Raw genomic sequence first — 57,671 nt, 5'->3', positions numbered from 1 at the left:
GGGATCGCCATCTTTCTGGAAGTGGAAAGGGGCATCAAGGTGTGTGCCGGTATGTGTGCCGATATTCATTTGGGTCACCTGATATCCGTCTTTGTCATGCTCCGCTACAGGATAGATGTTCGGTTTCGGATCACCTGGGAAAACAGGCGTGTCGTTATTAACTGGAATCGAGAGATCAATGATTTTTTTGAAATTCATATGTGCCTCCTCCTTCTTAAACAAACGTTTGATTAAAGGTGAAAATAGCTGGATACGTCTACAGTCTTTCCTTTTCTTCAGTTTGTCATGAAGTTTGTTTGATCACAAGCTATGCCGTGATTGAGTCTCTTCCGACATTCCTGTAAAATACCTAATCAGACAAACGACGAAAAGGTGTAAGATATGAAATCAATGATTGTAATCGGATCTGGTATTTTAGGAGCATCAACGGCTTATCATCTGGCGAAGCAGGGAGCGGATGTGATGCTCGTTGATCGGAAAGACGCAGGACAGGCGACAGAAGCGGCGGCTGGGATCGTATGTCCATGGCTAACGAATCGACGCGGAGGGGCTTTCTATCGCCTCGTTGAAGCTGGGGCGCGTTATTATCCGGAATTAATTGAAGAGTTGAGAAAAGATGGCGAAATGGATACGGGCTACGCTCGCGTTGGCGCGATCAACATTTATTCAGGTGAGACGAAGCTTGAGAGAAAGCTTGCGCTTGCGATGGAGCGACGAAAGGATACGCCTGAAATGGGAGAGGTGTCACGGCTTTCAGCTGCTGAAACAAATGCGCTGTTTCCTCCGCTTTCAGATCATTACGCCGCTGTTCATGTGAGTGGGGCAGCACGTGTAAATGGCGGAGCTTTACGAAATGCACTCATTCGAGGAGCAAAAAATCACGGTGCGAAGGTGATTCATGGGGATGCCTCACTTTTATGGGATGATGTGAAGGTCAACGGAGTCGAGGTGAATGGCGAGAATTATTTTGCGAACAATGTGATTGTCACTGGAGGAGCTTGGGCGCGTGAACTGCTTCAGCCACTTGGGATGAAGTTCCTCGTTTCACCTCAAAAAGCCCAGATTGTGCATCTCGATCTGCCTGAAACGGATACAGGAAAATGGCCAATCGTCATGCCACCTTTTATTCAATATTTCCTCCCGTTTGAAAATGGGCGAATTGTCATCGGGTCCACACAGGAAGATCAGGCTGGCTTTGATCTGCGCGTTACGATGGGTGGTGTTCAGCATATTATTGATCGTGCGTTGAAAGTAGCTCCGGGTCTATCGGATACCACGTATGTGGAGACGAAGGTAGGCTTCAGGCCGTTTACGCCAGGGAATGTTCCGATTGCAGGAGCGGTTCCTCGCGTGAGAGGACTGCTGGTGGCGAATGGTCTTGGAGCTTCGGGATTAACGAGTGGACCGTTTCTTGGCGCTGAGCTTGCGCGGTTGGTGCTTGGGGAGAGGAATGAGTTGGATCTAGGAGAGTATCATCCTGGGAGTGCGTTTGGGTGATTTGTCTCGTTTGTGGAGAAGAATTTAATAAATGACCGAAAAATAAAAATATTCAAAAGAAAACCTTTTCATCCAAGGGAGCTTCCTATATAATGGGAAAATCTCTGAGGTATGAAGGGGTTTCTTTTGTATGGTTTTTTGAGATTCGGAAATAGTGCTTAGCTTATTCATCTCTACATAAATCGAAAGGAGCTTTTATAACAATGACGACTGATTACTTACATTATCCCTATGCTTCTCAGCGCATGACAACAGTAGCGAACAAAGGAATGGTGGCCACCTCCCAGCCGCTAGCGGCACAGGCAGGACTAGATCTGTTGAAAAAGGGAGGGAATGCGATTGATGCGGCGATTGCGACTGCAGCAGTATTGACGGTAGTGGAGCCGACGTCAAATGGGATCGGCGGAGATGCGTTTGCTCTTGTTTGGACGAAGGGAGAATTGCACGGTTTGAATGGAAGTGGACCATCGCCACAATCGATCTCCATTGATTCAGTCAAAGAACGTGGGTATAATGAAATTCCGAAATACGGTTGGATTCCTGTTACTGTGCCAGGCGTTCCGGCATCGTGGGCTGCTTTGTCGAAACGATTTGGGAAACTTTCCTTAAAAGAGGCACTTGCACCGGCGATTCACTATGCTGAGGAAGGTTTTCCGGTTTCTCCGATTTTAAGTAAGTTTTGGAAGAATGCTCATGCGCATTTTGAAAAAGAGTTAAAGAAAGAAGAGTTTCAGCACTGGTTTGAAACGTTTGCGCCGGACGGGCGTCCGCCTGAAGTAGGCGAGGTTTGGAAGTCGAAGGGTCATGCGGAGACGTTAAGGCAAATCGCAGAAACCGATGCCGCTTCTTTTTATAAGGGAGAAATTGTAGATAAGATTGATGCTTTTTCGAAAGCGTATCATGGGTATTTGACGAAGGAAGATCTTTCGGCGTTTACGCCTGAGTGGGTCGATCCGATTTCGGTTCAGTATCGCGGATATGACGTTTGGGAGATCCCGCCAAATGGGCAGGGACTAATCGCGTTGTCTGCGCTGAATATCGTAAAAGGGTTTAAGTTTGATCATAAAGATTCCGTCGATACCTATCATAAGCAAATTGAAGCGATGAAGCTCGCTTTTGCCGATGGACAGAAGTACATTACTGACGAGCAGGAGATGTCAGTCGCGGTTCAGGATTTGCTCTCGCCTGCATACGGTGAAAGTCGCCGTCAGTTAATTGGTGATGAAGCGATTTTGCCATCTCCTGGCCAGCCTCCAAAAGGCGGTACTGTCTATTTAGCGACGGCTGATAATGAAGGAAACATGGTCTCGTTTATTCAGAGTAATTATATGGGCTTTGGTTCAGGACTTGTGGTGCCTGGCACCGGGATTGCGCTCCAAAATCGCGGGCATAATTTTTCGATGGAGCCTGAGCATGACAATGCGCTAAAAGGTGGAAAGCGGACGTATCACACGATCATTCCTGGGTTTCTCAGTAAAGATGGTAACGCGGTTGGACCGTTTGGTGTGATGGGGGGCTTTATGCAGCCGCAGGGTCATTTACAGGTGATTACGAATCTGATTGATTTTCATTTAAATCCGCAGTCTGCCCTTGATGCGCCGAGGTGGCAGTGGGTTGACGGGAAGCGTGTGTGGGTGGAGTCGACTTTCCCACCTCATCTTGCCGAGGCGCTTAGCCGAAAAGGTCATCAAATTGAAGTTCAGTTGGAAAAGGGTGCGTTCGGCCGCGGACAAATTATCTGGCGTGATCAGCAGTCAGGTACTTTATTTGGAGGCACAGAATCAAGAACAGACGGAACGATCGCCGCTTATTAAAAGGGGCGGGAGGTTTCGGAAGGTGGTGGGTCATGCAACAGTGGCATCTTTTTCTCGCTTTTTTTAGAGTGGGAATGCTTGGGTACGGAGGAGGACCTTCTTCTATTCCACTGGTACATAAAGAGGTAGTTGAGAAATATAAATGGATGGATGACGATGAATTTGCGGACATTCTCGCTTTAGGAAATTCACTTCCTGGTCCAATTGCGACAAAAATGGCGGGATATATTGGGCATAGAGTGGCAGGGATAACAGGGATGCTGAATGCGGTGCTCGCAACGATTGTTCCGACGATTGGGATTATGATTTTCTTGCTAACGTTTCTTTCCACATTTCGAGAGAAGGCGTGGGTGGAGGGAATGACTCAGGCCGTCGTTCCAGTCGTTGGCGTTATGCTAGCGGTTTTAACGTATGATTTTTTCAGAAAAGCACAGGGCAATTTAGGGTGGATTTTAACAATTGCGTTGACGGTTGCTTCTTTTTTATTTATTGAAATTGCGGGGATACATCCGGGAATTGTAATAGGATGTTTGCTGCTTTATGCGTTGCTTAAACCGACTCGTAGTGATGGGAAGTCCAATGATGATCAGGTGAGAAAGGAGCCATCCTCATGATTTACTGGGATATCTTTGTTGCGTTTTTCATACCTGGAATCGTTGGTTACGGCGGTGGACCTGCTTCCATACCGCTTGTAGAAAATGAAGTTGTTGGTCGGTTCGGTTGGATGAGTGTGAACGAATTTAGTGAAATGCTAGCGATGGCCAATGCGCTACCTGGGCCAATTGCGACGAAAATGGCAGGTTACATAGGGTTTCAGCAGGGAGGGGTTCTTGGCGCATTTGTTGGTGTGTTTGCGACAGTGGCACCTTCGCTCGTTCTGATGATTGTCCTACTGAGTTTATTAAATCGGTTTAAGAACTCACCAAAAGTGAAGAAAATGACGGCCCTCATTCGCCCGACGATTGCGATCTTGCTTGGCGTGATGGCATTTCAGTTCTTTGCTAGTTCATATGAAGGTACGGGGCTGGTTCAAACAATCTTTCTGATTGTGGCTAGTTTTGTATTAATGGAGAAGATGAAAGTGCATCCGGCGTTTGTGATTGTCGGGGCACTGGCGTATGGGGCAGTGTTTCTGGGATAGGAGCGGGTTCGCTGGATCGCGAGTTAGCGAGTGCCTGTCACCGCCCGAATTAGCACGAATAAAGTCGAGTTTTGCGTTAGAGCGATTCCTTTTTAGAAGGAATCGCTCTAACGCATTTTTTAATGTGGATTTAAGAAGAAGGAAGTCTTGCCATGCAAGGTTGCAGTTTCATACGAGTAGGTTTAAAATATGAGTATACTCATAAATGAGCACAGTCATAAATTAACTGAGCTGTTAGGAGGTTATGATGAGCGGACTACGTGAACAAAAGAAGCAGGCAACGAGAAAGACGATCATGGAGGTAGCGAAAGGTCTTTTTCTTGAAAAAGGATATGAAGTGACATCAACAGAGCTTGTAGCTAGGAGGGCCGGGATCGGTTCAGGAACGTTATTTAATTACTTTCCTTCTAAAGCAGAGCTTCTCGTTGAAGTGATGCGAGCGGAATTTACAGGTATGGAAGAGAGGAAGGATCTAAGTTTTGAAGTTCAGGAGACAGCTGAAGCTACCGTTCGGAATTATTTAACGAAGCGTTTGGAAGGCTTCAGTTTGCTAGAGAAGAAGCTTTTTCGAGAATTGATTGTGGCATCATTGAATGCTTATCAAAGTAAACCAGAATTCCTTCAGAGCTTGATGCGGCTCGATTTTATGTTTATTGAAGAGCTGGTTGAACTTCTTAAGGAAATAAGGCGACTAGGTAAGCTTCAAGATCATTTCGAAGTAGAAATTGCCGCTGAGCTTATTTATAGTTCAGTGATGTTTGAAACGCTTATTTACCTTTACCAGGAGGAGCGCAGTCTTGAAGAAGTGTTAGAGCAAACGAGTCGTAAGCTTACATTTATTTTAAAGTGAGGTGAATCGTGATGGACGTATGTATTGTGGGTGGCGGTATTGCAGGATTAACCCTTGCTTATTGTTTGAGTGAAAGAGGAGATCAAGTCACGATTGTTGAGAAATCTCCTTCGATACGAACGGAAGGCTATATGATTGATTTCTTTGGAGCGGGTTATGACGTGGCTGAAAAGCTGGGCATGCTCGATGATTTAAGCCATATTCATTATCCAATCGATTCACTTGCTTTTTTGAAGGGAAATGGCTCGGAAAAATACAGGATTTCCTATCAGTCTCTGCGTGAGTTATTAAACCAAAAGCACTTCAATTTTATGCGGGGAGATCTTGAGACAGTGCTTTATGAGAAGGTTCGAGAACAGGTTACGTTTCGGTTTGGTGTATCTCCAGAGCGAATTGAACAGGATGCGGAAAAGGCACATGTGATTCTCTCAGATGGTATAAAGCTTACATGTGATTTAGTTGTAGGTGCGGACGGTATGCGATCGAAAGTGCGCTCTCTTTTGTTTAAGGAAGAGAAGGAGCCAATTCGCTACATGGGTTATTATACAGCGGCTTATATTGTTGAAGACCCTGCTTTTCGTGAAAAAATTGATAAGAATTTTTATACGTATTCGGAACCGAATCGCCAGGTTTCTGTCTACCCGATTCGAGGCAATAAAGTGGCGACGTTTTTCTTATATCGCTATCCGGAACAACAGGGACATGTGCAAAAGGAAAAAGCACTGGAGCAACTGAATGAATATTTTGGTCATATGAATTGGATTGTTCCAGATTTGCTCGAAGCAGGCAAAGAGGCGAAGGATTTTTACTTCGATGAGGTGTCGCAAGTAGGATTATCCCAGTGGCGAAACGGCAGGATTACTTTTGTGGGTGATTCCTGTCAGTGCATTTCGTTACTAGCCGGGCAGGGTGCTTCCATGGCGATGGCGGGGGCATATACGCTTTCAAAATCGCTTGATCAACATCCCAATAATTTGGAAGCTGCGCTTACGGATTATGAACGGTCGCTCCATCCGGATATCGATAAGCTTCAGAAGTCGGCTAGAAGGTTTGCGAGCTTCTTCTTGCCTTCTTCCTGGTGGGGGATTTTTGTAAGGAATGTATTGACGAGAGTATCGGTATGGCCTGGCGTGAGGAAGTTAGTGAACTTTAGTACGGTGAGGCTACCGAAGTGAGTTTGCGTGAGTTCGCAAGTCGCGAGTGCCTGTCACCGCCCGGAATAGCGCAACTATTGTCGAATATTGAAAACCCCAGCTAAAATTAGTTGGGGTTTTCAATATTAAATACTAATAATTTACTGTAATACGGAGGTGTCATCATACGAATATCTCAGCTATTATCGAAAAAAATTGATCTTACTAGTTGTTGGCTTTCCTTACCTAGGAGGCAATACTGCAGTAGGTACTTGATTATTCTTGATTACCGTTTTAAGAAGTCCACTTGGTGTATCTTGGTTTTCGGATAAGCATTCAAGATCTCCGAAGGTAAGAAAACTATCTTTTGCGCGGGATACCGCTACATTTAATAAACTAGCATTTGAGTCAATGAAATAACAACCATCATCTCTTCCGTATACTGTGGACATAAGGATGATTTTTCTTTCTCCTCCTTGAAAGGTATGGACAGTGCCTACACTAATATTTTCCCTAACTGAAAGTGGTAAAGCCTTTTTGATTTTGGAAACTTGCATCTTAAATGGCGTAATTATACCTAAAAGATTATTAGGGTTTTCATTTGGATAAGCCATTTTAATAAGATCGAAATTTTCTTCTATCCAATTAGCGAGTTCAGTTGCTTCATAATGATTTATTCTACTTCCGGAACTTTTCTTGGATTTTTTTGAAGTTATTTGATAGTGACCGATATAAGGAATCGAAAGGGCTCTTAAAGAATTCTTTTCATCCAAGTCACCTGAACCCCTTGATGGCTCCAAGTTCCCTCTGTAAACCAGCTTGTTGCAATAATCTATGATTTCATCATAGCACCTTCGATGTTCGCTTAGAAATAAACCTCTTTCTTTATTCTTTTCATAATAACAACTTTTTGCGGCCACTTTCATCACACTTGATTGGGATGTATTTAGTCCGTTTTTTCCCAAATTATCAAATTCACTTTTCTTGGTTATGAGCCCTGAAGAGTGTGCGAGTGAAAGATCTAATCCAGGGGAAATGTTCCAAACTGGCTCTATTTGATACACATCTCCAACGACAATTGCCCGCTTAGCGAGAGCAAAAGAGCAGGCAGCTATTTCAGGACTTACCTGTCCGGCTTCATCCACAATTAGTAAGTCAATTTCATTATAGAGATAGTAATCATTACTTCCATTATATGCAAGCAATAATTTTGGAAGTTGGAAAAACGTCATAACATAGCAAGGAGTGATCATACTTAAATTATTATGGAATTGGTTTAGTATATTTTCGAAATTTTTCCCTTGTTGTTTTTCCGTTAACCGTTTCTCTAATATCCATTTGCATTCAAAATAGTGAACAGAAAGCCAGAAAGAAGAGTATCGAATGGTCGTATCGAGAAATTTATTGATCTTGTCTAGAGAATGAATTTCTTCGACTTCTTTATTGTGAGTATAGTAATAAGTGATTTGGTTTAGTAACCCGCGGTAGGTTGTCTTTATGTTTGTTATTTTCTCAAATAGTAGTTTCTTCTCGTGCATTTCTTCTCTTAATTTTTGAGAATAGTTACCGTAATAATCCAGAATATCTTCTCTTGTCATGGCATCATTTAGAGGCATTTCATCATGATTCAAATGAAGTTTTATTAGAGATTTCACATGACGTTTGGAAGCAGGAAGAAAGGGAAGAAGTCGGAATAAAAATGGGGTTTTCATGAAAATCATATCCCATTCACTTACTCTTGATTGATTGTATTCTATTTGATTTACTATATCCTCTTGATCTGATTCAATTTGACTTAGGAAAGTGTCCATACTAATAGGCTCAATACATAGTTCTTCATATTCTTTATAAAGCTCTATAAACATTTTTTGTACTTGATTCAAATGAAGTAATTGATCGTGTATTGCGTTTTTACATTGCTGAACGGTTGTAAACTTGGTTTGAAAAAATTCACTGCACTCATTAATCATATTCTCATAAGAAGATTGTAAGTTTTCTTCACTTTCGACGTTAGTAAAGAAGTTTTCACCCTTCGCATTGGTATAATGAAAATTCTTACTCAGGGCTTCTTTTTCTTTGCTCTTCGAAGGGAAATATACTGCGAAACTATCGACTCCTGTTATCCACCTTTTCTCGAGGTTATGTTCTTTCCACTGTCTTTTTATTTCGCCAAATGATTCAATAATATTTGTAACTGCCTGGTTGTTTGTTGAAGAAGCCACAATTAAAGGAGCCTTTTCTTTCTTTAAAGCTTTTTCAACATATAGGTTTGCTACTATAGATTGTAACAACGTGGTTTTTCCAGTGCCGGGTGGTCCATTAACTGCCAGTATATCTCCGTTTTTCATATGATTAAAATGATTTACACATTCTCTTTGAGAAGGTGAGAGAGGGTATTCCCCGCCCATTTGAGCAACGTGGTTCATCATTTCATATGATGAGTTTTGAATGAGTTCCTTCTGAGGGCTGAATTTTGTATTAATAAAGTTTTTAAACAGTGGTACATTATCTAAGTTACTATTCAATAAATGATCATAAAGGGAAAGAATACTTCGGTTAGCGTTGACTGTTTTATCTTCAAAAATAAAAATATTTTTATTAAGGTTAATATTCCCAACTATTAAATCCATAATAGAGGATTTGGTAACCTGTTCATACATATCTTTGGCAAAATGAAAATAGGTTGTCCAAGATACATCATTAGTTAGTTTATGGAAGTTGTGACTTAAGAAATCATCAAAATCACTCAGGTGACCTATCGCTAGCTCTTCTTCTAGAATTGGGTAAAGATGTTCTCTTGGAATCCACGGGTATTTTCCTTCAGGAGGATGTAAATTTCCATTCTCATCCAAGGTTGCTGGAACATAAAATATACCAGTCAAATCATCGGTGTCGGAGCTTCTTTTTTCTTGAGCTATAAATTCAGTTTTAATCGTTTTTGCTACTATAATAATATTTAATAGATTAGGTTTATTTTTTTTTGTCTCAAAGAACTTCTTGGAAACTTCAACATCGATTTTTCCATTAATAAAGTCTTGTTTGTTCACACTTTCAAAAGTTTCATTTTTAAAGTCTATTTTAAGTTTTGCTGCGAGACTATCTCGAAAATAGTTTGTTATTTTTATATCTAAACCTATGTTCATAAATTCACCTCTGATATTTTGGGTAAAAATGGTACTTGTGATTTAATAAACTATATCATAGAATCCCAACGTGATAGAAGTAACAAAATAAAAGAAAAACCCTGAGTGATTTAACCTATGGGCTTCTCTTAGTCATACCTCAGTTTATTCCATTGGAATTAACTTCACCGGTCCCAGGGTTTCGATCATATCCCCATCACTGGTGAAGAAGACGAAATCCCCCGTTCCAACAATGCTGTCTCCTAGTATGGTGTTTACTGTCGGTAATCCACTTGGGTTATAAACGAAGAAGTTTGTGCCTTCTCCAACGTTCGTTACTTGATACCGACCTTCTGGGATATCGCTGCCAACAATATATTGTCCGGCGCTGAGTTTAATAGGTTCTTCGTTTTTCTTTACAATGTTTTCTTCGAGTTGATCAATCTCCTTTTTCTTTGCTTTGATTGTGTCATCTAGTGTGCTCACTTTATCCTTTTTCGCTTTAATGTCATCTTCAAGCTTGCTCATTTCTTTTTTCGTGCTTTCTTTTTCTTTTTTTAACTTTTCAATATCTGCAGAGACATTTTCCTTCTCATCGAGTAACTTTTTTACTTCCTCAGCTTTTACTTTAGCTTCTTCTAGATTCTGAGTTTCAGTCGCAAGCTTCTCTTCTGTACTGCTCATTTCATTTTGAATCGATAGAAGCTTCTCACCTTCTTCTTTCGCTGCCTTTTCAGATTCAGTAATCTCTGCTTTGATTTTCTTCAAATCCTCGGTGTAGTTTTCTTCAAGATCCGCGTTCCCAATTAACACTCCGATTAAAACGCTGACAAGGATGGTTGCGATTGCACCTCCAATGGAGAGGGTAAGGATTAGGCCTTTTTTCAACACACATTCCTCCGAACATGTCTTAGTAAGCTACTATCCTATATATATTGCTGGGATAGGTCATTTATCACATAAAATGGCGAGTCTGTGTTTCGGAGGGACATGCTATACTGTGAAAAAAGTCGTTTTACAAGAGTGTAAGGAAAGGATGAGAGATGGTGATTTTCCAAATAAAAGTGAGCCTAATTGAGATGAAATCAAAGATTTGGAGACGATTTGAGGTAGATGATTCGATCTTTCTTAGTGAGCTACATGAATACATACAAATTGCTTTTAATTGGTCGAACGCACATCATCATTATTTTATTATGGATCATCGCGATTTATTTACATTAGGTGATGAAGAAAGTGAATTATTCATTGGTCCCACACAAGTAGATTCTCTAAACGCTGGAATGGAAATGCGTGATGAACGTAAAGTTCGGCTTTCCGATGTTTTAAATGAGGAGCAGGTTTCATTAACATACGTTTATGGTTCGGAGGAGAACTGGCGGCATGAGATTTTTCTGGAAAAAGCGTTTAGCGGTCGGAAGGATGCAACTTTTCCAACATGTTTAATGGTTTATAAAGGCGCACCTGAAGAAGGGAAGCGAGATCAGTATGAGCAAGGAAAAATGCTTTCTGCAGGTGAGATGAAGCGTATTAATGAGCAACTTGCTGTTTTTAGGGAGAGTGAGGTAGGTGAGCATGATTTGTGGAAAGAGCTTTTTGAACTTACGATGGTCTATAGAAAGCTTCAACCTTGGAAGTGGATTCATAGCAACGAGATGTTCATTGTAGAAATACCGGGAACGGGTGAAGTTGCTTATTGTTCAGTGCTCGGGATGAATGGGCAGCACTTTGGGCTTGGCGTCCACCTTGGTAATGACGGTCTTGCTTATAAAATGGCGGTAAGGGATGGCCGTGATGATATTCAGACTGTAATTGAATATGAGCGTAGCTTGTTGCTGGCGTTTCAGGCTCGCGATGAGTTAAAGACAGAGGATCTTCGGTGGATTAAAAAGCTGGGGCTTCGTTTTCGTGGTCGGCAGGAATGGCCGGTTTTTAGAAGTATGTCGTCCGGATATTATCCGTGGCATTTTTCTCGAAAGGAAGTACGGACGTTTTGTGAGATCTTAAAGCAAGCGATTCACGTGGTAGAAGAGACGGAGAAGAATGACGCCTACTTGTTAAAAGGTTATGATGGGCGGTGGCGTGCACGGTTGCTGGAGTCAGGTCAGTGGGTAGATGGCGTGATGAATGCTGTTATAGAACCTGAAGAGGAAGAGGTGGTGCTGATTTCCGAGATTGAAATGAGGCGGATTCAGAAATATAGACAGGTGAAAATGCGTCTTGAGTTTGCATCATACTTTGAAGAAGAAGCGATTCAGGAAAGAGATGGAGAACGTCCGTTTTTTCCGAATGTTGTTCTTGGGGTTGAAGATGAAGGGGCTATGATCGTTTATTATCAGGTATTTGAGAGAGTTGATTATGGAAAACAGCTACAGGCAGCACTAGTAGAAATGCTTAATAAACTCGGTTTCTTGCCAGCTGAAATCTGTGTGGATTCAGAACGAATAGCACTCAAGATCTCAGCTCTGACATCCAAAGTCGGTATTAGATTAGTGCGTGTTAATCGTCTACTTAATGTGGAAGAAGTGAGAGAAAGAGTTGAGCGGTGACAGGCACTGCCCGATGTTTGTCCTTATTTGTCGAACAGGTGTTATATCAAAAAGGGATCCTAGCCTCAAGAATGGCACTACTATTTTAAAGCGAGCTCCTTTTTAGCTATAATGAATGTATGAACCGAGCCAAACATTTGGCGGCGTAAGAGGAGAGGCTTATATGTCATCAGATAAACTGAACCATAATAAAGGGGAAGCGCTATACCTTCAAATAAAAGACGTTCTGATCAAACGAATTCAAACGGGTGCCTGGAAGCCGAATACGTTGATTCCTACTGAGCAGGATCTCATCAAAGAATTTGATGTAAGTCGAACGACGATCAGGCAGGCGATTTCGATTCTTGTGCAGAATGGCTTGTTAGAGAAAAAGCAGGGGCGAGGAACGGTAGTCAAACCACAGAATTTGATCGGAAATCTTGGGAAGCTTAGGGGCTTCGCTGAAGAAGTGCTGGAACGTGGACAAACTCCCCATTCAAAGGTACTGAGATCAGAATTTCGTGATGACCTTTACCATGAGAATGATATGTTAAAGGTAAAGGAAGGTGAGCCGATCCTGCTTGTGGAGCGGATTCGCTTTGCTGATGAGGTGCCGATAGCTCTTGAACGAACGTGCTGGCCAAAGGAAATTGGCGAGATTTTAATTAAATTTGATCTTAATCAGGCGATGTATTATGAAGTACTTGAACAACATCAATATTATCTCAAAAAAGCGAGTGAGCGAATCACGGCCATTAACGCCACGATCATCGAAGCAGACGCACTTGGTATTCGCCCTGGTGAAGCGCTCCTGGAAATGACGCGTCTAAGTCTTGGTATAAATGATCATCCGATCGAATATACGAAAACGAAGTACCGGAGCGATCAATATCACTATAATATTGAGCTTGAGAGATAGAGTGAGGTCAGGAAATAAATACATCACTTATTGATAGTAATAACTGTGAACGATAAATGAAAAAGGGTTTGCTCTTCATTTGGAGAGCAAACCCTTTTTTTGACTAGCCTATTTTATTGGTTTAGTTCATCTGCTTCGCAACATGACCCTCATCAAATTCTTCAAGATGCATGAGTTTTTGTAGCTTCTTAGAAAGCAAGAGCAGGATCACACCTAAACTTAGAGCAGCGACACCTAAGTAAATAAAGATTTCAAGGTAGCCTGCTGATGTTGTGAGGGAAGCGATGTACCCTGCAAGGTAGTTAGCAGCAGCGTTACTTAGGAACCAAACACCCATCAATAGTGAAGCGATCTTCACTGGAGACATTTTACTAACTAGAGAAAGTCCGATTGGTGAAAGCGATAGTTCGCCAAGTGTATGGAAGAAATACGTCACAATCATAAATAACATACTAGCTTTTACTGCAATGTTACCTTCATCACTACCGGTCATCATAACCGCCGGAACCATTACCATGAATCCGACACCAAGTAGAATTAAACCGAAAGCCATTTTTGTAGGAATGGCAAAATCACCGCGCTTTGATTTTGCTAGTTTTAGCCAAATGGCTGAAATGATTGGTGCTAGCAATAATACAAACATCGGGTTTAATGATTGGAAGAAGGATACTGGTACTTCGTAGCCAAAGACCGTTCTATCTATGAAATCCCTTGTATAAAGCGTAAAGGAAGCACCTGCTTGTTCGAATCCTGCCCAGAATGTAATGGTGAATATGGCTAGAATTAGAATGACTGAAGTGCGCTGTTTTTCGATTTTTGTAAGCGGCTTAGCTTTTCCTTCAATTGTTGGTGTTACACGGTTACTCGATGGTGTTCTTCCGATATCACCAAGATATTTTTTAGAAAGTAGATTAAAGGTAATTTGTCCGATAATCATCCCAACTGAGGATGCTAGAAATGCATATTTAAATCCAAACGTTTCAACGCCGCCTGTATTTGTATAGAAAATATTAGCGTATAAAAGACCGGCAATTAATGGTGAAATCAAGCCACCAAGGTTAATTCCCATATAGAAAATGGTGAACGCTGAATCTTTTCGCTTATCGTTCTTACTGTATAGCTCTCCAACAAGAGTGGAAATATTAGGTTTGAAAAACCCGTTACCGATAATTAGTAACAATAACCCGGTATAAAGGCCCCATTGTTCTTGGACAGCAAACAGTGTAAAATCACCGATGGCCATTGTAATACCACCAATGGTAATGGCCGTTCTTAATCCGATGAATTTATCGGTTAAATAACCACCAATTAAAGGCGTGAAATAAACAAGACCAGTGTACATACCGTAAAGAAGTAGTGCTTTATCTTGCTCCATCCCCAATCCGCCACTAATTAACTCAGCGGTTAAATAAAGAATAAGAATCGAACGCATGCCATAAAAGCTATAGCGTTCCCACATTTCTGTGATAAACAAAAGATACAAGCCGGGTGGGTGTTTTAGCTTCCCTTTTTTCGTTGGCTTCTCGTCTATGGTGGTGTCCATAATCAAACCTCCAATTTTTAATAACTTCCCCATTTTAGCAAATTATTTGTCAATTTAAAGTATTAATGAAAAAGTGCACCTTTTTAAAATGTTTTTAAATTTGTAAAAATTATAAGGAGGTATCACGGATTCACTGTCGAAAATTGGAGGTTTTTTGATTCGATAATGCCTTTAAACCGTTAGTTTGATCGCATTTAAGAAGGAATGTAAAGACTTATGAAAATTAGACGAAGCATTCTAACGATTACAACTGAATTAAAAAAATAAGGAGAACGACCTAGTCGTTCTCCGGTGATATTTGTCTAGCTGATAAGCTCAATATCATATTCATCAAGCCATGCGTTGATTTGAATCAAGTAGTCGAGTAGACCTTTCATTTGATCGGTATTCATTTCTTCTGCCTCATTCGAAGCAATCGCACGAACTTTTTTCGTATCAATTAATGAAAGAATAGGGGAATCTGGATTGTCGAGAATGTCGATCATCCAATTTTGTACGCCCTCAAGATAAACTGGGTCTTTATCACTTGGATACGCACTTTTCTTACGATAAAGGACATCATCTGGAAGCGCTCCTTTTAGAGCGCGACGTAGGATTCCTTTCTCGATGTTATCGACGTTTTTGTAATCAATTGGAACGTTCCACAGGTATTCAACGATACGATAATCACAGAAAGGTACGCGTACTTCAAAGCCTGTTTTCATACTTGCACGGTCTTTGCGATCAAGCATAAACGGTAGGAATCGTGTGATGAAAAAGTAAGACATTTGACGCTGTTTCGCTTCAAACTCACTTTCCCCTTCAAGGAATGGAATTTCTTCATAAGCTTCTGCAAAACGCTCTTTCTGGTACTGCTCGGGCTGAATTTGTTTTTTCGTTTCTTCAGAAAGCACGGAAGAAATGCCTTTTAGGTTCACGAGCCATGGATATACTTCAGCACCCAGATATTTTTCCTGATGGAACCAAGGATAACCTGAGAATACCTCATCGGCAGACTCACCAGAAAGCGCCACGGTAGCATCCTTTTTCATTTCTGTGAAAAGGAGATAGAGCGATGTTTCGATTTCACCGACGCCGGGCAGATCTCGTCCTCTCATTGGTTCAAGGAGATTTGAAAGCAGCTGGTCCGCTCCGAACGTGACAGAATGATGGTCTGTGCCAACATGGTCAGACACTCGTTTGACCCACGGCTCGTCCATATCGTGTCTGAGGAAATCCTTTTGGAAGTGATCTTCGTTTTGGTCGAAATCGATCGAGTAAGTTCCTAGCTTTTTGTCCGTTTGTTTGAATTCTTGAGCGGCTAGACTTGTTAGGCCACTAGAATCAAGTCCTCCTGAAAGCATTGAAACAACAGGCATATCAGAGATGAGCTGACGTTGAACGGTATCTGTTAAAAGCTCACGAATTGTTTCAGTTGTCGTATCTACATCATCTGTATGAGGCTTTGATTCTAACTTCCAATAGCGGTGCTCTTCGATGGAATTGGCTGTTGCGATCACGTAATGCCCTGGACGAACTTCATCAATTCCTTTGAAAATAGCCTGTCCAGGTGTTCGCATAGGTCCCATTCCGAAAACTTCAGCAAGGCCTTTACGGTCGACTTGTGGCTGCACGGATGGGTGCGCGAGAATCGCTTTCATTTCAGAGCCATAGCAGAGTGAATCGCCCTGTTTTGAATAGAAAAGCGGCTTGACGCCGAGGTGGTCACGGCCAAGGAAAAGCTGCTGTTCTTTTTTATCCCAGATCGCAAATGCGAAGATGCCGTTAAAATGTTTCACGCATTCTTCTTTCCATTCCATGTAAGCGTGTAGGACAACTTCTGTATCTGAGTTAGAAGTGAACGTATGTCCTTTCTGCTGTAGTTCCTGTGTTAATTCTCGATAATTGTAGAGTTCCCCGTTATACGTAAGAACAAGTTGTTGATCTGATGACGTCATCGGCTGTTTACCGCCGCGAGGATCAATAACGATCAAACGACGATGAGCGAGTGCCGCCTGTTCTGATAGCCAGAATCCTTCTTCATCAGGTCCACGGTGAGCAATAGAATCTGCCATTTTCTTTAGCGTATCTTGCTCCGTTGAGAGGTCACCAGACCAGTTAATCCAACCTGTAATGCCACACATAACAATTCCTTCTTTCTTAATAGAATGCTTAAATTTCTAAAGTACTTTCCAATCGTATTCCTCTTATTCGGGGAGGGTCAACATGTGAAAGAGCCTGTAAAAATGGTTTTATTTTCCTTTGTTGGAAAAACAGTAGTGTAATAGTCTTGCTCTTCAGGAAGAGGTGGGAAATAATGGTGCCTGTCACCGCCCGAATAAACTCAAGTTTTGTCGAGCCCTTCTCCTGAGTGTTGCCTACTTGTGGACAATTAATTTCAAGCAGTGATAAAATTAATAAGATGTGGATAAGTATGACAGGGAGAGGAGGGTTTGAGATGAGACAGGTGCTACTGCTGATGTTATTTGGTTTTCTCGTGTTTATATATCCAGCACAGCAATTAAATCAATATGATTATCATTCTGCTGACAAACCGACGATCAGTGAATTTGCTTATCTCCCAGATGCAAAGTTGATTCCTCCCCCGACATCCGTTTCTCTTCAGAAACAAAAGGTCATTGGCCCTTTTGTTCCGTTTACGAGTGAGCAGAACTTTCAGGATCATCTTACATATCCTCAAAAAAACATGATGCAAATAGAAGCTTTTCCTGATGCGAGAGGCTTCCTGAATGTATATGCTGTTCACTCTAATTACCTCATCAACCTTCTATAAACAATCATTCACTAATAGCTATGATGCCGAACTGCTATGACATTTTCTTGATAAGTTTAAAATGATGAATGCTCATAGTTGAGGGGCAATAATGATGGCTAAGCAAGCTTGAATGTTTCGGATGGGCTGTTCTTTTAACCCTTACAATTATGGGGAGGATTAAGCTCTCAGGGAACTGTCTAGTCATCGTGTACTGCAGTTAGTGTTATTTTATTTTAAATAAGTACAATGTTTTGATAGATCATAGAGGAGGCAATATTTTGAGTGAAAGTAAACCGTTAGAAGAGTTAATTAATGAAACGAAAATTCATAAAAAAACACCGCTTCAAGAAAAAGCGAGAAGAACGTTTATGATTACATTAGGTGCCGTCATTATGGCTGTTGGTCTAGAAGTTTTTCTAGTACCCAATCAGGTTATTGACGGAGGGATTGTTGGTATTTCCATTATGCTCTCTCATTTAAGTGGCATTAGCTTAGGAATTTTCTTATTCGTTCTAAACCTTCCGTTTATTTATATTGGCTACAAACAAATTGGCAAGACGTTCGCTTTCTCAACGCTGTACGGTATCGTGATTTTATCCATATCGACTGCGCTATTGCATCCTGTCCCGGCCTTTACTGATGACATACTCTTAGCCACATTGTTTGGCGGAGTGGTCCTCGGAATTGGGGTCGGAATGGTCATTCGTTTTGGGGGATCACTTGATGGAACAGAAATTCTTGCGATTCTTGCGAGTAAAAAGCTTCCGTTCTCTGTTGGAGAAATTATTATGTTCGCGAACCTGTTCATTCTTGGTAGCGCAGGATTCGTATTCAGCTTTGATCGCGCGATGTATTCATTGCTGGCCTACTATGTTGCTTATAAAATGATCGATATTACGATCAAAGGTCTTGATGAATCAAAGTCCGTTTGGATTATTAGCGACAACCATAAAGAACTCGGCGATGCTATTTTGAGTCGCTTAGGCAGAGGGGTAACCTATTTGCACGGCGAGGGTGCTTTTTCTGGTGATGATAAGAAAGTGATTTTCTGTGTGATTACTCGCCTAGAAGAAGCGAAATTAAAAGACATTGTCGCTGACCATGATGATTCGGCTTTCCTTGCGATGGCCGATATTGCAGAAGTAAGAGGTGGTCGCTTTAAGAAGAAAGATATACATTAGTGATGATATAAAAGTCGTTTGAGAGTTGCGGAGGATGATCCTCTAGTGACTCTTTTTTATGTAGTGTAATTCACGCATTTGGATTATTTCGTGGGTGAGTATTAATTCCTTTTGATCCTTTGCTCCTTTTATTGGTAAAATAATAGAAATATCTATTGAAGGCAGGTGTGTCGCGTGGTAGTTATCGTCGTTAAACTTTGTATATCAGCTTGTTTAGGACTCATGATTGGAATTGAACGCGAGTTAAAGCATAAGCCTCTAGGTTTAAAAACGTGTATGGTCATTGCAGTGAGCAGCTGCTTATTAACGATTGTTTCCATTGAATCCGCTGAAACGTACTCTCAGATATCTGACAACATCCGAACAGATCCAATGCGACTTGCTGCTCAAGTTGTTTCTGGGATTGGTTTTATCGGTGCGGGCGTTATTTTAAGACGAAATAATGATGCCATCTCAGGATTAACAACCGCGGCGATTATATGGGGAGCTTCTGGACTAGGTATCGCCGCAGGAGCGGGGTTTTATTTTGAAGCGTTTGTAGGGGCAAGCTTGATCCTGTTTAGCGTAAATATCCTTCCCTGGATTATCAAAAAAATTGGCCCTAGCCAGCTAAGACAGCGTGAGATGAGAGCAAAAATTACGCTTCGAAAAGGAACGAGCATTACCGCATTTATGAAAACAATCCAGGCGGCCGATTTTGAAATCAAGCACGTTCGCGTTCGCGATACAAAGGAAAAAAACCATCAAATAGATTTGCGTCTGCTTACCTTTGAAGCGAATCATACGACTAGTATTTATCAGCAGTTAAGAGACATTGACGGCGCAACGTTTGTGGAGGTTGAGGGGTAGCGTGTGGCGGAGCACGAAGGTGCCTGTCACTGCCCGATTTAGCTCGCATTCTGTCGAACTCTAAACTAAGTGCTTCGGAGTGGCCATTCGTCGTATTCTAATATTTCCTTCTCCTGAATAGAGTAATACAGAGGTGCGCTACTTCTATTTTACGACGTTGGAGATGACGAACGATGGTAGTTGTGCTTATTAAACTAAGTATTTCAGCTTTGCTTGGATTACTGATTGGGATTGAGCGAGAGTTAAAGCATAAGCCACTCGGTTTAAAGACTTGTATTGTCATTGCAGTAAGCAGCTGTTTGCTAACGATTGTGTCGATTGAATCGGCGGAAACGTTCGCGGAGCTTTCCCCGAATATTCGAACGGATCCAATGCGATTGGCGGCTCAAATTGTTTCTGGGATTGGTTTTATCGGTGCTGGTGTAATCTTGCGGCGTAATAATGATGCGATTTCTGGCTTAACAACTGCAGCGATTATTTGGGGAGCATCTGGATTAGGAATAGCAGCGGGTGCCGGTTTTTATTATGAAGCATTTGTTGGTGCTGGATTGATTCTGTTCAGTGTGAATATTCTTCCATGGATCATTAAACGGATTGGACCAAAAGCACTTAGACAGCGGGAAATGCGTGCCAAAATTACGTTAAAGAAAAGTGTAGAAGTGACTCATTTTATGAAAGCCATTGTGGCAAATGATTTTGAGATTCGACACGTTCGTGTGCGGGATACAAAAGATAGAAACCCGCAAGTTGAGTTGAAACTGATGACGTTTGAAAAAAATCATACGACGGATATTTATCAGCTTCTTCGAAAAGTGGAAGGCGTAAATGAAGTAGAGGTTGAAGGGTAAATGAGTCGTTGCGTGATCTAAAAAGGGAAGGAGGTAGCCATTTATGAGCCACCTCCTCTTTTTTATTTTTCCAACGGTGGTAGTAAGGAAAATTCATAGCCCTCGGCGCGGATTTTTTTGATTAGATCTGGGAGCACCTGGATAGTTTGTTGTAGTTCATGAAGGAGAATAATGGCCCCATTTTCAAGGTTCTGAATCACATTTTGTAAGATTTCTTCCGGACGGCGTGCAAGTTCCCAATCCATTGAGCTAATTCGCCACATCACCGTTGTTAAGCCAAGATCCTGAGCTGCTTTAATTGTCTCAAGATTATATTGACCAAACGGCGGCCTAAAATAAGTCACAGGTGAGCCGGTGATTTCGTAGATTTTTAGCTTGCTGTTTTCAAGCTCCTCAAACTGCTCGGCATAACTAAGTTTTGTTAAATTAGGATGTTTGCAAGAGTGGGTGCCAATTGGGTGACCTTCATCTAGTACTCTTTTCCAAGGTCTTTCTTTATAGAGGAGGCGTGACTGCCAGAAAAACATGGCTTGTACCTCTTCCTTTTTTAAAATATCGAGAAGTTTAGGAAGCACACGTCCTGGACCATCATCAAAGGTTAAGATGACTGTCTTATTTGCTCCTTTTTCTCCTGATGTAATGACGTTTTGATCAATAGAGTCGTACACGACCCTTGAGCTGTCAACGACTCATGGACTTTTAATCATCATCGTTTCCTCCTTTCTTTAGCTCTGCCAGACTTTTTTCGTACATGTTAACCATAGCTGAGATTTCTTGTGTCGCAGAATGGTGCTCTTCAACATACGCAGTTGCATTTTCACCTAGTACTTCTCGGAGAGACGCTTTCTCGATTAAACGAATCGCATATGTTAAGAATTGATTGATGCCGTCATAAACGAATCCAGTCTCTTCGTTCGAGACGAGGCTCATGTTTCCTTTGTTTTTTGAGACGAGTACAGGTAAACCGAAACTCATTGCCTCGAGGATAGCAGAGGATTGTCCTTCGCTATGAGATGTATTAATTACAGCATCTGCATTACTGTATAATGCTTCCATGTCTTTATGAGGAATCACTCCTTTATAAGTCACCCAGTCACTGTTTTCTAAAACTAACTGCTGAACGAGCTCTCCCTCATCAGTCTCTATTATTGGGCCGACAATCGTTAAGTTAATGTTTGCGTTAGTTTTGCGTAATTCCAGTAGACTATTAATTGCGAACGGAATGTTTTTTACTTTTCGTATGCCTGCGGGAAGAAGAAAATGGAACGTGTCCTGTGTGGTTTTCTCTAGTACGTTTCTTTTTCTAGAGGTGCTCGTCCCCTGTGCAATCACATAAAGCTTATTTTCTAATTTTGGTAAAATATCGAGAACAATGCGCTTAGCCTTTTCATCAAAAACATGGACTGCTAACGCATTCGTTAAACAGGCAATAACATCGTTTTTTCTAGTTGGGTTCATTAGGTCATGGTTCAAATCCGTTCCCGTTAATGTAACGGTATAATTTGTGATTGGAGGACTTATTGATTTGATAAATTGATAAAAACGATAAGCATTAAAACCGTGAATCAAATCAGCCTCTTTAAGAGAATGATGATGATCGTCTTGCTCTGTTATAGAGATCACTTCTGTTTCGATACCAGCATGAATCAATCCATCAGCAATACGCCGAACGGTGATCGTATTACCACGAAGCTGGTGAAAGAAAGGGGTAGCGAGGATAACTTTCATGCATGCTCATCCTTTAGTCATTTGGTTGGTTTGGGTGGTGACAGGCACTCCCCGATATTTGTCATATTGTGTACTCTCATCTTCCTTCTGATAAAGTTTGATTGAAGGAACAGTTGTGATTTTGGTTCGTACTGTATATTAGTTTACTAAAGATTAGGAGTGTGACAAATATGAAGGGGTTTTTTCGAAGGTTAATGGGATTAGAGAAATGTATGATTTGTCATAAGAAACCTACACGTCCTCAATATTATTTAGATGATGAGGGAAATCGGAAGCCGGTTTGCTTTAAATGTGTGTCCTATGCGGAGAGAAGGGCTTATCGGAAGGCGTAATATGTGTTAAATAAACGTTTGTTTAATATCAAAATAAAAGAGTGAAGAGTCCTATGAATAGGGCGCTTCACTCTTTTAACGTAGACCAAGCTTGCCTGTACTTATTTAAGCTAATTTACTGAGATATACAAAGAAAAACATGGTAGCATGTTATTATTTCTTTTATCCTTATAATGTTTCACTGCTATACTCATTAAGGAGTCTGCTGTGATAAACATTTCATTATGGTTGAAGAAGACCTTCTGGTTATAATAGAACGAGGTTTGTTTTGAAGGAGGAAAAGCATGAAGCAACACGAAGAAACGCCTAAAGATGATCCGCGATACCTCGTGGCCAATCGTGAAGCGCTTATTGGCGTTGGGCTTGTTTTAATAAATTTTATACTCTGGTATGGATTTGCCTACGGTTTTGGTTCAAAACCAGTAGAGGAGTATAGCTATATATGGGGATTACCAGCGTGGTTTTTCTACAGCTGTCTGCTTGGAACTGGGATTGTGATTGTCCTTGTAATTTTAGCGGTTGTCTTCTTGTTTAAAGAAGTTCCGTTTGATAAGGAGGAGGACGAATGAATTGGCAAGTTGTAATTCCTCTCCTTATTTTTCTTGTTATCATTTTTCTTATTGGTTTTTATGCTTCAACACATTTGAAATCGACTTCGAACTTTTTGCAAGAGTATTTTCTAGGTAGTCGGCAACTTGGTGGATTTATACTCGCGATGACGATGATTGCTACATACGGAAGTGCCAGTAGTTTTATCGGAGGCCCGGGTGTAGCTTACACGATGGGTCTTGGATGGGTGCTTTTATCGATGTCACAGCTTGCCACTGGTTACTTCGTATTATCTGTTCTTGGGAAAAAATTTGCGATTGTGGCTCGGAAAATTCGGGCAGTAACGTTGATTGATTTCCTGAAGGAACGTTACCAAAGCAAAGCGGTTGTCATTTTATCTGCGCTTAGTATCATTATTTTCTTATTTTCCGCGATGGCTGCTCAGTGGGTCGGTGGTGCAAGACTCATTGAATCGCTGACAGGGTTGCCTTATACGGGGGCGCTGTTTATTTTTGCGGTGTCTGTTCTTGTGTATGTTATCATCGGCGGATTTCGCGCGGTTGCGATCACGGATACGGTACAGGGCATCGTGATGTTAGGTGGAACGCTTGTCATCCTAATTGGAACGGTTATAGCGGGTGGTGGCGTTGAGAGCATTGTTACTACGCTTGCGTCTGAAAATCCTGACTTAATTTCTCCTTTTGGTGCTGATCGATCTTTAACACCACTTTATGTATCGTCTTTCTGGATTCTCGTGGGCGTTGGGGTCGTTGGTTTGCCACAGGTAGCCGTTAGAGCGATGTCTTATAAAAGCTCAAAAGGCATGCATCGTGCTTTAATAATTGGAACGATCGTAGTTGGCGTCATTATGCTCGGAATGCATCTCACTGGGGTGTTTGCACGGGCGGTGCTTCCTGGAATTGAGGTAGGAGATACGGTTATGCCGAGAATTGCTCTAGAAGTGCTACCGTCCTGGCTTGCGGGAATTGTTTTGGCTGCTCCTATGGCTGCTATCATGTCTACAGTGGATTCCTTGTTACTACTTGTTAGTTCTGCCATTGTGAAAGATGTCTACCTGAATTACGTAAAGCCTGAAGCGAGCGATCAAACGATCAAACGAATTAGCGTAGGTGTGACAATGGTATTGGGAATATTGGTGTTTGCAATGGCTGTTAACCCTCCGGAACTTCTCATTTGGTTAAACTTATTCTCCTTTGGAGGCCTTGAAGCTGCGTTCATCTGGCCGGTTGTTATGGGACTTTATTGGAAGAAGGGCAATGCGAGCGGTGCGATGGCTTCCATTCTTGTTGGAGTAGGAAGCTATATTGGATTTAATACATTAATGCCAAATGCATTTGGGATGCATACGGTTGTGTTGCCGGTACTGCTTTCGTTTCTTAGTTATGTGAGCGTGAGTTTGATGACGGGGAGGCGTCATAAGGAAGTACAGGATGCTGTGGTATTGAAGCTGTGGAAGGCGTGAAGGTTAACGGTGCCTGTCACCACCCGTTATTTGTCACTTCATGTCGAGCTAAACTAAACTCGACTAATGACCTATCCTTTTTAATCAGATGTCTATGATAAAATGAATAGTATCAGCTGCAAAGCAGGGTGGGCGGCGGTACCCCGTTTATGAAAGGGGGTGCTGCCTATAATGATGAGCACATACGAGGCGCTTGTATTGATGATCAGTTTTGCTTCTCTCGTGGTCACGATTATTACTGTTTCAAGTAATAAAAAGAAGTAACCCACCCTGCCCCGGCCAAGGATTAAGGTGAGTTACTTTTTGCCTTTTGAGCCGCCGCTCGTCATGCGGAGCAGCTGTATGGACGCTGGTGCGAAAGCACCGGCGTTCTTTTTTTATACTTTATGTTATCTAGCTCTATTATATGCAATGAAGGGTGCTGTGGCAAGAGGGTGATAGTGCCTGTCACCACCCGTTTTATGGTGTAATATGTCGAATGCATACCATGTCATTTGGGGCAATATCTTGACTGAATAGACGAAGTATATATAATAACCAGCTAATACCTTACGTTTTGTATAATGTGCGATGGCATTCGCTTTGCTATAGTGAATAAAAAGCCGAAAAGGATGAGTGTGAATGGGGATTAACCGAAGTCGTTTACAGAGTCATCTTGAAGAACTCGCTAAGATTGGAAAGATTGGGGAAACAGGAGTCTGTCGTCTTGCTCACTCGAAAGAAGATCGGGAAGCTGTGGAAGTTGTAAAGGGATGGATGGAAGAGGCTGGACTAACTGCTCGAATTGATGGTTTTGGGAATTTAATTGGCAGAATAGAAGGCTCAGAAAAAGATAAGGCAATCCTCATGCTTGGCTCTCACATCGATTCTCAACCTTATGGCGGTCGCTTTGACGGCACGGCTGGAGCTCTTGGAGCGATTGAAGTTGTACATACGATGAAGGACAACGGCGTATTACCAAAGCGAACGATCGAAGTGGTTTGTTTCTCTGATGAAGAGGGTTCACGTTTTAATAAAGGTGTTTTCGGAGTTCGGGCTCTTGCTGGCCTTTTAGAAGATGGTGAACTTGAGCGAAAAGATAAGAAAGGGATGACGCGAAAAGAAGCACTGAAAGAATTCGGTGTCGATCCTGATCTTTCGCAAAGCCCGGTGTACAAGGAAGGTGATATTGAAGCGTTTCTCGAGCTTCATATTGAACAGGGACCGGTTCTGGAATCTAAAGACAAACCTGTAGGAATTGTTTCGGGAATTTCAGGTCCTATCTGGTTAACCGTTACACTTGAAGGATTCGCTGGCCATGCAGGTTCTGTTCCGATGCCGTTACGAAAAGATGCGATGGTTGGAGCCAGTGAGATCATTACGAAATTTGATCAGTTAATAAAAGAAGAGGGGAAAGAAACAACGGTTGGGACTGTGGGAAGTGTGCAGGTATTTCCGAACTCGCGTAACATCATTCCTGAAAAAGTTGAATTTACAATGGATTTGCGTGACATCGACCTGGAGCACCGTACGATGCTTGAGAAAAAACTTTACACGATCATTGAAGAATCCGCCAAGACTTACAAACTAACCTATACGATCACCGAAGATACAAGAAGTGAGCCGCGCTATTGTGCTGACTGGATTAAAGAAATCATGAGTGAAGAGGATAAAGCGCTCGGTTTCGAATCCCCTGTTTTAATGAGCGGACCATTCCATGATGCTCTGTTTATGTCGTATATCAGTGATTATGGGATGATTTTTGTTCGATGTGAAAAGGGGATTAGCCATAACCCGCTTGAGTTTGCGGAAATGGATGATATTGAGAAAGGAGTGCAATTGCTTTATCAAACAGCAGTGCGGATTGCGCAGAAGGAGTAAAATTCGCAGATAATGAAGTTGCTTCATGAAGGAGTTTCACATTTTCAACTTTTTTGGTCACCGTAGTAAATAGAAAAGTCGGTATGCTTTCATTGGCATGCCGACTTTTTCTGTAAATCCACAAAATGATGAGAAGGTTAATGATCACTTATCTTATCAAAAATAGTAATCGCTTGTTTAATTTCTTGAGGGATCGCTTTTGCATGGCCGGTCGTTGAGTCAAAATTCACCTGTATGACCTCTGCTTTTACAAGAGTTTCCTCATTTCTTGTTATAGTGTGCTCAAGTTGAAAACTACTCTGACCTATTTTAGTAATTCGGCAGTACACATCAAGGAGATCATCCAATTTTGCTGGTTTGATGAATTCAATCGTTATTTTCCTTAATACCGGATCAAACAACCGATCTTCAGCAAGTTTCTGTAATCGATCACCTAAGACGTGTCGGAAATACTCAGTGGTAGCAATGTCAATATAAGTAGAATAGTGGGCATTGAATACAATTTTTTGACCGTCGATTTCGGAGTAACGAACGCGGATAGGAAAGGAAAAGTGATAGTTATGTAACATGGTTTACCTCAACTTTCGATTTTCTTTATTTTATCACAATATTCCGTCATTATTTTGCGTATCGATTCGGAATTTCCCGGGTAATGTCTCTATGTGGAAGAGGAATTTCAATTTTATTCGTGAAACATGTAGGATAAAGACAATTTGAGTTAAGGAGTGGAATGTAAATGAAACCCAAAGTATATATTACGCGGAAGTTGCCAGATGAAATCGTGAAGCCTATCCGTGAAACATGTGAAGTAAGGATGTGGGACCAGGAAAAAGAACCAGTGCCGCATGCTGTCTTAGAAGAAGAAATTAAGCGGGTGGACGGGCTTTTTTGTATGTTAACTGAACAAGTAGATCACTCACTTCTAAAAAAAGCTAACAACCTGAAAGTAGTAGCCAATATGGCTGTAGGTTATAACAACATTAATATAGAAGCAGCTAAAGAATGCGGGATTGTTGTGACGAATACTCCGGGGGTTCTGACGGAAACAACAGCCGACTTAACCTTTGCTTTACTAATGGCTACCGCACGCCGAATTCCTGAAGCATCCAATTATTTGCGTGAAGGAAACTGGGAAGCCTGGTCACCTATGCAGCTAACAGGGCAGGATATCCATGGGGCGACATTAGGGATTATAGGCATGGGGAGAATTGGGGAAGCTGTGGCGAAAAGAGCTAGAGGATTTGATATGAATGTGGTTTATCACAACCGTCGTCGGAATCAGGAAGCAGAAAGTAGATTAGATCTTCAGTTTAAAGAGTTTGAAGAGCTTTTAAAGGAGTCTGATTTTGTATGTGTTTTGACACCATTAACGCCTGAAACTGAGAATTTAATTGGGGTAGAGCAGCTTGAAACGATGAAGAGGAGCGCTGTTTTAATCAACACAGCAAGAGGAGGAATTGTAAATGAAGATGCTCTTTATGAAGCTCTAACGAATGGTGTTATATGGGCTGCGGGTTTAGATGTTTTTAAAGAAGAGCCAGTACCGCTTGATCATCCCTTGCTTCGTCTTTCAAACGTCGTTACCCTTCCTCATATAGGGAGTGCAAGTGTAAAAACGAGGTTGAGAATGGCAGAAGTCGCTGCTATGAACTTATTGAAAGTACTTGAAGGAGAAGAGGCGCCAAATAAGGTGTAGAGGCAATGGTGCCTGTCACCACCCGATTGGTGTCGAATGCCATATAAAAGAACAGGCACAATGGCCTGTTCTTTTATATGGCATAAAGTTAGTTGATTTCCATCACATTCTTAAAGTCTTCAATTGTATTATAAGGTCTCACGGAATTTCGGTGAATCTGTAGCATGTCATCTCCGGGCTGAACGTAGCCAGCTTGTACAGTAAAAGCAAAGTCGATTCCAGCAACATCCATTGCTTCCATCGTCTGTTCATCGTAAGCCCCATAAGGATAAGCAAGTGCGTTTGTATCACCAATTAATTCAATGCTTGTTTCTACATCTTCTTGAATTTCAGGAAGAGATTTTGAGATTAGATAAGGTGTGCCGTTATCCAAATTGTGAAAACTGTTGGTGTGGCTTGCATATTCGAAGACGTCGCTTGCTGCTTCAATTTCTTGATGACTGAGATATTGATTTGTATCAGTATTATATGGAACGGTTTTGTCTTTATTTCGATTCGTAATCAAAAATTCAACAGCGTGAAAATCATATTTCTTCAATACCGGATAAGCTTCTATGTAATTATTCTTATGACCATCGTCAAACGTAAGTAAAACACTTTTTTCAGGGACAGGTATTTCGCTAGTTATATATTTTTCGAATTCCTCAAGCGTTAACGTAAAAAACTATTTTCATGCAAAACATTCATTTGTTGCTTAAAGTCTTCAAGTAAAACAATGGTGCTTGATAGATTACCATCATTGCCATAGTGTCTCTCTTTCAAATTTTCTTTTGAGATTATATTATGATAGGTTAACACAGGTATATGAGGAGCAGCTCCTCTTTCAGCAGCTTCTTCTAGTTTTTGAATTCTAAGTTCTTGCTCATTAATTTTTTCTTCTTCATGATCTTCTTCATGAGAAGCTTCAGCTGTAGAACTGCTTTCATTAGTAGATAATGTAACTTGATCTAGATCAATAGTGCCCATGTCGCCCCATCCAAACCCTACTAAACTCCCGATTATAGCTAGTAATACAAAGCTAAATAAGTAAATTTTTTTCATTTATATCCCTCTTTTTGCCCAATACTACCATTATTTTGGTTTAATTTGGTATTAAAATCACAAAAATATTTCAAAAACCTTGCGAGTGCCTGTCACTACCCGAATCCTGTCGATAAAATTTGATTGACGAGTAAGAGGGGGAAGATTATTCTTGGAGAAAGAGAAGGTTACTGACAAGGGAGGAAGAAAAATGAAGAAGCTACTTTGTTACAGGAATCTATTAAATCCACATGCAACAACACTAATGGTATGGTGAGAAAACCACGAGTTTGGCTACCGAATCATTTCTATCACATCGTGAGTCGAGGAAATCGTAAAGAACTTTTGTTCTACGATAACAGAGATTATCGAACGTTTTTGTCTATCCTCGATCAAGTCTTCGAAACACACCCGTTTGAGTTAGCTTCTTATTGTTTAATGAACAACCACTATCATCTTCAACTTCGCTCCAAAGAACATTCCATTTCAAAGATCATGTCACTCATTAACAAACGATACGCGACTTATTTCAATGGAAGGTATGAGTTAACCGGCCACGTTTTTGAAAAACGCTATTTTGATGAACCGTTAAATAGCTCATCAAACATGCTTGAAGTTAGCCGTTATATTCATTTGAATCCCGTAAAAGCAAACCTTGTCTCAGACCCAGAAGATTATCCCTGGTCGAGCTATCACTACTACCGTTTGCGTAATAAACCTAATAAACCGTACATTTATTTACTTCCGTTAATTGAAGGCTATCATGGGACTATCCATCAAAAGAAAAAGCAGTACTGTAAGTTCGTGATGGCACGAAGAGATGTTATTGTGCAATCCCTTTTGTCACAGAAGGAAGGTTTAAGTTAATTTCAAAATAAAAAAGATGCCGACTTTATCCGGCACCTCCCCTTAATTAAACGTTTGTTTAATCTTCTATTTCTACTTGTAATCCCACAAGACCTTGTATTCTCCCTCTTCTTTTATTACAAACACTTCCTGAACGAGATCAAAATTTCCAAACTGATCGTGAAACTGAAGCGTGACTTTCATTGTGTAAACTTTTTTCATGATCACTCCATTTACTCCAGAACGCCAATTTTTCTTTGTTTTTACTTTGCCAATATCGAACGTAAACGAGGTAGCGCCAATATCTTGTGTAATTAGCTGAGAGCGTAATTGACTGTACTGTTCATCTGAAAACCGATTCTGCATTTCTGGATGAAAAAGGTTCCAGGCTTTTTTGAAATCACCACTTTGTTCATATAAATAAAATTCCTTAACAGTTGCTACAGCTTGTGATTTAGGCTGTTGCCAGATCCAAATAGCAATGCTGCCACCGAGAAGCAGTAAGACGATTAAGCTAAAAATAACCTTTCCTGAACCTCCGCGCTTCCTCCTCGTTTTAAAATATGACAACGTCTCGTCCTCCCTGAAGCTTGACTATTAAAGTGTATGACAGGCGGAAGTTGTCCCATTCGAAGACATATTTCACTAAATTTTAATCTTTCCTCAGAGAGTTTCACGATATAATGGTTTAGGAATTGACTTATAAAGTTGGAGGGAAACAATGAAGCGAAAGTTACTTTGGATGATCATGCCTATGTTGATCGTGGTAGCGGCATGTTCTGAATTAAATCGAGATAAAACGACGTCTGAATCACATAAAGAAGCTAGTGCAGAAAACCAAGGAACAGACACCGACATTCTTACGGAAGAAGACCAATTGTGGGAACTCCTTTATCAGAATCGTTCAGATGAAACGACATTAAAGGAGATGGAGGATCTTTTTCATGAGGGCGTTTCACCGGATACAGTAAACAATGATGGCGTATCACCAATCACTTATGCGGTCATGGAAGGAGATAGCAAGCTTGTTGAGTTCCTACTTCTGAGCGGGGTAGAGGTACATGATCATGAAGAATCGGATCACGATGGGGATGCTGAAGTAAATCATGAGAAAAATGAGAACCTTCTAGAAGTAGCGGTCGAACAAGGAAATAACGAAATTGTTGACTTGCTATTAAAAATGGGTGCTCATTTTGAAATCGGAAATGAGGAAATGTTAGTCAAAGCTGTAAAGGAAGAAAATACCGAGCTCATCAAAATTTTATTACACAATGGTTATAATCCGAACCTAGAAATAGAAGTGGAAGGCGAGCATGATACTTTATTAACTTATTCCATCGTTCAAGGAAATGAAGAAACAATTGCATTACTCCTTGATTCTGGAGCAAATCCAAACTTTACGGTAGAAAAAAACGATGGAAGTGCGCTAGTTACGGCAGTTACCAAAGAAAAGTCTACTGAACTTGTTTCTTTACTATTAGGTAGAGGTGGGGATGCGAATGCTCGTTATGAAGGAGATCCATTGCTATTTGAAGCAATCAAACAAGACAATCCTTCACTTGTTGAAGCTTTCCTCGTAGCGGGAGCCCTTCCTTCTTCTATTGAGGAAAGTGAAGAGGCATTTGCGTTAGCGGAAGAGAGCGATCATACTGCGATTGCAGAACTCCTTCAGCAATATGGTTGGTAAACGTCAAAAAGGTCTTCGTTGGTAGTTACCAACGAGGACCTTTTTTGTGCTTATTTACCATGAAGTACATCACTCAAAAGATCGGGGTAGTTCGTAAACATCCCCGTTACGCCCCAGTCTAATAAGCGCGTCATTTGTTCTTTCTCATTCACTGTATAAGGATGAATGAGTAAACCAGCGCTTCTTACTTTTTGTACGTACGTTTCGTCAATTTTTGAAGCAGACATTCCGACGCCGACTGCATACTCAGTTAGTTCTTGAAGTTCTCCCTCAGAAATTGTTGCTGGCTCTTTATATGAGATGAGCTGAATAAGCGGTAAGTTAGGATCGAGTTTATGCATTTTCAATAGACTTTCCTGACTAAAAGATTGAATAAGTACTTTACTAGATCGTTCATTAACACCTGTTAAATTGTACTTGTTAAGAATGCGAAGGAGCTCTTCTTCCATACCAGGATATACCTCGGGAGATTTCGTCTCAATATAATAGCGAGCATCCTTCCCGAATGTTTGGAGTACTTGTTCAAGAGTAGGCACTTGAAGCCCTTTGTAAGCAGGATTGGCTTTCTCAGGATATTTTTCATTAAACCAGCTACCTGCATCTAACTCTTTTAGCTGCTCAAGTGTATAGTCTTTTACAAGGCCTGTCCCGTTTGTGGTCCGATCAACTAATTCATCATGCATGGCAATGAGTTTCCCGTCCTTCGTCATCTGGAGGTCGATTTCAATGTAGTCGCCTTTCATTTCATCCCCAAGTTTATAGGATACAAGCGTGTGTTCAGGAGCATGTCCAGAAGCACCTCTGTGAGCTACGTTTAATAGTTCGTTAGAGTTCATACCTGGAGACTTGTCCTTTTCAACTGCTGAAACAGTTCCAGTCGGGAGCATACTTGCAAATAAGAAAATGCTCACTGATAATGCTGCAATTTTAATTATCCGCTTCATCTTCATCACTATCATCCTTTCAAAATCGATTCAACTGATAGTATATTCAATGAATGTAAATGGTGATTTACATACGGCGGATTTTTAAATAGAAAAGGGCGAATTCAATTGTTTTGTTAGAAGCGTTGAAGTGGAGGTGAGGAGGAATGGGGAGGGGAAAATGAGGGGAAGGTCTCTTGAAAGAGGCTAGCAAACACGTAACGTGGTACAAAAGTGAGGGTGAAACAGGATTCGTGGTATCAGGACTTTTAGCATGAGAATATTAATAATTTCGACATAAACCGCGGGTGACAGGCACCATAAAAACCACCGCAGGCACGCCCGCGGTGGTTTGATTTTAATCCTTCCTAGCAACAGACTTTCTTTCAACTAGTTCTGTAGGAAGTTTATAATAGCGATCGACTTTTTCGAGTGAAAGCTGCTGGAAGATAAGGTGAACGGCAAGAGCGCCGGCCTCATATTTGGGTTGTTTAATTGTTGTTAGCGGTGGAGAGACATATTCCGATAGCTGGATGTCATCAAAGCCAATGATGGAAATATCATCTGGGACAGAGATTTTCTTTTCGTTAAATGCCTGAATGCCTCCGATCGCCATTTCATCATTTCCGTAGAAAACAGCTGTGGGCAGATTGCCTTGAGCAATTAGCATTTTTGTTGCACGATAGCCACCTTCTCTAGTGAAGTCACCTGAGATTTTCCATCTCGTTTGAAAACGAAGCTCGTGTTCCTTTAATGCTTGTTCGTATCCTTTGAAGCGCATTTGATTGTCATGAGAATTATATGGGCCGCTAATATAAGCGATATCCTTGTGACCATTCTGAATTAACTGTTCCGTTGCGAGATAACCACCTTGAATGTTATCGACCTCTACTTGAATAACATGATCATTGTTTAATGTTCGGTCAAGTACGACCAGAGGAAAGCCTTCACGAGCTGCTTCACTGATGATTTCATCAGTTATGTTGTGAGCTAAAATAATTGCCCCATCAACGCGCTTTTCCGTTAGAAATTTTACCGCAGTGGATTGAGCGCCACCTATTGAGCTACAGGCGATCAAGTCAAAACCATTTGTCATAGTTACTTCTTGAACGCCCTTAATCAGCTCAGAGTAATAAGGTCCTGAAAGATCCTTTAGAATCAATGCAATCGTATTTGTTTTTGTTCGCTTTAGGTCAGATGCAAAGCCGTTTTTTTGATAGTTTAGTTCTCTGGCGGCGTCTTGTACTTTCTTCACCGTTGCAGGACTAACTTTTTTTATGTTATTTAAGGCGTAGGAGGCCGTTGAGACGGCTACACCTGCGCGTTTTGCTACGTCCTTTATCGTTGCCATCTTTTCACATCCTCTATCTAGACAACTTTATAATATGTTTACTTTAAGTGTACAACTAATTGTTAGCAATTGTCAGGTGAATCATTTGCCCTTCTTCTTCTAGCTCACTTTTATTTAAGACCTGACATTGTAAATCCTTCCACAATGTATTTCTGAAAGAAAGAGAAGATGATGACGATCGGAACGACCATAATAGCAGCTCCTGCCATTTGGAGGGCGTAGTTATTTGCATATTGTCCTTTCAGTAGTGACAGCCCAACAGAAAGTGTATATAGTCTTTCATCATTTGCGATAATCAACGGCCATAAGAAGCTGTTCCAAGCGCCGATGAATGTTAAGATTCCCTGCACAGCAAAGATTGGTTTTGCGATAGGAATAATAAGTTTAAAGAAAATATAGAACTCACCAGCGCCATCAAGGCGGGCCGCTTCAATTAAATCCGTTGGAATCGTCGTCATGAATTGCCTGAAGAGAAAAATACTAAAGGCGACGGCGAGGCCGGGGAGAATGATTCCGGTCATTGTGTTCGTTAGCCCCATTTCATTTAATAGAAGGTAAACAGGGATCATCGTCACTTGGGCTGGGATCATCATTGTAGCAAGAACGATATAAAAGATCTTTTCTTTTCCTTTAAAATTAAATTTCGCAAATCCATATCCGGCCATTGCGTTTAATAGAAGACCAAGGAAAGAGAAGAGTACGATAATCAGCGTATTTTTCAAATAAAGCCCAAAGTTTAAGCTTTGAAAAAGGTTTATATAGTTGTCTAACGTTGGATTACTTGGAATAAGCTGTGGCGGTATGTTTAAGACGTCACTTTCTTGCTTGAACGAGCTTGAAAGCATCCAAAGAAAAGGGATGGAGACAACCACGCCTCCTACGATGAGGAGTAGCGTCACAAAAGGCTTTTCGATTTTTTGTAAAAAGGATCTTGATTCCATTCTTTTCACTCCGATCCTGTCTATTAATATTCTGTATCCGATTTTCGTACCTTAAATTGAACAAGCGTGACAATGATAATGAAAATAAAAAGGACAAATGAGCCAGCGGCTGCATAGCCAAATTCGCTGAACTGGAAGCCGTTTTTGTAAATAAAGAGCGCCATTGATATGGTTCCATCTAGCGGGCCACCATCGGTCATGACGAACGGCTCTTCGAAAAATTGCATCCAACCAATCAATGTTGTTACGGTCACAAAGAATGTGGCGTATCGCAGTAAAGGAATGGTGACATTGAATAACACCTGAATCCGATTGGCGCCGTCAATTTGTGCCGCTTCATAATAAGATTTTGGTATGCCTTGAAGAGCGGCAAGAAAGATGATCATGTTAATCCCGATTCCTTTCCAGACGGCAAGAATAATAAGTGATAGTTTTGCAATCGTAGGTTCTGTTAACCATGGAATCGAATCGACAGAGAGCAATGAAAGGATATAGTTAAAGAGCCCGTACTCGGTATTGTAGAGGTAGCCCCATACGACTGCGATCGCAATAATATTAGTAATGGATGGCATGTAATAGACTGCCCGAAAGAACGTAAACAGTTTTGATGTTCCGTAGTTTAATAGAAGGGCGATACCGAGAGAGAAGAAAATGACGAGTGGTACCCCAATTAACACATAGAAAATCGTGTTAAAAACAGATTTATGAAACAGATCGTCTGAGAAAAGATCTATATAGTTTTCGAATCCAATAAAGCTAATATTTGACCAGTCAGCAAGCCCTTTAAGGTTCAGATCCGTGAAGCTGATAAAAAATGCGATGAGAATCGGAACAATACTGAAGACAATTAATATGAGAACTGCAGGGGCGATGAACATTAGTCCATGTCTTGCTTGAAAGGCATTTCTTAGTATACTGCGCATGTTATCCCACCTATCTGAAGAGCGCTTTTCTTTCGATAAAACGGAGTTCAGACGATATTCGCCTGTAACTCCGTCATTGATTAGTCTTCTAGCATTTCATTTGCTTTTTTGCTAAATTCATCAAGCTCTTTATCTACATCTGCGCCGCCAACATTAATTCGTTCAATTGAGGCTAGTAGTTCCTGAGCCATTGCTTCAAATTCCTTCATTTGTGGAGCTCCTTCTGTATTCTCAAGCTGCTCACCTAGCGTGGCGTACATTTCATTATCGCTTAAAGCAGGGTCTTCCCAAGCTTCCACTCGAGATGGAAGAGTGTTCGATACATCAAGCCATTCCAATTGTGTATCCACATCGTTCATATAGGAAAGATATTTTAGCGCTTCGTCCACATTTTCAGAGTTATGGAAGATAGAGAAGTTCGATCCTCCGATACTCGATGTCTTTGTTTCCTTCTCAGGCATAACGGCTACATCCCACTTGCCTTCAAGATCTGGAGCCTGGTCGTTCAGAATGTTAATCATCCATGGACCGCTGAAAAACATTGGTTTCTTGTCGTCTTTGAAAGCCTGGACAATATCAACGCCTTCAGCTGTTTGACTGAGTCCTTCTTTAAAGTAGCTGTTATAGTACTTCATTGCTTCGCGGAATTCTGTACTGTCGAAGTTTAGATCTTTGTTCTCAACGTCCATCTCGTATCCATTTTGCCATGCAAAAATAAATGGGGTGATTTGATCGTTCATATCAATATCAAGTCCATAGTAATCGTCTCCACGATCGGAAAGCTTTGTTGCTGCGTCTTTCAGTTCATCCCACGTTGCAGGAGGTTCTTCAAAACCAGCTTCCTTCAATAAATCTGTACGATAATAGAGGACGCGTGTTTCAACGTACCAAGGAACGCCAATGACTTGATCATCGAATGTCATGGAATCAGCAGCACCCTCGAAATAATTCTCTGGCTTAAATTCAGGGTAGTCTTCAAGATAAGGAGAAAGATCAAGTAAAGCACCGGCATCTGCGAATTCAGGTACCCAGGTTGTTCCTAATTGAACAATGTCTGGTCCTTTTTGGGAAGCGACAGCCGTTAGCAGCTTATCATGGGCGTTTTCCCAGGGGATGGCCTGAACCTTTACTTTTATGTCAGGATTTTCTTCCTCGAATTTATCACTGAGCTCACTAAGTTTTTTTCCTTCTTCACCCATTGCCCATACTGTAATTTCCTTTTTGCCATCACTTGAACTACTGTCATCGTTTGAACAAGCTCCAAGAACCATTGAAATTGTAAGTAAGAACGTAGCCAATAGTGCTGCGGTTTTCTTCTTCATGCAATCCATCTCCTTTTTCACTCTATTTTCCATGCCTACTAACTTGCGACTGACGAACAAACCTTATTGAAACGTTTCGATATTTCGATTATAATCAAATGTGTATCCGCTTTCAACACTTTTGTTAAAATTATTTGAAAATGGTGGTTAGAAGCTTTTCTAATATGGTTTTATGAAGAATTTTAATAAATTAACTCTTTGACTAATTATTTTAGACATGCTTATAATTCAACTAAGATAAAATTGAAACGTTTCGATAAAAGGTGAGGAGGAAAGAAATGAAACCTAATGAATTGAAGAACTTACTTAGTCAAATGACGATACATGAAAAAACAGCTCAGTTGATGCAGCTCGCAACGCCTTTCTTTAAAGGGGCGAAAGAAGCTGGGGAGATAACGGGTCCATTAGAACAGCTAAACCTTAATGAAGAGCAGGTTCGTCATAGTGGTTCTGTTCTCGGAGCATCCGGAGCGGAAAATATCCGCAATATCCAGAAGACTTATCTTGAAGAAAGTAGATTAGGGATTCCTCTTCTTTTTATGTCTGATATCGTTCATGGCTATAAAACGATTTTCCCGGTTCCACTTGCCATTGGATGCTCATGGGATCTGAACCTTGCAGAAGAAAGCGCAAAAGTGGCAGCGCGGGAAGCGGGCGTTTCGGGCATTCACGTAACCTTTGCTCCGATGGTTGATCTTGTTCGAGACCCAAGGTGGGGACGAGTAATGGAGTCGACTGGAGAAGATCCGCATTTAAATAGTGAATATGCACGGGCTTTTGTGAGAGGTTTTCAGGGAGAAGATTTGAGAAACGATGCTGAACGAGTTGCCGCTTGTGTGAAGCATTTCGCTGCATATGGTGCCGTTGAAGGCGGTCGTGATTATAACTATGTTGATTTATCAGAACGAGAGCTTCGCGAAAATTATTTACCTGCGTACAAAGCTGCCCTTGATGAGGGTTGTGAAATGGTGATGACGGCATTTAATACGGTCGATGGCATCCCGGCAAGTGGGAATAAGCGGTTAATGCGCGATTTATTACGTAAAGAATGGGGTTTTGATGGTGTCGTGATCTCTGACTGGGGGGCCGTGAAGGAGCTCATTCCTCATGGTGTTGCGGAAGATGAGCGTGAAGCTGCATTAAAATCGATTGCTGCAGGAGTGGATATTGAGATGATGACCTCAACTTATGTTCACCACCTACCACAGCTTGTCGAAGAAGGTGCTATAGATGAAGAGATCATTGATGAAGCTGTACTTCGAATTCTAGGTCTGAAGGAGAAGCTCGGATTGTTTGAAAATCCATTCAGAGGGGTTGATGTTGAACGGGAAAGAGAAGTTGTTTTATGCGAAGAACATCGGCATGTGGCAAGAAAGCTTGCTCAGAAATCAAGCGTGCTGTTAAAAAATGATTCTGTGCTTCCTCTAAAGAAAGAGCAGAAAATAGCGCTTATCGGACCATTTGGAGAGAGTAATGACATTCTTGGCCCGTGGTCTTGGTTAGGATCAGGAGATGAAGCCGTTCTTTTAAAGGAAGGATTATTATCAAAAATAGACTCTTCTCTTTTGCATGTTGCTAAAGGCTGCGATATCGAAAATGGCTCAAAAGAAGCGTTAAAAGAAGCGATTGAGGTTGCGAAGGATGCAGATGTGATTGTTCTCGCTCTTGGAGAGCATTCAGATATGAGTGGTGAAGCAGGTTGTCGAAGCGACATTCGTCTTCCAAATGTTCAGCTTGAGCTCATTGCAGAAATGAAGAAGGTGAATAAACCTATTGTTGCTGTGCTCTTTAATGGACGGCCGCTTGATCTTCACGGCGTGGTTGAGGAAGCTGATGCGTTACTTGAGGCGTGGTATCCAGGAACGGAAGGAGGGGCAGCAGTTGCTGATCTTCTCTACGGGGATGCGAATCCATCTGGACGGTTAGCGATGTCGTTTCCCCATTCAGTTGGACAGGTACCTGTTTACTACAATCACTTTAACACGGGTCGTCCGAAAGATGCGCCGGATGCGCAGGTTCGCTATGTGTCGCAATATCTTGATATTCCGAATGAACCGGTATTTCCGTTTGGTTTTGGATTAAGCTATACAGACTTTACTTACCGTAATGCGACACTATCCGATTCTATTATGAGTGAAGATGATTTAGTCGTTCACGTGACTGTTGAAAATGTTGGGCTATATGAAGGTGAGGAAATCGTTCAGCTATATGTAAGAGATATCGCTGGAGAGGTTGTACGACCAATGAAAGAGCTGAAGGATTTTAAGAAAATTACGTTACAACCCGGTGAGACAAAGGAAGTTGTCTTTACAATAACAGAGGCGCAACTTCGTTATCATCATAGTGATTTATCTTTTGAAAGTGATCCAGGAAACTATATTGCTTTCGTTGGTTCTAACAGTCATGACGTTCAAGAATTGCCATTTAAATTAGTGAAGTAAAGGAGTGAGGCTCGAGTGATTATGATCGATCGTGGGAAAGCGTGTTTACGAGCTGGAGACATGGAAGCCGTATTTCTAAAAAGTGGAGATCTTTATGAATTAACGACAGGAAATATTATGATCAATCAAGTGCTATCGAATGCTATTGATGGTGCATTAAATAATTTATATTTACGAGTGTTTACGAATGAAGGGATTAGCGCATACCCTTTAATCGGAACTAAATCCAATAGTACTTTTCAATTTGGAACGTCTGAGGCAATTTGGAGAGGGAAAGTTGCGGATGTGCACTATACCGTTGCTTTTCATCTTACGGAGCAGAATATTTGGTTCTGGAACGTCACGCTTGAAGGAAATGATGTTGAAGTAGACGTTGTATACGGACAGGATCTTGGACTTGCTGAAAAAGGCGGTGTTCGAACAAATGAAGCATACACGTCTCAGTATATGGATCATACCGTTTTTGAAGAGGAAGGTTACATCGTTTGTACACGTCAAAATCAACCACAGCAGGGGAGGTTTCCTTACCTTCAACAAGGTTCTCTCGGGAATACAAAAGGCTATTCTACAGATGGTTTTCAGTTCTTCGGGTTATCTTATAAGGAAACAAATGAACCAGAAAGGTTGAAGGAAGAGTCGCTAGCAAATGAAATCTATCAATATGAATTCGCCTATACAGCTCTTCAAACAGATCGCGTGAAGTTAAATGGAGAAAAAGAATTCACTTTTTATGGACTATTTCAAAATGATCATCCTCATTCGACTTCAAAGCCTGTTAGTCGAGATAACATTATCGCTTCTTGGGATTCGATTAAATTGGACCCACACCTAGAAAAAGCACAAGAACGAGTGCAGCATCATGTCGGACAGCCTATTCAATCTCTTGATATGACAGAGGAAGATATCAACGAGCTATTCCCTAATCGTCAACAAGAAGAGCGTGAGAATGGGGCGCTACTATCTTTTTTCACCGATACGTATGAGCACGTCGTATTAAAGCAAAAAGAACTTCTAGTCGAACGGCCACATGGGCATATTTTGATGTCTGGGGAAAATGATCGATTGAATCGGAATGTTATTTCGACAACTTCCTATATGTATGGTGTCTTCAATTCCCAAATTTCTTTAGGAAATACATCGTTTCATAAGATGATGAGCAATCAGCGTAATCCCCTTAATGTTCTAAAAACGTCGGGCCAGAGATTGTATGTGGAATACGAAGGAACCTATCGACTTTTAACAATGCCTTCATTATTTGAAATGGGATTTAATTACGCGCGCTGGTATTACAAATTTGAGAACGACACTATTATCATCACAAATTTTACAACCGTTGATTCTAAGCAAGTGCAGTTAGATGTGAGTTCGAAAAGTGGTAAAGAATATCGCTATTTGGTTACGAATCAAATCTCAATGGCTAACCATGAATATGAAGAAGTCTATGATGTGGAGCAGAAAGGTCGTGTTTTAACGTTCCGACCACATAGTTCCGAAAGTACAAAGGTCAATCCTAACCTCACTTATCAGTTGTCCGTCTCCGGTACTGATATGGAAGTGGGAGATGAGCGTCTACTCGTTCATCCTATTGAAGAAGGGGATGCTTCGCTTGTTGTGCTTCAAATTCAATCTACACAACAGTTCTCATTACATATACAGGGGACACGTGATGGAGAGTATGCTCCTTCTGAACGAGATGCAAGTGCTGAAATTAAACGCTACCGGGACTATATAGGAAAGGTTATGAATCAGTTTCATCTCAGTCATAAAGAAAAGAATGCCGAGTTAGACAGAATGAACGCACTTGCTTGGTGGTACACGCACAATATGCTTGTACATTATTCTGTTCCGAGAGGTCTTGAGCAATCGATTGGGGCAGCTTGGGGAACACGAGATGTTTGCCAGGGGCCAACTGAATATTTCATGGCGACGCAGAATTATGACTCTGTGAAAGAAATCATTCAAACAGTATACGCTCATCAATATGAAGATGAAGGTAACTGGCCACAGTGGTTTATGTTTGATGAGTATGGGGCTGTTCAGCAGGAGGAAAGTCATGGGGATGTTGTGATTTGGCCGCTAAAAGTCGTCGCTGACTACCTTGCTGTAACAGGTGATCATACGATTTTAGATATGGAGTTGTCATATACGCTGCGAGAAGATTTTACATTTAGCGAAAAGAAACATTCATTAAAGGATCATATTAAAAAACAGATTGAGTATGTGAAACGACATTTTCTCAACGATACCTTCCTTTCTTCTTATGGTGATGGGGATTGGGATGATACCCTTCAGCCTGCGAACGCTCAATTAAAAAAATACATGGTGAGTAGTTGGACGGTTGCGCTGACTTACCAGGCTGTGCGTAAGTTTGCGGATGCACTAGTAGAACCTGAATGGAAAAAGGAGCTTCAGGAGCTTGCACTTGGAATTGAACGCGACTATCAGAAATTTCTCCTCGATACAGGAGTTCTTCCAGGGTTTTTATATATGGAAGATCAAAAGCGTCCTGAAAAGATGCTTCATCCAGAGGATAAGAAGACAGGTATCCATTATCGTTTATTACCGATGATTCGAGGCATGATCAGTGAGCTTTTATCTGCAGAAGAAGCGGTAGATCATTACCAAATTATTAAAGAAAAGCTCGCATGCCCAGACGGTGTTCGATTAATGGATAAGCCTGCGAATTATAAAGGTGGAGTGAGTACTCATTTCAAAAGAGCGGAGCAAGCAGCGAACTTTGGAAGAGAAATTGGACTTCAATATGTTCATGCACATATTCGTTTTATTGAGGCAATGGCGAAACTCGGCCAAAGGGAAGAAGTTTGGAAGGGGCTACAAGTTATTAATCCGGTTGGTATTACGGATGTGGTATCAAACGCAGAGAAACGACAAAGTAATGCCTACTTCAGTAGTTCAGATGGGAAGTTCAATACGCGTTACGAGGCGCAGAATCGGTTTGATGATCTTAAAAGCGGATCAGTTCCGGTGAAAGGCGGTTGGCGGATTTATTCAAGTGGACCAGGAATTTATATGAATCAGCTTGTAACAAATGCACTTGGCATCCGCCAGGAGGATGGAACCATGGTGCTTGACCCTATTCTTCCTACTAGATTAGATGGCCTTCAATTGCACTACAAGTTCTGGGGAATGGACGTTACTTTTCAGTATCACCTAACAAATGAAGAAAGAAAAGTTCATATTAACGGTCAGCGAGTTGAAACAGCTCTTAGCTCTAATCGTTATCGTGAGGGCGGAATGGTTGTTCGAAAGGCAGTTGCAGAAAAGTATTTGAATAGCGGCATGAACACCATTGAAATTTGGTTATGATGTAACCTTTGAGGTAATTGTGGAATAAAATAATGAAACCGGGATATCGATACGTTTCGATATCCCGGTTTATTTTTACCTTATTTAATTGAGAAATTCTCTTTTATTAATAAATCTTCTGGTTTTTCGCCAATGTCATCTTTATGGAAGTATTCCTTAATAATGCCATCTTCCAAGTAGTTTGCGATCGCAACCATAGACATTCCTTGATCAAGCGCGAGGTACGCTTCTGTTACTTCTCCAGTTAGGACATTAACTGAATCATAAAAGCCGTATTTCCCGTAAGTACCAAAGTCTTTAAGTGTTTTTAAGTTTTTGTACACTTCTTTAGGTGCGTATTCTAATGCAAGGAAAGACGCGTGTGGTGTTACAATTGCTCCTTCTGCACTATAACCGTCCATACCAAGAGGAGTTGCGCCAAATTCGGAATAGTCTTCAGGAGTTGCGGCAGGAGATAATCCCCATGCAGGATAGCCAAGCTCTTCTTTGGCATATTCGATTTGGATATCAACATGCTTTTGATTATTTAACCCAAGTGCGTTTTGACCAAGTTCCTTTTCTTTCAAGACAAGACCCGGCATTAAGGCTTCAAACATACTACCTCCCCAGCTTGGTACATACTTTTGGTCATTGTATGTATAGTGACCTTCAAATACATCAATGCCATCATATGTTTTGGTATAGCCTTCTGGTACTTGAGATTGCCAATCCCAGCTTGCAGGCATTGTCCGGTACATTTTCCACCAATGTTCTACAGGAACGTCTCCTTTACCAATCGAGATATAGCTCGCAAGGCGTGGTTCTGTATAAAACGCTCCGTAGTGATGCTCTGTAACACTTTCAGTTGCTACATCGTACCCTCCGCGCATTTGGCCAACCTCTGAATCGTAGAGCTTAGAATAGTCCATCGCTTCCACTAATTCACTTGTTTGATCATTTAACTCAGGATAAGCTTGTCCGGCTACGATTAAACCTGCGGATAGCCAGCCGTTATCAACGGTTGAGATGAACTCACCCCAGTCGGTCATAAGTGAACCATCCTTAGTGAAGTACCAGTTATAATATAAACCATTCCACGTCTCGAGTTCTTCTAATGTTTGAAGTGTAGTTTGAATCCTGTGGACTGCTTCATCTCTTGAAATTATCCCAATTTTTTGAGCAGATACTGTACTCATGAAATACATGCCGATGTTTGTTGGTGATGTAAAGTCTTGTACTGTCTTTTCACCATTCTTCATTCGAACGGCATCATACGTTAATCCAGTCTTTTCATCCGTGAAATCTTCAAAGTACCGATACGTCTTCTTTGAAATCGCTTTCAATTGTTTGGAAAAGGCATGCTTCTTTCCTTTGGTAGAACTTTCAGCATTAGCGACTGGCAAGGATCCGGTTAAAACAATGGCTGCTACAAGAAAAAACAAAAGAAATTTTCTCATGAATCCACTTCCTTTCAAAATTAGTGAAACGTTTCGATTTTAGTATACATAAGGAACGGAGGATAGTAAACGGATTGAATGAAAAATATCAGAATTTACTAAAAACAGACCGATGGACATGGGAGAAAGGTTGGATAGTAAGGGGAGAGGGGGATTCGACATAAACCGCGAGTGACAGGCACCATCATAAGCCGATAGGACAACTCCTATCGGCTTCCTTTATACCCGAGTCTTCTCGATATTTCTTTCCCGGCTTGCTTCAGAATGGGTAAATATTCAGCTAAACGCTCTTCTGACATTTGAGGAACGGTGCCTGTAATGCTGATCGCGTACGTTGCACTTCCGAGATGGTCAAAGATCGGAACAGCGATGCAGCGAATGCCTTCTTCGTGTTCTTCGTCGTCAATAGCGAAGCCATTTTGACGAACTTTTTCTAATTCGTTTTGAAATTCTGTAGCGTCCGTGATGGTCCGATCTGTTAGCTTAAATAACTCTTTAGTTGAAAGGAAATCGTTTAGTTGCTTATCACTCGAATATGCTAAGATCGCTTTCCCTACACCTGTGCAATGAAGCGGAGCTTTTCGCCCAGTACGAGAGTATATCCGAATCGTGGACTGTGTCTCCACTTTATCAAGATAAATGACTTGATGATCTACTTCGATCATAACAAGGTGAGCGATTTTTGAAGTTCGTTCACTTAATTCTTCAAGAACATTCCGCGCGACTTCTAAAATATTTAACTCATCGACAACCACATGGTACATCTCAATGAATTTCAACCCAAGTCGATAAGATGTTTGATCAGCTGAGCGCTGGATATATTGGTGTGACTCAAGGGTAGAAACAAGTCGATGAATCGTGCTTTTTGCCACATCAAGCTTGTTAGCGAGCTCTGTAATGCCCATTCCTCCTGGTTTTTCTTTCAATAGTTCTAAAATTTGAAGTGATCGATCGACAGACTGAATCATAACATCTTCCTTTCCTAGACCGATCACGACAATCAGAACGATTTAATTCGAATTGACAAGGGCATGTCGGCCTTTTTGTACTTCATCACAATATTGCTTTGCGAGGGATTGTAGTTCGCTGTATCGCTTTTCTGCGATTAAATCTTTTCGTAATAGGGAGCCACCAACACCTACGGCAGCTGCCCCAGCTCGTATATATTCTTCTGTATTTGAAAGACTTACTCCGCCGGTTGGCATCATGTGCACGTGAGCGAGAGGGCCTTTCACATCCTTAATGAAAGTTGGTCCAAGTACGCTTGCAGGGAAAACTTTCACAAGATCTGCCCCAGCTTGTTGGGCTTGCAGTATTTCTGTCGGCGTGAATACACCTGGTATCACAATTTTACCATATCGATTAGCGGTCAAAATGGTTTCTGTATTCATTGTTGGAGAGAAAATGAATTCGGCACCAGCGTGAATCGCCATGTTTGCTGATTGCGCATCAAGAACGGTACCTGCCCCAACAACTGCCTGACCTTTAAAAGCAAGATTTGCTTCGCGAATCACATCAAGTGCCCCATCCGAATCAAGTGTAATTTCAATTCCACTAATACCACCATCTACAATCGCTTCAATCACTTGCATCACTTTATCTCGGTCAATTTTTCGAACGACGGCTACAACGCCACCGTCAATCATTTTTGTTAAGATCGCCTGTTTCATTCTCCCACTCCTTTTATCTTAATACATCCTGTTTCGTTGCATTTAAAGATTCAATTTCTTGAATCGTTGGAAGCCCTTCAATATCGCCAAATACAGAAACAACGATGGAACCAATTAATGAGCCAAGATCAACAGATTCTTGAAATGGTTTCCCCTTCAGAAGGCCAGAGAGAACCCCTGCAGCAAAACCATCTCCTGCTCCAATGGGATCATTCACTCTAGAGACAGGATAGCTTTTCACAAATCCATTCTCACCATTTGCTGTGGCAAAGGTGGTCCCAATTGCTCCGTTTTTTATCGCGATTTTCTGAACGCCAGAGGCTAGAAAAAATGAAATGATTTCATCAGGATCACTTGTACCTACCAATTGTTCAGCTTCGTCTAGTCCTGGAAGAAGAATATCCGCTTGTCTTGCGAGGTCTAGCAATTTCTCTTTTCCATTTGGAATATTCTTTAGCAGTTTCATTCGAATATTAGGATCAAATGAAACCGTAATCTGATGCTTTTTAGCAAAGTGAAAAACCTCATTCACTAGCTCATAACAAGATTCACTCAACAGAGGAGTAATGCCAGTTAAGTGAACGATTCTCGCCCTTTTTATGTAGTCCCAGTTGATGTCTGCTGTAGTCATAGTGCTTGCAGCGGAACCACTGCGGTAATAGTAAACTTGATTGCGATCTGTTCGCTTTTCTTTAACATATAAGCCCGTTTGTTCTTCAGGGTCCATAAGGACATTCGTTGTATCGACCCCTTCGCCACGAATGGCATTTAACGTAAAATGACCTAATTCTTCATCGCCCAGCTTACTGATCCAGCCAACAGAGTGACCAAGCTTTGAAAGACCGATCGCTACGTTTGATTCAGCCCCGCCGATTCGCTTGTTAAACTGATTCGTATATCGAAGAGGGCCGGTAGAAGCGGCATCAAAAAGAACCATGGTTTCACCGAGTGTGACGACATCCAATTGTGATTGCATAAACTGCCTCCTTCTTGTTCCTTAATAAGGAACGTCGTTCTTCATTATGATTTAACTTTACTTAATTATGAAAACGATGTCAATTTAATTATGTGAGAATTTTCAAAAATATAGATCGTGAGTATGAATTTTCTGTAAATACATTGCGTGAAAGTCAACTCTTATAAGACAAATATGGTAGGATAACGATATTACGACTTACATGTATTGGGAAGGAGCGGTACGATGAAATTTGATTACCATACGCACCATGAACGATGTGGTCATGCAGAAGCAGGAATTGAAGATTACATAAAAGCAGCAATCCAAAATGATTTGCAGATGATCGGAATTTCTGATCATTCACCGTTTTTTGCAAGTGAGAAGGATCGAGCGTTGCCTCGCATTGCTATGGCTAAGAGTGAGTTCGCTTCTTATGTAGAAGAAGTGCTCTCGCTTAAGGAAAAGTACCGTGGCAAGATTGACGTTTTGCTTGGTGTTGAATCTGACTTTTTTAGAGAGCATTACCCGTTATATAAAAGCATTTATGATCAGTACCCGTTTGACTACATAATTGGCTCTGTTCATTTTAGTAATGGAACTAACATCTTTGATAAAAGTCGTTGGGAAAATTTAATTGAAGAAGACATTCGCAAAGAAAAAGAGCATTATTACAAGCTAATCGTAGAATCAGCTGAAAGCGGCGTCTTCGATATTCTAGCCCATATTGATGCCATGAAGGGATTTTATCCAGACTTCGCAAACGTCCAAACACCTGAAGTCGAAAAAGCATTGAAGCGACTTGGAGAGCTTGAGTCAACGATTGAAATCAACACATCTGGTAAGCATAAAGACTGCGGCGGTTGGTATCCAGCGAATGACATGCTCGAAATGGCTTGCCATTATGGTGTGGGAGTTACTTTCGGATCTGACGCTCATTGGCCTTCACGCGTTGGAGAAGAATTTGAAGAAGTTCGAACAAAGCTGAAGGAGATTGGATTTAAGAATTGGACGGTGTTTCGAGAGAGGAAGAAGGAGTTTGTTGGGATGTAAGGAGAGAGAGAGTATCTCTCTCTTTTCGTCTTTTTTTCAGAATATTCATTGATCAACTTGTAGTTTTGAGTTATTCTATATAGTGAAAATACGAAAAATTGTATATTGAGGTGAGGATATGGAAGGCAAATGGGAGAAATTATACAGCAAGAATGGACTGGCAGCTAGGAGAATTGCAGCTAATCTAATAGCGATCGAGCCAGGAAGCCGTATTCCTCGCGTAAGTGATTTTGTTACAGAAACATCACTTGGAAGGGGGACAATTCAGGGAGCCTTACGTCTACTCGAAGAAATAGGAGCTATTGTTCTTGAAGCAAGAGGACACCTTGGTACGTTTCTTGTTAGAACGGATCGAGAACTGCTTTGGGATATTGCAGGACTTGGTTCTGTTATGGGGGCAATGCCTTTACCATATTCGCGAAAATATGAAGGCCTTGCTACTGGTTTAGTTCAGGTGCTTGAAATGATGAAAATACCTTTTAATTTGGCTTTCATGAGAGGCTCATCGAATAGAATAGAGGCATTGAAAGCTGGAAGATATGATTTTGTGATTGTTTCAAGGCTTGCAGCTGAGCTTGCTGTTCGGAATGACGCTCGTATCGAAATGGCAAAAACATTTGGAAATAACTCATATGTTTCCGGACATGAAATCTTTTTTTCACAATCTAAAACAGAGCGTATTCAAAACGGCATGCGGGTAGGTATTGATTATTCTTCAGCTGATCAGCATCTTCTAACGGAGTATGAAATAGAAGGTATTGATGTTCAGCTAATTGAAGTGAACTACATGCAGATGATGGAGATGCTTAAGAACAATGAAATTGATGCAGCAGTTTGGAATAAGGATGAAATTATTCACTCTGAAGGAATGGGCAAAGGATCGTTTCGTTCGATAAAAGCTCAGGAACTAAGTCGGAAGGTGAATGAGGCAACTATGCTCTTAAATAGGGAGAGGATAGAACTTAGAGATGCACTACTCGACCTGTCAGTATTTAACGTCAAAGAGCTACAAGTTCGAGTAGAAAAGGGGGAAATTTATCCTCGATATTAGGCGGGATTCCATTTTGAATCCCTATGATTTTAATATACTAAATCCTGTATATTGGAGGGTGGTTTTTATGACAACGATTAAGGAACGACTAGATATTCTGAAAGCTGGCGATGTGATTAGTGAGGAAGCATCAACTATCGCTGAGGAAGCGGTGCAAAGATTAAGTGCCCATACGCAAAAGACGCTTCCTCAAAATAAAGTAGAAATGCTCGTTACTCATCTTGCATCAGCCTTAACGCGTATGTCCCGCGGTGAATCAGTCGATGGCCCACCGGAAGAGCTTTTTTCAGAAATAGAGAAATCTGAGCAAATTGATCTAGCGAATAGAGAGATTAATTGGCTTAAATCCAATTGGGGTGATGAAATTCCAAAATCTGAGATCGCTTTTTTAAAAATGCACTATGTATCTATTTTTAAAGAAATGAAATAGGAGGAGATTTTTCATGAAAATTGTTATTGGTGGACAGGTAGATAAAAAGGAAGTCGAAGCCCTAGTGAAGGAACATGGACCAAATGGAGTGGAAACTTCCATTAAATCAGATGTAGAAGCGGCAATGGCAGTGAAAACAGGTCAGGCAGAATACTATGTTGGAGCGTGTCACACTGGTGGTGGAGGTGCGTTAGCGATGGCGATTGCTATTATTGGAAAACCAAGCTGTGAAACTGTTTCAATGCCAGGAAGAAAACCGAGTGAAGAGAAAATTCAACAGGCTGTTAAGGAAGGAAAGAAAGCATTTGGTTTTACTGCTGATCATATGGAAACGGTCGTTCCAATGATTATGAGAGCAATTAAAGCACTTTAATTTAGAAGGGGGTTCGGCACATGGAAATGGTTCTCGTCATCTTAATCGGGGCTATGGCAGCTGTTCTTGCAAATTTAAATTTAGCTGTGTTTAATGACGGCTTACGACCAATTGTACCTGAAAATACTGAAGGGCGAATGGGACGTAAAGAGCTTGGTTTAACGGCCTTTGCTATGAGTTTTGGACTTGTAGTTGGTTTTGGGATTCCTTTTACCATTACTGCGAGTATTATCCTTATCCATAGCATTCTGCTTGGAACAGATATCATTGGATTGATTACCCCGCGAAATAAATGGGGTACGCCTGTTGCGGCAATTGTTGGTGGCGCATATGGTGCAGGTTTGTTAGTTGGACTAGAAGGATTTGTCACCTTATTTGAAAAACTACCATTGAATTTCTTAGATGCGATGGGGCAAGTGGGATCCCCAGTTGTTGTCACCTTTATGGCATTTCCAGCTCTAGCAGTGGCGTTGCAATTCAGTGTTAAAAAAGGTGTTCTGACATTTATCACATCAGCCATTATTCGGCAATTAGCTGTATGGTTAAATGAAAGCGGTGCCATGGCTTTTGGTGATACGACGGTTACGTTAAATCAAGAAGGAATGGCTCTCATTACTGGAATGATTTTCTTAATTACATATGCTGTGCGCCAAAAACCTGAAGGAGAAGGTAGCAGTATTGATCTTGCTTCGGTTTTTAGTGAGAGAGTGAATCGCATTAAAAAGCATGTGATTTATTTCATGATTATGGGGGGGCTGATTGCTGCGGCTACGAACCTCCTGATTATGGCTGGAGATCCGATATCATTAAATTTAATCGCAGACGGAAAAGTAACAGATGCTGCCATCGCTGCTGGAGCCCGAGCGCTGGGATTCATCCCACTTGTTGCTAGTACGGCGATTGCAACAGGGGTGTATAGTCCAGTTGGGTTTACAATCATTTTCGTTGTAGGGTTGCTTGTTCCTAATGTATGGGTGGCGGCTATCCTTGGTATTATTACTGTTTTTCTTGAGGTTATGTTATTGAGTCAGATTGCACGTTTCCTTGACAAATATCCCGGAGTACGACAATCAGGAGAAAATATTCGTACAGCGATGAGTCGAATTTTAGAAGTGGCTCTTTTAATTGGTGGTGCAAACGCAGCTAATGCTATTGCTCCAGGGCTTGGATTTTTTATCATTGCAGGGTTCTATTTGTTAAATGAGATTGCGGGGCGTCCAATTGTGCGAATGGCAGTAGGACCGATTGGCGCAATAGCAGTTGGCATCTTGGCAAATGTTCTTGTCGTACTTGGCCTCATGCAAATACCACAGTAGAAGGAGGAGATAAGATGATACAAACGGTTAGAGGACCAATTGTTCCTACTGAGCTCGGGGTTTGTTCCGCTCATGAACATCTTTGTATTGATTTATCACGAATTAAAAATGATCCTGACACTATTCTTGACGATATAGGCGGAATGGAAGAAGAACTTCGCTACTTTAAAGGTTCAGGTGGACAGGCGATGGTTGAAGTTACGAACGATGGAATGGGTCGTAACGCAAGTCTCCTTAGAAAGTTAAGTGAAACGACAGGAGTGCATTTGATCGCAAGTACCGGTTTTTACAAAGACCCATTCCTTCCAAACCAAGCGACTGAGTGGAATCGCGATCAGTTTGCACAATACATGATTGATGAAATAAAGAATGGAATTGAAGGAACAGACGTTTATCCTGGCGTTATTGGAGAAATAGGGAGCAGTCACTATGAAATCAAGCCTATTGAAGAAGAGCTCTTAACTGGTGCGGGAATCGCAGCAATGGAAACGGGGCTTCCGCTCACCACACATACAACGCTCGGAACGATGGGAGTCGAGCAAGTTGAACTTTATTCTGCCCTTGGATTGCCAATGAACCAATTGATTGTGGGGCATCAAGACCTTAATCAAGATGATGAACGAGTACTTTCTGTTGTGGAAGCAGGGGCATTTGTAGGATTTGATACGATTGGAAAAATTAATTATCGACCTGATGAAGAGCGAATTCATACAATTTGTCGTCTATTTGAAAGAGGATATGGTGCGCAGATTTTATTATCAGCTGATTTAACTAGAAAGTCACATTGGCATAAGCACGGAGGTATTGGATATGACTATGTTCTCAATGAATTTGTGCCTCGTTTAAAAGAAGCAGGCTTGTCTGATGAGGATATCAGAATGATGTTAATCGATAATCCAGCTCATGCTTTCAGTCGAAAGGGGATTGCATAACATTGAAACACCAGGAATCTGTTATACCTCAGATGTCACTTGCAGAAGCAACAAATAAACAATTTGAAATTGTGGATTATATCACAAAGGAATTTAAAGACAATGAAATGTTCCATGATGGCGATCGCGGTGTGCATCCGATCTATAAACGACCTAGAACAACTGCGAAAGTTGAGAACGTTCTTGCTAGTATTTTTGGTGGTGATCAGGCAGTACTTGTACGAGGATCGGGTACCGGTGCAATTCGATCTCTCTTAAGTGCCCTCCTTGAACCGGGAGAATCTATGATTATTCACACTGCACCTATTTATATGACGACTAAAGAAACGATCCGAATGCTTGGGTTACGAACGGAAGAAGTGAATTTCAATGATTTAGATGCTATTAAACAAAGTCTTCCTCATTCAGAAGCAAAGGTTTTCTATATCCAACATGCAAGGCAGCAACCAATCGACACTTATCGTCTTAAAGAAGTGATTAAGTTAGTTAAGACGATCAACCCTGAAATGATTGTAGTTGTTGATGATAATTATTGTGCATTGAAAATGCATGGAATTGGTGTAGAGGCTGGCGCTGATTATTCCACTTTTTCCGGATTTAAGCTACTTGGACCTGAAGGAATTGGAGTGGTGATAGGGAAGAGCGCCATTAAAACAATTCAACAGCGAAATTATTCTGGAGGCAGTCAAGTTCAGGGCCCAGAAGCGATGGAGTTACTCCGATCCCTACCTTTTGCACCTGTCTCATTAGCTATCCAGAGTCAGCAAGTTGAAGTTCTATGTGACTTGTTAAATAAAGGTGAAGTGTATGGAGTAAAAGAGGCTTATATAACAAACTCTCAATCAAAGAATGTCATTGTTGAACTGAAAGAGCCAGTTGCCCGTGAAGTAATCGAGCGAAGTAAGGCCTTTGGAGCAGCAACATATCCAATTGGAGCAGAATCACGTTTTGAACTTGTTCCAATGATTTATCGAGTTTCTGGTAGTTTCCTCGAAAGTACACCCGCATTACTTGAATATGGTTTACGTATTAACCCTATGAAGGCTGGAGCAGAGACTGTTATTCGTATTCTTCGAGAATCATTGCGAGGAGAGTAAGTATACATCAAGACATAATCTATACGCTGTTGTTTAGGAGGCTACTACATTGTTTCTTTCACTTACAAAGAAGAGAAATCCAGAACTCATTAAAGCGGGAGTAAAACTTCACCAATCTGGGATTATTCCTCCCAATACGTATGTTCTCGACCTTGACACAATAGCCCACAATGTCAGAAGAATGGCGCAAGCTGCTAAAGAGAATGATTTCACATTGTATTTTATGAGTAAGCAGCTTGGTCGTATAGGCGATCTCGGGAATTGGATTGCGGAACATGGAATTGAAAAAGCTGTTGCCGTTGAATTTGAAGAAGCTTACCGACTATATCATTCCGGTGTCAGTATTGGTAACGTGGGTCATCTTGTCCAACCTGGGAAACATCAGTGGGATGAGGTTCTTAGTTTCGATCCAGAAGTTGTGACGGTTTTTTCGATTGAGCGAGCAAGACAAGTATCAGATGCAGCTATGAAACTGGGAAAAAAACAGGAGGTCATTCTGCGAGTAATCAATTCATCAGACACGATTTATCCTGGACAGTGGGGAGGATTTCAGGTAAAGGAGCTTCAAGGTTTTATTTCAGAGCTAAAGCAGCTGAAAGGAATCGAAGTAATGGGCGTTACTTCATTTCCGTTATTGCTAATGGACAAAGAACGTAAGGAGCTATTATTTACAGAAAACCTGAAAACAATACTTTCGGCAAAAGCAATACTTGAAGCATCGGGATTTCGCATTCGTCAGGTAAATGGTCCAAGTGCAACAAGTACAGAAACGATTCCAATGCTAAAAAAAGCCGGGGTTACACATGGGGAACCTGGACATGCTCTAACAGGGACTACCCCACTTCATGCGGTTCGGACTCTTCCTGAGGATCCTGCTATTATCTATGTATCCGAAGTCTCTCATGAAGACGAGGAGAATTTTTATGTGATTGGAGGAGGATTTTATGAAAGGGGAAATATGACAGGCGCTTACGTCGGAAGCTCCCCTGAACGTATTTTTGATACATTTTTAAAAGGCAAGCCTTTAAATTCTGAGTACATTGATTACTATGGAAGACTTGAACGTGACTCAAGAGTATCTATCGGTGATACGGCAATATATGCTTTTCGGACGCAAGTATTTGTAACGAGGGCAAATGTTGCCCTTGTTCGTGGGTTACATGATGGTGTTCCAGAAATTGTACATTTTGAAAGGAGGGGTTAACGATGGGACGTATCGTAGTGCTCGTTCTCGATAGTTTTGGGATTGGAGCAATGGATGACTGTGCAGATTTTGAACCAGGGGACTGTATAGCAAATACGTACGAGCATATTCGAAAAAAAGTACCGATGGCCATTCCCACCATGTATTCGCTTGGACTTAATCAACTTGTAGATGAAACCGGAACACCAAAAGGAGCTTACGGAAAAGCACGACTCGCACACTACGGAGCTGATACTTATATGGGACACCAAGAGATTGTAGGAAGTCTTCCGAAACGTCCCGCTAAACGATTGATGAAAGACGTTCATAAGAATATAGCTACGAGTTTACTAAGGGAAAATTTCAAAGTAACTTATCCTTTTAAAGATTTGCCAATATTGTTAATTGACGATGCAATCATTGTGGCAGATAACATTGAATCAACCCCTGGAAATATTATTAATGTTACGGCAGACCTGATAAAGGTTTCGTTTGAGTATGCGCTTAAAGTAGGAAGCGTTGTAAGGAAAGTCGTTGATACAAGTCGAGTTATTACATTAGGCGGTCCTCACACTTCGGTCGCGCGACTTCTATCAGTCGTAAAAAAAGGGGAAGCGGGGCAGTGGGGAATTGATAGCCCTAAAGCAGGCTTGTATGGGGAAGACTATCAAGTTCGTCACCTGGGATATGGTGTTAACGTACAAAGACAATTCCAGACCCTAGCTGAATCTAAAATTCCAGTTTATCGAATTGGGAAAACGGCAGATGTACTCGAAGGAAAGAAATTGGCTTATTCTATTGTGAATACAGCGGAGGTGCTTCAACAACTAAAAGAAGCATTTAGTAAAGAAAACCATGGGGCTTTTCTAGTAAATGTACAAGAAACGGACCTTGCTGGTCATGCAGAAGATACGAATTGGTATGCATCACTTCTTGAAGAAGTAGATAATTGGCTGGAGAATTTTATTCCTCTACTTAAAGAAGATGATATTTTAATAGTAACGGCCGATCATGGGAATGACCCTACGATCGGACACTCAAAACATACAAGAGAGTATACTCCTCTTATGGTTACTGGTCCTAAAGTGAAGCCAGTATCGATTGGGACAAGAAATACTATGGCAGATATAGGGGCAACCTTGAGTGATTATTTTCGTATTGAATCCACTGAAGCAGGTACTAGCTTCCTTAATCAAATCCTCAAAAACTAAGGAGGAGTATATATGAAGAAACGAATTTTTATAATACCGATCGTGGTTCTGCTGTTGAATATCTCTGTCTTTTCCACAGCTTCAGCTACTGCCAACGGAGAGAAGCTGAGTCATGATAGTCCGAAGAGTGCTGGAATGAATGCTACTACACTTGAGGAAGTTGATGACGTAGTGCAAGAAGCTATAAGTAATGATATAACTCCTGGAGCAGTGGTACTTGTGGCTAAAAGTGGTAAAGTCGTAAAAGAGTCTGCCTATGGAGATGCACAAAAATATGATATGGGAAATCTATTAGAAAAACCAAGGAAGATGAAAAAGAAAACAATGTTTGACCTTGCCTCTTTAACTAAAGTAATGGGAACAACGCAAGGGATTATGAAGCTTGTCAGTGATGGGGAATTAGCAGTAAATGATCGAGTAGCAAAATATATTCCTAATTTTGCTTCTAATGGTAAGGAAGATATTACAATCGCAGACCTTTTAACACATACCTCTGGCTTAACTCCCTGGCAGCCGACTTATTTTTATGCTAAGAATTCGGAAGAAGTTCTAAACTATATTAATGCACTTCCACTCGAATACGAAACCGGCACAGATCGTCGCTATAGTGATTTTAGTTTTATGACGCTAGGGTTCATCATTGAGGAAATAAGCGGAGAGAAGCTTGATGATTATCTTCAGAAAAATATTTATGAGCCATTGAAAATGAAAGATACGATGTTTACTCCTTCAGATCACCTTGATGATAAAATCGCAGCCACTTCATGGGGGAATCCTTTTGAATATAAAATGGTGGATGATCCTGATTTCGGCTACAACGTTCCTGAGCGAGCTGAGGACTTTGGAAGGTGGCGAACTGAAACACTTGTTGGAGAAGTTAATGACGGTAATAGTTTTTATGCAAACGAAGGTATAGCTGGACACGCTGGCTTGTTCTCCACGGCACGAGATCTTGCCGTACTTGGACAGGCGATGTTGAATGGTGGGAGTTACGGTAAAGTGAAGCTATATGATCAGGAGGTTATTGAAGACTTCACAACCCCGCAGCGTTTTGGACAGGGGTATGGATGGGAACTCGACAAGAGCTGGTACATGGGTGACAAGCATTCAGAAGCGACTTTTGGGCATACAGGTTTTACAGGGACCCAAGTGATCTTTGACCCATCTAATGATCTCCAAATTATTGTGTTAACTAATAAACAAAATAACGGCCCTCTCGCATCTGGATCCTATCCAAGCACTGGAGGACTTTCGAAACATATCGCGAATATCGTATACGAGTCTATTCAATAATAACTCAACCCTGATTAGCTTCCTTTCTTGGAGGTGCTCAGGGTTCTTCTATTTTAACAACGAGGAGAGATGCTGAATGAGGGAAAAGAGAAAAGTGATTTTAGATTGTGATCCAGGCCATGATGATGCGATTTCGATTATTCTTGCAGCTTCTAGTGATCAGATTCAGATTGAAGGCATTACGACGGTAGCGGGGAACGTAGATGTTGAGAAGACAACGCTTAATGCGTTAAAAGTATGTGATTTCATAGGGCTCGACGTGCCAGTTGCTCGTGGAGCTGAGCAGCCACTAGTTAAAACGCGTGAATTCGCACCAGACATTCATGGAGATTCTGGTCTTGATGGACCAGAGCTTCCGGAAGTTCCAAAGAAAATGATGATCGATCAGCATGCTGTCGATTTTATCATTGAGAGATTGTTAGATTCTGATGGAGAGATCACGCTAGTTCCGACAGGTCCGCTCACGAATATCGCTTTAGCGATTGAAAAGGAACCTGCGATCGTTGGAAAGATTCGTGAAATCGTACTGATGGGTGGAGGGACGTTTGGAAATTGGACACCTACGGCGGAATTTAATATTTATGTCGATGCCGAGGCGGCGAATGTTGTTTTTAACAGCGGAGTGCCTGTGACAATGTTTGGTCTAGACGTTACGCATCAGGCGATTACAACTCCAGCGATTCTTCAGGAGATTTCTTCTATTGGCACGAATGTTTCGAAATTTGTGGGGGATCTTCTTGAATTCTTTACTAAAACTTATAAAGAAGTTTTCGATTTTGAAGGAGCTCCCATTCACGATGCTTGCACGGTAGCGTATTTAATTGATGAATCGATTTTTGAATTCGAGACGGTTCGAGTGGATATTGAGACAAAAGGAGAATTTACATACGGTACAACGTGCGTTGATCGTTTGCATGTGACGGGAAGAAAGCCGAATGTGAAGTTTGCGCATGGCATTAATCAAGAGAAGTTTTGGGGATTGTTGATTAAAGCGTTGAAGTGAGGAGGGCGGAATTGGTGAATTCGTGGTGCCTGTCACTCGCGAATTCGCGAGTGACAGGC

At 41.3% G+C, this 57,671-nt stretch carries 52 protein-coding genes (1 of these 52 running past the window's edge); 32 read left to right on the top strand and 20 right to left on the bottom strand.

Annotated features, from left to right (window positions below; all coding sequences use genetic code 11):
- Window positions 1-198: the 5' portion of a cyclase family protein gene (locus Q4550_RS17895; RefSeq protein ID WP_303535019.1), read on the bottom strand. It extends 453 nt beyond the left edge of the window; 198 of the gene's 651 nt are visible here — the first part of the coding sequence; it begins with the start codon at window positions 196-198; the stop codon falls past the left edge of the window.
- A 183-nt stretch (window positions 199-381) separates the two neighbouring features.
- Between Q4550_RS17895 and Q4550_RS17890 the strand changes: the two genes are divergently transcribed.
- From Q4550_RS17890 to Q4550_RS17865, 6 genes are all read left to right on the top strand, one after another.
- Window positions 382-1,497: an NAD(P)/FAD-dependent oxidoreductase gene (locus Q4550_RS17890; RefSeq protein WP_303535018.1), complete on the top strand. Its 1,116-nt coding sequence runs from the start codon at window positions 382-384 to the stop codon at window positions 1,495-1,497.
- 203 nt (window positions 1,498-1,700) lie between these two features.
- Window positions 1,701-3,311: a gamma-glutamyltransferase family protein gene (locus Q4550_RS17885; protein ID WP_303535017.1), complete on the top strand. Its 1,611-nt coding sequence runs from the start codon at window positions 1,701-1,703 to the stop codon at window positions 3,309-3,311.
- 32 nt (window positions 3,312-3,343) lie between these two features.
- Window positions 3,344-3,925: a chromate transporter gene (locus Q4550_RS17880; protein WP_303535015.1), complete on the top strand. Its 582-nt coding sequence runs from the start codon at window positions 3,344-3,346 to the stop codon at window positions 3,923-3,925.
- Window positions 3,922-4,452: a chromate transporter gene (locus Q4550_RS17875; RefSeq protein ID WP_303535013.1), complete on the top strand. Its 531-nt coding sequence runs from the start codon at window positions 3,922-3,924 to the stop codon at window positions 4,450-4,452. The genes Q4550_RS17880 and Q4550_RS17875 overlap by 4 nt, the downstream gene beginning before the upstream one ends.
- Window positions 4,453-4,699: 247 nt before the next feature.
- On the top strand, window positions 4,700-5,302 hold the full coding sequence (locus Q4550_RS17870; protein ID WP_303535012.1) for a TetR/AcrR family transcriptional regulator: 603 nt from the start codon (window positions 4,700-4,702) through the stop codon (window positions 5,300-5,302).
- A gap of 11 nt (window positions 5,303-5,313) precedes the next feature.
- The gene (locus tag Q4550_RS17865) at window positions 5,314-6,477 is read left to right on the top strand and encodes an FAD-dependent oxidoreductase (protein ID WP_303535010.1); all 1,164 of its coding nucleotides are present in this window, start codon (window positions 5,314-5,316) and stop codon (window positions 6,475-6,477) included.
- 200 nt (window positions 6,478-6,677) lie between these two features.
- Here the strand turns inward: Q4550_RS17865 and Q4550_RS17860 are convergent, their stop codons facing one another.
- Window positions 6,678-9,578, bottom strand: a complete 2,901-nt coding sequence (locus Q4550_RS17860; protein WP_303535009.1) for an AAA domain-containing protein — start codon at window positions 9,576-9,578, stop codon at window positions 6,678-6,680.
- A gap of 144 nt (window positions 9,579-9,722) precedes the next feature.
- Window positions 9,723-10,445 carry a hypothetical protein gene (locus Q4550_RS17855; protein ID WP_303535007.1) on the bottom strand — a complete coding sequence of 241 codons (723 nt, stop codon included), beginning with the start codon at window positions 10,443-10,445 and terminating at the stop codon, window positions 9,723-9,725.
- Window positions 10,446-10,603: 158 nt separating this feature from the next.
- On the opposite strand from Q4550_RS17855, the gene Q4550_RS17850 reads away from it, so the two are divergent.
- Entirely contained in the window at window positions 10,604-12,106 is a 1,503-nt protein-coding gene (locus Q4550_RS17850; RefSeq protein ID WP_303535006.1) for a plasmid pRiA4b ORF-3 family protein, read from the top strand.
- Between the two features lie 163 nt (window positions 12,107-12,269).
- Window positions 12,270-13,004, top strand: a complete 735-nt coding sequence (locus Q4550_RS17845) for a GntR family transcriptional regulator (protein ID WP_303535005.1) — start codon at window positions 12,270-12,272, stop codon at window positions 13,002-13,004.
- Window positions 13,005-13,125: 121 nt separating this feature from the next.
- Here the strand turns inward: Q4550_RS17845 and Q4550_RS17840 are convergent, their stop codons facing one another.
- Together Q4550_RS17840 and asnB are read right to left on the bottom strand one after the other, a co-directional pair.
- Window positions 13,126-14,547, bottom strand: a complete 1,422-nt coding sequence (locus tag Q4550_RS17840; protein ID WP_303535003.1) for a peptide MFS transporter — start codon at window positions 14,545-14,547, stop codon at window positions 13,126-13,128.
- 302 nt (window positions 14,548-14,849) lie between these two features.
- Complete coding sequence (gene asnB / locus Q4550_RS17835; RefSeq protein ID WP_303535001.1) at window positions 14,850-16,670, bottom strand: asparagine synthase (glutamine-hydrolyzing); 1,821 nt, start codon at window positions 16,668-16,670, stop codon at window positions 14,850-14,852.
- A 314-nt stretch (window positions 16,671-16,984) separates the two neighbouring features.
- Between asnB and Q4550_RS17830 the strand changes: the two genes are divergently transcribed.
- The 4 genes from Q4550_RS17830 to Q4550_RS17815 all read left to right on the top strand — a co-directional run bounded on the left by Q4550_RS17830 (window position 16,985) and on the right by Q4550_RS17815 (window position 20,180).
- Window positions 16,985-17,320, top strand: a complete 336-nt coding sequence (locus Q4550_RS17830; RefSeq protein ID WP_194218585.1) for a hypothetical protein — start codon at window positions 16,985-16,987, stop codon at window positions 17,318-17,320.
- 350 nt (window positions 17,321-17,670) lie between these two features.
- Window positions 17,671-18,483 (top strand): YitT family protein, encoded by an 813-nt coding sequence (locus tag Q4550_RS17825; protein ID WP_194219568.1) that lies wholly within the window; start codon window positions 17,671-17,673, stop codon window positions 18,481-18,483.
- Window positions 18,484-18,657: 174 nt separating this feature from the next.
- A complete protein-coding gene (locus Q4550_RS17820; RefSeq protein ID WP_303534998.1) occupies window positions 18,658-19,332 on the top strand; it encodes an MgtC/SapB family protein in 675 nt (224 codons plus the stop codon).
- A gap of 173 nt (window positions 19,333-19,505) precedes the next feature.
- Complete coding sequence (locus tag Q4550_RS17815; RefSeq protein WP_303534997.1) at window positions 19,506-20,180, top strand: MgtC/SapB family protein; 675 nt, start codon at window positions 19,506-19,508, stop codon at window positions 20,178-20,180.
- Between the two features lie 62 nt (window positions 20,181-20,242).
- Here Q4550_RS17815 and Q4550_RS17810 read toward each other — a convergent pair whose 3' ends face one another.
- Together Q4550_RS17810 and Q4550_RS17805 are read right to left on the bottom strand one after the other, a co-directional pair.
- Entirely contained in the window at window positions 20,243-20,848 is a 606-nt protein-coding gene (locus Q4550_RS17810) for a polysaccharide deacetylase family protein (protein WP_303534995.1), read from the bottom strand.
- Window positions 20,849-20,879: 31 nt separating this feature from the next.
- A complete protein-coding gene (locus tag Q4550_RS17805) occupies window positions 20,880-21,908 on the bottom strand; it encodes a glycosyltransferase (RefSeq protein ID WP_303534993.1) in 1,029 nt (342 codons plus the stop codon).
- 616 nt (window positions 21,909-22,524) lie between these two features.
- Here Q4550_RS17805 and Q4550_RS17800 point away from each other — a divergent pair.
- The 4 genes from Q4550_RS17800 (at window position 22,525) to Q4550_RS17785 (ending at window position 26,132) form a co-directional block, all read left to right on the top strand.
- Complete coding sequence (locus Q4550_RS17800) at window positions 22,525-22,809, top strand: YhdT family protein (RefSeq protein ID WP_194218589.1); 285 nt, start codon at window positions 22,525-22,527, stop codon at window positions 22,807-22,809.
- The gene (gene panF / locus Q4550_RS17795) at window positions 22,806-24,272 is read left to right on the top strand and encodes a sodium/pantothenate symporter (protein ID WP_303534991.1); all 1,467 of its coding nucleotides are present in this window, start codon (window positions 22,806-22,808) and stop codon (window positions 24,270-24,272) included. The genes Q4550_RS17800 and panF overlap by 4 nt, the downstream gene beginning before the upstream one ends.
- 171 nt (window positions 24,273-24,443) lie before the next feature.
- Window positions 24,444-24,536, top strand: a complete 93-nt coding sequence (locus Q4550_RS17790; RefSeq protein ID WP_242057220.1) for a putative holin-like toxin — start codon at window positions 24,444-24,446, stop codon at window positions 24,534-24,536.
- A 357-nt stretch (window positions 24,537-24,893) separates the two neighbouring features.
- A complete protein-coding gene (locus tag Q4550_RS17785; protein ID WP_303534987.1) occupies window positions 24,894-26,132 on the top strand; it encodes a Zn-dependent hydrolase in 1,239 nt (412 codons plus the stop codon).
- Between the two features lie 137 nt (window positions 26,133-26,269).
- Here Q4550_RS17785 and Q4550_RS17780 read toward each other — a convergent pair whose 3' ends face one another.
- A complete protein-coding gene (locus tag Q4550_RS17780; protein WP_303534985.1) occupies window positions 26,270-26,701 on the bottom strand; it encodes an acyl-CoA thioesterase in 432 nt (143 codons plus the stop codon).
- 167 nt (window positions 26,702-26,868) lie between these two features.
- Here Q4550_RS17780 and Q4550_RS17775 point away from each other — a divergent pair, with 167 nt between their 5' ends.
- Window positions 26,869-27,828, top strand: a complete 960-nt coding sequence (locus Q4550_RS17775) for a 2-hydroxyacid dehydrogenase (RefSeq protein ID WP_303534983.1) — start codon at window positions 26,869-26,871, stop codon at window positions 27,826-27,828.
- 88 nt (window positions 27,829-27,916) lie between these two features.
- Here the strand turns inward: Q4550_RS17775 and Q4550_RS17770 are convergent, their stop codons facing one another.
- Both Q4550_RS17770 and Q4550_RS17765 read right to left on the bottom strand, forming a co-directional pair.
- Window positions 27,917-28,444 carry a polysaccharide deacetylase family protein gene (locus Q4550_RS17770; protein WP_303535156.1) on the bottom strand — a complete coding sequence of 176 codons (528 nt, stop codon included), beginning with the start codon at window positions 28,442-28,444 and terminating at the stop codon, window positions 27,917-27,919.
- 35 nt (window positions 28,445-28,479) lie between these two features.
- Entirely contained in the window at window positions 28,480-28,869 is a 390-nt protein-coding gene (locus Q4550_RS17765) for a hypothetical protein (protein WP_303534982.1), read from the bottom strand.
- 204 nt (window positions 28,870-29,073) lie between these two features.
- Here Q4550_RS17765 and Q4550_RS17760 point away from each other — a divergent pair, with 204 nt between their 5' ends.
- Complete coding sequence (locus tag Q4550_RS17760; RefSeq protein WP_306558503.1) at window positions 29,074-29,715, top strand: REP-associated tyrosine transposase; 642 nt, start codon at window positions 29,074-29,076, stop codon at window positions 29,713-29,715.
- 72 nt (window positions 29,716-29,787) lie between these two features.
- Here Q4550_RS17760 and Q4550_RS17755 read toward each other — a convergent pair whose 3' ends face one another.
- The gene (locus tag Q4550_RS17755) at window positions 29,788-30,264 is read right to left on the bottom strand and encodes a hypothetical protein (RefSeq protein WP_303534981.1); all 477 of its coding nucleotides are present in this window, start codon (window positions 30,262-30,264) and stop codon (window positions 29,788-29,790) included.
- Window positions 30,265-30,415: 151 nt separating this feature from the next.
- On the opposite strand from Q4550_RS17755, the gene Q4550_RS17750 reads away from it, so the two are divergent.
- Window positions 30,416-31,381, top strand: a complete 966-nt coding sequence (locus tag Q4550_RS17750) for an ankyrin repeat domain-containing protein (protein ID WP_303534980.1) — start codon at window positions 30,416-30,418, stop codon at window positions 31,379-31,381.
- Between the two features lie 50 nt (window positions 31,382-31,431).
- On the opposite strand, the gene Q4550_RS17745 is transcribed toward Q4550_RS17750, so the two are convergent.
- From Q4550_RS17745 to Q4550_RS17725, 5 genes are all read right to left on the bottom strand, one after another.
- Complete coding sequence (locus Q4550_RS17745) at window positions 31,432-32,331, bottom strand: glycerophosphodiester phosphodiesterase (RefSeq protein WP_303534979.1); 900 nt, start codon at window positions 32,329-32,331, stop codon at window positions 31,432-31,434.
- A 331-nt stretch (window positions 32,332-32,662) separates the two neighbouring features.
- Window positions 32,663-33,655 (bottom strand): LacI family DNA-binding transcriptional regulator, encoded by a 993-nt coding sequence (locus tag Q4550_RS17740; protein WP_303534978.1) that lies wholly within the window; start codon window positions 33,653-33,655, stop codon window positions 32,663-32,665.
- 110 nt (window positions 33,656-33,765) lie between these two features.
- On the bottom strand, window positions 33,766-34,596 hold the full coding sequence (locus tag Q4550_RS17735) for a carbohydrate ABC transporter permease (RefSeq protein ID WP_303534977.1): 831 nt from the start codon (window positions 34,594-34,596) through the stop codon (window positions 33,766-33,768).
- A gap of 23 nt (window positions 34,597-34,619) precedes the next feature.
- A complete protein-coding gene (locus tag Q4550_RS17730) occupies window positions 34,620-35,519 on the bottom strand; it encodes a carbohydrate ABC transporter permease (protein ID WP_303534976.1) in 900 nt (299 codons plus the stop codon).
- An 80-nt stretch (window positions 35,520-35,599) separates the two neighbouring features.
- On the bottom strand, window positions 35,600-36,841 hold the full coding sequence (locus tag Q4550_RS17725) for a sugar ABC transporter substrate-binding protein (RefSeq protein WP_303534975.1): 1,242 nt from the start codon (window positions 36,839-36,841) through the stop codon (window positions 35,600-35,602).
- A gap of 278 nt (window positions 36,842-37,119) precedes the next feature.
- Here Q4550_RS17725 and bglX point away from each other — a divergent pair, with 278 nt between their 5' ends.
- Complete coding sequence (gene bglX, locus Q4550_RS17720) at window positions 37,120-39,282, top strand: beta-glucosidase BglX (protein WP_303534974.1); 2,163 nt, start codon at window positions 37,120-37,122, stop codon at window positions 39,280-39,282.
- A 21-nt stretch (window positions 39,283-39,303) separates the two neighbouring features.
- Window positions 39,304-42,609 carry a GH36-type glycosyl hydrolase domain-containing protein gene (locus tag Q4550_RS17715; protein ID WP_303535154.1) on the top strand — a complete coding sequence of 1,102 codons (3,306 nt, stop codon included), beginning with the start codon at window positions 39,304-39,306 and terminating at the stop codon, window positions 42,607-42,609.
- Between the two features lie 80 nt (window positions 42,610-42,689).
- Here the strand turns inward: Q4550_RS17715 and Q4550_RS17710 are convergent, their stop codons facing one another.
- From Q4550_RS17710 to Q4550_RS17695, 4 genes are all read right to left on the bottom strand, one after another.
- Window positions 42,690-44,045, bottom strand: coding sequence for a glucoamylase family protein (locus Q4550_RS17710; RefSeq protein ID WP_303534973.1), 1,356 nt, complete (start codon window positions 44,043-44,045; stop codon window positions 42,690-42,692).
- A 206-nt stretch (window positions 44,046-44,251) separates the two neighbouring features.
- The gene (locus Q4550_RS17705) at window positions 44,252-45,013 is read right to left on the bottom strand and encodes an IclR family transcriptional regulator (protein WP_303534972.1); all 762 of its coding nucleotides are present in this window, start codon (window positions 45,011-45,013) and stop codon (window positions 44,252-44,254) included.
- A gap of 42 nt (window positions 45,014-45,055) precedes the next feature.
- Window positions 45,056-45,715: a bifunctional 4-hydroxy-2-oxoglutarate aldolase/2-dehydro-3-deoxy-phosphogluconate aldolase gene (locus tag Q4550_RS17700; RefSeq protein WP_303534971.1), complete on the bottom strand. Its 660-nt coding sequence runs from the start codon at window positions 45,713-45,715 to the stop codon at window positions 45,056-45,058.
- A gap of 13 nt (window positions 45,716-45,728) precedes the next feature.
- Window positions 45,729-46,691: a sugar kinase gene (locus tag Q4550_RS17695; protein ID WP_303534970.1), complete on the bottom strand. Its 963-nt coding sequence runs from the start codon at window positions 46,689-46,691 to the stop codon at window positions 45,729-45,731.
- Between the two features lie 225 nt (window positions 46,692-46,916).
- On the opposite strand from Q4550_RS17695, the gene Q4550_RS17690 reads away from it, so the two are divergent.
- From Q4550_RS17690 to Q4550_RS17640, 11 genes are all read left to right on the top strand, one after another.
- Complete coding sequence (locus Q4550_RS17690; RefSeq protein WP_303534969.1) at window positions 46,917-47,723, top strand: histidinol-phosphatase; 807 nt, start codon at window positions 46,917-46,919, stop codon at window positions 47,721-47,723.
- A 118-nt stretch (window positions 47,724-47,841) separates the two neighbouring features.
- Window positions 47,842-48,774, top strand: a complete 933-nt coding sequence (gene yhfZ / locus Q4550_RS17685) for a GntR family transcriptional regulator YhfZ (protein ID WP_303534968.1) — start codon at window positions 47,842-47,844, stop codon at window positions 48,772-48,774.
- Window positions 48,775-48,841: 67 nt separating this feature from the next.
- Window positions 48,842-49,204: a PRD domain-containing protein gene (locus tag Q4550_RS17680; RefSeq protein ID WP_303534967.1), complete on the top strand. Its 363-nt coding sequence runs from the start codon at window positions 48,842-48,844 to the stop codon at window positions 49,202-49,204.
- 13 nt (window positions 49,205-49,217) lie between these two features.
- Window positions 49,218-49,577 (top strand): DUF2620 domain-containing protein, encoded by a 360-nt coding sequence (locus tag Q4550_RS17675; protein WP_194218616.1) that lies wholly within the window; start codon window positions 49,218-49,220, stop codon window positions 49,575-49,577.
- A gap of 20 nt (window positions 49,578-49,597) precedes the next feature.
- A complete protein-coding gene (locus tag Q4550_RS17670; protein ID WP_303534966.1) occupies window positions 49,598-50,893 on the top strand; it encodes a YhfT family protein in 1,296 nt (431 codons plus the stop codon).
- 14 nt (window positions 50,894-50,907) lie between these two features.
- Window positions 50,908-51,825 carry a phosphotriesterase family protein gene (locus tag Q4550_RS17665; protein ID WP_303534965.1) on the top strand — a complete coding sequence of 306 codons (918 nt, stop codon included), beginning with the start codon at window positions 50,908-50,910 and terminating at the stop codon, window positions 51,823-51,825.
- Window positions 51,826-51,827: 2 nt separating this feature from the next.
- Window positions 51,828-52,922: an aminotransferase class V-fold PLP-dependent enzyme gene (locus tag Q4550_RS17660; RefSeq protein ID WP_303534964.1), complete on the top strand. Its 1,095-nt coding sequence runs from the start codon at window positions 51,828-51,830 to the stop codon at window positions 52,920-52,922.
- A gap of 49 nt (window positions 52,923-52,971) precedes the next feature.
- Window positions 52,972-54,126, top strand: coding sequence for a YhfX family PLP-dependent enzyme (locus Q4550_RS17655; protein ID WP_303534963.1), 1,155 nt, complete (start codon window positions 52,972-52,974; stop codon window positions 54,124-54,126).
- Window positions 54,127-54,128: 2 nt separating this feature from the next.
- Window positions 54,129-55,316, top strand: a complete 1,188-nt coding sequence (locus Q4550_RS17650) for a phosphopentomutase (protein ID WP_303534961.1) — start codon at window positions 54,129-54,131, stop codon at window positions 55,314-55,316.
- 12 nt (window positions 55,317-55,328) lie between these two features.
- Entirely contained in the window at window positions 55,329-56,609 is a 1,281-nt protein-coding gene (locus Q4550_RS17645) for a serine hydrolase (RefSeq protein ID WP_303534959.1), read from the top strand.
- 76 nt (window positions 56,610-56,685) lie between these two features.
- A complete protein-coding gene (locus Q4550_RS17640; RefSeq protein WP_303534958.1) occupies window positions 56,686-57,612 on the top strand; it encodes a nucleoside hydrolase in 927 nt (308 codons plus the stop codon).
- Window positions 57,613-57,671: the final 59 nt, after the last annotated feature.

Origin of the sequence: Anaerobacillus sp. 1_MG-2023, from assembly GCF_030547345.1 — a bacterium.
GTDB lineage: Bacteria > Bacillota > Bacilli > Bacillales > Guptibacillaceae > Guptibacillus > Guptibacillus hwajinpoensis_B.
This window is presented reverse-complemented; position numbering and strand designations above follow the sequence as displayed.

Bases quoted from the DNA above. Each gene is read 5' to 3' on its own strand.
- Q4550_RS17890 (WP_303535018.1), top strand. From the start codon at position 382: ATGAAATCAATGATTGTAATCGGATCTGGTATTTTAGGAGCATCAACG.
- Q4550_RS17885 (WP_303535017.1), top strand. From the start codon at position 1,701: ATGACGACTGATTACTTACATTATCCCTATGCTTCTCAGCGCATGACA.
- Q4550_RS17880 (WP_303535015.1), top strand. From the start codon at position 3,344: ATGCAACAGTGGCATCTTTTTCTCGCTTTTTTTAGAGTGGGAATGCTT.
- Q4550_RS17875 (WP_303535013.1), top strand. From the start codon at position 3,922: ATGATTTACTGGGATATCTTTGTTGCGTTTTTCATACCTGGAATCGTT.
- Q4550_RS17870 (WP_303535012.1), top strand. From the start codon at position 4,700: ATGAGCGGACTACGTGAACAAAAGAAGCAGGCAACGAGAAAGACGATC.
- Q4550_RS17865 (WP_303535010.1), top strand. From the start codon at position 5,314: ATGGACGTATGTATTGTGGGTGGCGGTATTGCAGGATTAACCCTTGCT.
- Q4550_RS17860 (WP_303535009.1), bottom strand. From the start codon at position 9,578: ATGAACATAGGTTTAGATATAAAAATAACAAACTATTTTCGAGATAGT.
- Q4550_RS17845 (WP_303535005.1), top strand. From the start codon at position 12,270: ATGTCATCAGATAAACTGAACCATAATAAAGGGGAAGCGCTATACCTT.
- Q4550_RS17840 (WP_303535003.1), bottom strand. From the start codon at position 14,547: ATGGACACCACCATAGACGAGAAGCCAACGAAAAAAGGGAAGCTAAAA.
- asnB (WP_303535001.1), bottom strand. From the start codon at position 16,670: ATGTGTGGCATTACAGGTTGGATTAACTGGTCTGGTGACCTCTCAACG.
- Q4550_RS17830 (WP_194218585.1), top strand. From the start codon at position 16,985: ATGAGACAGGTGCTACTGCTGATGTTATTTGGTTTTCTCGTGTTTATA.
- Q4550_RS17825 (WP_194219568.1), top strand. From the start codon at position 17,671: ATGATTACATTAGGTGCCGTCATTATGGCTGTTGGTCTAGAAGTTTTT.
- Q4550_RS17815 (WP_303534997.1), top strand. From the start codon at position 19,506: ATGGTAGTTGTGCTTATTAAACTAAGTATTTCAGCTTTGCTTGGATTA.
- Q4550_RS17805 (WP_303534993.1), bottom strand. From the start codon at position 21,908: ATGAAAGTTATCCTCGCTACCCCTTTCTTTCACCAGCTTCGTGGTAAT.
- Q4550_RS17800 (WP_194218589.1), top strand. From the start codon at position 22,525: ATGAAGCAACACGAAGAAACGCCTAAAGATGATCCGCGATACCTCGTG.
- panF (WP_303534991.1), top strand. From the start codon at position 22,806: ATGAATTGGCAAGTTGTAATTCCTCTCCTTATTTTTCTTGTTATCATT.
- Q4550_RS17790 (WP_242057220.1), top strand. From the start codon at position 24,444: ATGATGAGCACATACGAGGCGCTTGTATTGATGATCAGTTTTGCTTCT.
- Q4550_RS17785 (WP_303534987.1), top strand. From the start codon at position 24,894: ATGGGGATTAACCGAAGTCGTTTACAGAGTCATCTTGAAGAACTCGCT.
- Q4550_RS17780 (WP_303534985.1), bottom strand. From the start codon at position 26,701: ATGTTACATAACTATCACTTTTCCTTTCCTATCCGCGTTCGTTACTCC.
- Q4550_RS17775 (WP_303534983.1), top strand. From the start codon at position 26,869: ATGAAACCCAAAGTATATATTACGCGGAAGTTGCCAGATGAAATCGTG.
- Q4550_RS17765 (WP_303534982.1), bottom strand. From the start codon at position 28,869: ATGAAAAAAATTTACTTATTTAGCTTTGTATTACTAGCTATAATCGGG.
- Q4550_RS17750 (WP_303534980.1), top strand. From the start codon at position 30,416: ATGAAGCGAAAGTTACTTTGGATGATCATGCCTATGTTGATCGTGGTA.
- Q4550_RS17745 (WP_303534979.1), bottom strand. From the start codon at position 32,331: ATGAAGATGAAGCGGATAATTAAAATTGCAGCATTATCAGTGAGCATT.
- Q4550_RS17740 (WP_303534978.1), bottom strand. From the start codon at position 33,655: ATGGCAACGATAAAGGACGTAGCAAAACGCGCAGGTGTAGCCGTCTCA.
- Q4550_RS17735 (WP_303534977.1), bottom strand. From the start codon at position 34,596: ATGGAATCAAGATCCTTTTTACAAAAAATCGAAAAGCCTTTTGTGACG.
- Q4550_RS17730 (WP_303534976.1), bottom strand. From the start codon at position 35,519: ATGCGCAGTATACTAAGAAATGCCTTTCAAGCAAGACATGGACTAATG.
- Q4550_RS17725 (WP_303534975.1), bottom strand. From the start codon at position 36,841: ATGAAGAAGAAAACCGCAGCACTATTGGCTACGTTCTTACTTACAATT.
- bglX (WP_303534974.1), top strand. From the start codon at position 37,120: ATGAAACCTAATGAATTGAAGAACTTACTTAGTCAAATGACGATACAT.
- Q4550_RS17715 (WP_303535154.1), top strand. From the start codon at position 39,304: ATGATCGATCGTGGGAAAGCGTGTTTACGAGCTGGAGACATGGAAGCC.
- Q4550_RS17710 (WP_303534973.1), bottom strand. From the start codon at position 44,045: ATGAGAAAATTTCTTTTGTTTTTTCTTGTAGCAGCCATTGTTTTAACC.
- Q4550_RS17705 (WP_303534972.1), bottom strand. From the start codon at position 45,013: ATGATTCAGTCTGTCGATCGATCACTTCAAATTTTAGAACTATTGAAA.
- Q4550_RS17700 (WP_303534971.1), bottom strand. From the start codon at position 45,715: ATGAAACAGGCGATCTTAACAAAAATGATTGACGGTGGCGTTGTAGCC.
- Q4550_RS17695 (WP_303534970.1), bottom strand. From the start codon at position 46,691: ATGCAATCACAATTGGATGTCGTCACACTCGGTGAAACCATGGTTCTT.
- Q4550_RS17690 (WP_303534969.1), top strand. From the start codon at position 46,917: ATGAAATTTGATTACCATACGCACCATGAACGATGTGGTCATGCAGAA.
- yhfZ (WP_303534968.1), top strand. From the start codon at position 47,842: ATGGAAGGCAAATGGGAGAAATTATACAGCAAGAATGGACTGGCAGCT.
- Q4550_RS17680 (WP_303534967.1), top strand. From the start codon at position 48,842: ATGACAACGATTAAGGAACGACTAGATATTCTGAAAGCTGGCGATGTG.
- Q4550_RS17675 (WP_194218616.1), top strand. From the start codon at position 49,218: ATGAAAATTGTTATTGGTGGACAGGTAGATAAAAAGGAAGTCGAAGCC.
- Q4550_RS17670 (WP_303534966.1), top strand. From the start codon at position 49,598: ATGGAAATGGTTCTCGTCATCTTAATCGGGGCTATGGCAGCTGTTCTT.
- Q4550_RS17665 (WP_303534965.1), top strand. From the start codon at position 50,908: ATGATACAAACGGTTAGAGGACCAATTGTTCCTACTGAGCTCGGGGTT.
- Q4550_RS17650 (WP_303534961.1), top strand. From the start codon at position 54,129: ATGGGACGTATCGTAGTGCTCGTTCTCGATAGTTTTGGGATTGGAGCA.
- Q4550_RS17645 (WP_303534959.1), top strand. From the start codon at position 55,329: ATGAAGAAACGAATTTTTATAATACCGATCGTGGTTCTGCTGTTGAAT.
- Q4550_RS17640 (WP_303534958.1), top strand. From the start codon at position 56,686: ATGAGGGAAAAGAGAAAAGTGATTTTAGATTGTGATCCAGGCCATGAT.